This window comes from Lysobacter sp. CA196 (genome assembly GCF_052078695.1).
In the GTDB taxonomy this organism is placed as follows: Bacteria; Pseudomonadota; Gammaproteobacteria; order Xanthomonadales; family Xanthomonadaceae; genus Lysobacter.
Genome location: NZ_JBQJIN010000003.1, coordinates 115,343 through 173,013, shown reverse-complemented (window position 1 = coordinate 173,013; position 57,671 = coordinate 115,343). Strand labels below are relative to the sequence as shown.

General features: G+C 67.7%; 26 protein-coding genes (2 of these 26 running past the window's edge). 8 read left to right on the top strand and 18 right to left on the bottom strand.

The window, feature by feature from the left end:
* On the bottom strand, positions 1-666 hold the 5' portion of the coding sequence (locus ACTOWK_RS04540) for a DUF72 domain-containing protein (RefSeq protein ID WP_441329001.1). 102 nt of this gene lie to the left of the window's left edge; only the first 666 of its 768 coding nucleotides appear in the window; the start codon lies at positions 664-666; the stop codon falls past the left edge of the window.
* A gap of 130 nt (positions 667-796) precedes the next feature.
* Here ACTOWK_RS04540 and ACTOWK_RS04535 point away from each other — a divergent pair, with 130 nt between their 5' ends.
* Positions 797-1,138, top strand: a complete 342-nt coding sequence (locus ACTOWK_RS04535; RefSeq protein ID WP_441329119.1) for a cupin domain-containing protein — start codon at positions 797-799, stop codon at positions 1,136-1,138.
* An 86-nt stretch (positions 1,139-1,224) separates the two neighbouring features.
* Here ACTOWK_RS04535 and ACTOWK_RS04530 read toward each other — a convergent pair whose 3' ends face one another.
* The 7 genes from ACTOWK_RS04530 to ACTOWK_RS04500 all read right to left on the bottom strand — a co-directional run bounded on the left by ACTOWK_RS04530 (position 1,225) and on the right by ACTOWK_RS04500 (position 7,825).
* On the bottom strand, positions 1,225-1,458 hold the full coding sequence (locus ACTOWK_RS04530; RefSeq protein ID WP_441329000.1) for a hypothetical protein: 234 nt from the start codon (positions 1,456-1,458) through the stop codon (positions 1,225-1,227).
* Between the two features lie 318 nt (positions 1,459-1,776).
* Positions 1,777-3,237, bottom strand: coding sequence for a serine hydrolase domain-containing protein (locus tag ACTOWK_RS04525; RefSeq protein WP_441328999.1), 1,461 nt, complete (start codon positions 3,235-3,237; stop codon positions 1,777-1,779).
* A 177-nt stretch (positions 3,238-3,414) separates the two neighbouring features.
* Entirely contained in the window at positions 3,415-4,185 is a 771-nt protein-coding gene (locus tag ACTOWK_RS04520; protein ID WP_441328998.1) for a LytR/AlgR family response regulator transcription factor, read from the bottom strand.
* Positions 4,182-5,288 carry a sensor histidine kinase gene (locus ACTOWK_RS04515; RefSeq protein WP_441328997.1) on the bottom strand — a complete coding sequence of 369 codons (1,107 nt, stop codon included), beginning with the start codon at positions 5,286-5,288 and terminating at the stop codon, positions 4,182-4,184. The genes ACTOWK_RS04520 and ACTOWK_RS04515 overlap by 4 nt, the downstream gene beginning before the upstream one ends.
* A gap of 151 nt (positions 5,289-5,439) precedes the next feature.
* Positions 5,440-5,829 carry a hypothetical protein gene (locus ACTOWK_RS04510; protein WP_441328996.1) on the bottom strand — a complete coding sequence of 130 codons (390 nt, stop codon included), beginning with the start codon at positions 5,827-5,829 and terminating at the stop codon, positions 5,440-5,442.
* Between the two features lie 1,027 nt (positions 5,830-6,856).
* On the bottom strand, positions 6,857-7,249 hold the full coding sequence (locus ACTOWK_RS04505; RefSeq protein ID WP_441328995.1) for a hypothetical protein: 393 nt from the start codon (positions 7,247-7,249) through the stop codon (positions 6,857-6,859).
* 201 nt (positions 7,250-7,450) lie between these two features.
* Positions 7,451-7,825, bottom strand: a complete 375-nt coding sequence (locus ACTOWK_RS04500; RefSeq protein ID WP_441328994.1) for a nuclear transport factor 2 family protein — start codon at positions 7,823-7,825, stop codon at positions 7,451-7,453.
* Between the two features lie 165 nt (positions 7,826-7,990).
* Between ACTOWK_RS04500 and ACTOWK_RS04495 the strand changes: the two genes are divergently transcribed.
* Positions 7,991-8,872, top strand: coding sequence for a LysR substrate-binding domain-containing protein (locus ACTOWK_RS04495; protein WP_441328993.1), 882 nt, complete (start codon positions 7,991-7,993; stop codon positions 8,870-8,872).
* A 103-nt stretch (positions 8,873-8,975) separates the two neighbouring features.
* Here the strand turns inward: ACTOWK_RS04495 and ACTOWK_RS04490 are convergent, their stop codons facing one another.
* Positions 8,976-10,871, bottom strand: coding sequence for a glycoside hydrolase family 9 protein (locus ACTOWK_RS04490; protein WP_441328992.1), 1,896 nt, complete (start codon positions 10,869-10,871; stop codon positions 8,976-8,978).
* Between the two features lie 129 nt (positions 10,872-11,000).
* Between ACTOWK_RS04490 and ACTOWK_RS04485 the strand changes: the two genes are divergently transcribed.
* From ACTOWK_RS04485 to ACTOWK_RS04470, 4 genes are all read left to right on the top strand, one after another.
* Positions 11,001-12,248 carry an ROK family transcriptional regulator gene (locus ACTOWK_RS04485; RefSeq protein ID WP_441328991.1) on the top strand — a complete coding sequence of 416 codons (1,248 nt, stop codon included), beginning with the start codon at positions 11,001-11,003 and terminating at the stop codon, positions 12,246-12,248.
* 60 nt (positions 12,249-12,308) lie between these two features.
* A complete protein-coding gene (locus tag ACTOWK_RS04480; protein ID WP_441328990.1) occupies positions 12,309-13,424 on the top strand; it encodes a carbohydrate kinase family protein in 1,116 nt (371 codons plus the stop codon).
* Positions 13,425-13,439: 15 nt separating this feature from the next.
* On the top strand, positions 13,440-14,672 hold the full coding sequence (locus ACTOWK_RS04475) for an MFS transporter (protein ID WP_441328989.1): 1,233 nt from the start codon (positions 13,440-13,442) through the stop codon (positions 14,670-14,672).
* A 67-nt stretch (positions 14,673-14,739) separates the two neighbouring features.
* Complete coding sequence (locus tag ACTOWK_RS04470) at positions 14,740-17,478, top strand: TonB-dependent receptor domain-containing protein (protein WP_441328988.1); 2,739 nt, start codon at positions 14,740-14,742, stop codon at positions 17,476-17,478.
* A 108-nt stretch (positions 17,479-17,586) separates the two neighbouring features.
* Here ACTOWK_RS04470 and ACTOWK_RS04465 read toward each other — a convergent pair whose 3' ends face one another.
* Positions 17,587-18,039: a VOC family protein gene (locus tag ACTOWK_RS04465; RefSeq protein WP_441328987.1), complete on the bottom strand. Its 453-nt coding sequence runs from the start codon at positions 18,037-18,039 to the stop codon at positions 17,587-17,589.
* A gap of 476 nt (positions 18,040-18,515) precedes the next feature.
* On the opposite strand from ACTOWK_RS04465, the gene ACTOWK_RS04460 reads away from it, so the two are divergent.
* Positions 18,516-19,169 carry a glutathione S-transferase family protein gene (locus ACTOWK_RS04460; protein WP_441328986.1) on the top strand — a complete coding sequence of 218 codons (654 nt, stop codon included), beginning with the start codon at positions 18,516-18,518 and terminating at the stop codon, positions 19,167-19,169.
* 209 nt (positions 19,170-19,378) lie between these two features.
* Here the strand turns inward: ACTOWK_RS04460 and ACTOWK_RS04455 are convergent, their stop codons facing one another.
* From ACTOWK_RS04455 to ACTOWK_RS04420, 8 genes are all read right to left on the bottom strand, one after another.
* Entirely contained in the window at positions 19,379-22,456 is a 3,078-nt protein-coding gene (locus ACTOWK_RS04455) for an efflux RND transporter permease subunit (protein ID WP_441328985.1), read from the bottom strand.
* 1 nt (position 22,457) lies between these two features.
* Positions 22,458-23,792 carry an efflux RND transporter periplasmic adaptor subunit gene (locus ACTOWK_RS04450; RefSeq protein ID WP_441328984.1) on the bottom strand — a complete coding sequence of 445 codons (1,335 nt, stop codon included), beginning with the start codon at positions 23,790-23,792 and terminating at the stop codon, positions 22,458-22,460.
* Complete coding sequence (locus tag ACTOWK_RS04445; protein ID WP_441328983.1) at positions 23,789-24,751, bottom strand: TauD/TfdA family dioxygenase; 963 nt, start codon at positions 24,749-24,751, stop codon at positions 23,789-23,791. Before ACTOWK_RS04445 ends, ACTOWK_RS04450 begins: the two co-directional genes overlap by 4 nt.
* A gap of 94 nt (positions 24,752-24,845) precedes the next feature.
* A complete protein-coding gene (locus ACTOWK_RS04440) occupies positions 24,846-26,672 on the bottom strand; it encodes an ABC transporter ATP-binding protein (protein WP_441328982.1) in 1,827 nt (608 codons plus the stop codon).
* On the bottom strand, positions 26,669-28,264 hold the full coding sequence (locus ACTOWK_RS04435; RefSeq protein ID WP_441328981.1) for an MBL fold metallo-hydrolase: 1,596 nt from the start codon (positions 28,262-28,264) through the stop codon (positions 26,669-26,671). Before ACTOWK_RS04435 ends, ACTOWK_RS04440 begins: the two co-directional genes overlap by 4 nt.
* 9 nt (positions 28,265-28,273) lie before the next feature.
* On the bottom strand, positions 28,274-35,638 hold the full coding sequence (locus tag ACTOWK_RS04430) for an amino acid adenylation domain-containing protein (protein WP_441328980.1): 7,365 nt from the start codon (positions 35,636-35,638) through the stop codon (positions 28,274-28,276).
* Positions 35,635-55,260, bottom strand: a complete 19,626-nt coding sequence (locus ACTOWK_RS04425) for a non-ribosomal peptide synthase/polyketide synthase (RefSeq protein ID WP_441328979.1) — start codon at positions 55,258-55,260, stop codon at positions 35,635-35,637. The genes ACTOWK_RS04430 and ACTOWK_RS04425 overlap by 4 nt, the downstream gene beginning before the upstream one ends.
* 535 nt (positions 55,261-55,795) lie before the next feature.
* A complete protein-coding gene (locus ACTOWK_RS04420; RefSeq protein WP_441328978.1) occupies positions 55,796-56,083 on the bottom strand; it encodes a hypothetical protein in 288 nt (95 codons plus the stop codon).
* Between the two features lie 808 nt (positions 56,084-56,891).
* On the opposite strand from ACTOWK_RS04420, the gene ACTOWK_RS04415 reads away from it, so the two are divergent.
* Positions 56,892-57,671, top strand: partial view of a hypothetical protein gene (locus ACTOWK_RS04415; protein WP_441328977.1) — the 5' portion only. It continues 264 nt past the right edge of the window; the window shows 780 of its 1,044 coding nt (coding positions 1-780); its start codon is at positions 56,892-56,894; the stop codon falls past the right edge of the window.

The following is a 57,671-nucleotide window of genomic DNA, read 5'->3' as shown; positions in this document are numbered from 1 at the left end:
GGCATGACGATCGCGGCAGGCCGCTTCGGCCATGCCGCGCAGCCGTTGTTCGCCATAGCCGCTGTAGTAGATGCGCGGCGAACCGTGCCAGCGCCAATAGCGGACGTCTCCCACCTCGGTGGGCCTGGCCGCCTCGGCGCGCGGTTGCGGCGGGTCGACGCCGGCGCGGGCCACCCGGTGCCGCTGCAGCAATTCGGTCGCGGCCGGCTCGAACCAGGTCCGGTGACGCGGTTCGCAGACCACTGCGGCCGGGGTGCGGCGTTCGAGCATGGCGAAAAAGCGCGCGGCGACCGCGGCATCGAAGGCCAGCCTGGGCGGCAACTGGACCAGCAAGGCGCCGAGTTTGTCGCGCAGGCCGGAGACTTCGTCGATGAAAGCGCTGAGCGGTTCGGCGACTCCGTGCAAGCCGGCGTCGTGGGTGATGTTGCGCGGCAGCTTGGCGCTGAAGCGGAATCCGTCGGGAACCGTCTCGCCCCAGCGTTGATAGGTGCTGCGCCGGTGCGGTCGGTAGAACGAAGAATTGATTTCGACCGCATCGAAGCGCGTCGCATAGACCGCGAGCACGCTGTCGCCACGACCGAACCGGGGTTTCACCGCCGAAGGCAGCGCCCAGCCGGCGCAACCGATGCGTACGCGGGAGGCACGAGAGTCCACCATATCGCTCATGTTGCCGATCGCCAGGCGATGATCCTCGCGGGGCCGACGTGGCATGCACGTGAATGCGGAATTCTTCACATCGCGTGGTGGTTCGCTTAACGCCGGGCCGGTGAGGCTGGAGGAAAGCGCGGAGGCTCGCATGAAGCACAAGCGGTTTCGATTCGGCAAAGGCTTCCGAGTGGCCTTCGACTTGCGCCGGGTGCAGGCGGCGGAAATGGTGATCGCGCCCGGCGACGCAGAAGGCGACGCCGACAATCGTCACCGCGGTGCGGACCAATGGCTGTACGTGGTGTCGGGGCGCGGCCTGGCGATCGTCGAAGGGCGGCGCCAGCCGCTGGCCGCCGGCAGCCTGTTGCTGATCGAACGCGGCGAGCGTCACGAGATCCGCAACACCGGGCGGACCCTGCTGAAGACCGTCAACTTCTACAGCCCGCCAGCCTACGATCGGGACGAAGAGACCTTGCCCGCAGGCAGACCTTGATCGAGAACGGGCCAGGCGCGCCGGCTCGATGAGAACCGGCGCGCGATGCTGGGGCCGGCGGCAGGCAGTCCGCCGGCCGCGAGCGATCAGGGCACGATGATGCCGCGATCGTCGTTCTCGCCGATCACGCCGCTGTCGGTGCTGCCGTTGAAGCTCCATACGATGTAGAGATACTTGCGCTCACCCGGTGCCGGATCGCCGTAGTCGCCGTTGTTGGCGATGAACTTGCGTTGCCCGTTGGCGTACTGCTGGGTGACTTTGCTGGTGACGTCGTTGGTGCTGTTCCAGACGCCGTAACCGGCGAAGGTGATGGTAGCCATGATCTTGTCCTCACTGTGCAGACGACTCTCGCTCGCATCCGATGCCGGCGAGCCGCGCCGGCGTCGTCCTGGCCGGCGGCAGGACGGAGCATCCGCGTTTGCGCCCGGATTCACCTGCCGGGAACCTTACGGTTTGAGTCGTCAATACAATCAAGGGCTTGCAGAGACAAGAGCGACCTGCGCCAGCGCTCGGAGTCCTGGCCGGCGACAGGACGGAGCATCCACGCTCGCGCCCGGATTCGCCTGCCGGGAACCTTACGGTTTGAGTCGTCGATGCAATCAAGGGCTTGCAATGAAGCGGTCGGCCGATGGCCGGCTTCAGAGCAGCAGTTCCAGACTGAGTTCGTCGTTGAAACGCGCCGACCAACCGCCCCCGGCCTTGGCACGCAAGTCGTACAGCCCGGTCGGCGCGACCAGGGCGGCACGCGACAACTGACCGTCGCGGTCGAGCGCGATCAGTTGCAGCTTGCGAGTCGGCCAGGCTTCGGCCGCATCGAAATAGTCGCCGAGCGAATTGGCGGCGCCGAGTTGGCCGATGCAACGGCCGTCGACCAGACGAAAGCCGATCTCGCCTTCGAAGCGGCGTTCGCCGAGGCTGCCGCGGTAACGGGTGGTGCCGAGCGGGCAGGGCCGGGCCACCAGGCCTTTCGGTCGCGGGCGATGCGGTGCCGCCAACATCATCGCGGTCTTGTCGATCGCAGAGACCCATTGCGCGTTCGACAGGACGCTGGCGGCGAGACCTTGCTGCGGCCACAGCACCAGCGCGCTGCGTGCGCCGTCGGTGGTGCCGGCGTGATGGGCGATGCTTGCGCCATCGTCGTCCTCGTCGATGCGCCAACCCAGGCCGAGGCCATAGTCGCGTTCGCGCACCGCTTGGCCGTTGGCGTAACGCGTCGGCTGCAACATTGCCTGCCAGGTCTTCGGCGAGACGATGCGCCCTTGCAGCAGGCGGCCGCCGAATCGCACCAGGGCTTCGGGCGTGCCGGCCATGCCGCCGCCGGGCCAGGTGTAGCTGAAATCGTTCGGCGGGGCAGGGCGCGGTGCACCGCCGCCGATCTTGTACAGGCGCGACACGTCGTTGCCGAGCCCGTCGGTATCGGCCTGCAGGGCGAGGCCCGGGGTGATCTGCTCGGCGAGATAGTCCAGATAATGCTGGCCGGAGCGGGCCTCGATCACCGCGCCGATCAAGGTGTAACCCCAGGAGGAATATCGATACGTCGTGCCGGGCACCGAGAGCAGCTTGCGGTCGGCGAAGATGCCGACCGCGTCGCGGCCGGTCGCATAGTGATGCTGGCCGGCGTTTCTGTCCCCGGGTTGGTAATGCGGCATGCCCGAGATATGCGCCGACAACTGCCGCACGCTGATCGGCGACCAGTCGTTGCGCAGCCACGGCAACATGCCCGAGACCGGCGCGTCCAGGTCGAGCCGGCCCTGTTCGGCGAGTTTGGCCGCGGCGGTGATCGCCAGCAGCTTGGACACGCTGGCCAGGCGGAACACGGTGTCGCGTTCGACCGGCAGCTTCGCGACCAGGTCGCGCAGGCCGCTGCAGCCGGTCCAGACGACCTCGCCGTCGCGCCACACCGCCGCACCCATGCCCGGCACGCCGTTGCTGGCGATCAGCGCGTCGAGCATCAGCTGGGAGGTCTTGGCTTCGGGTGAGTTCGAGGCGGCGGTGCAGGTGTCGGCTGCGAGCGCTGTGTGAAGCGGGGCCAGCGCCAGGCCCAGCGCCATCGAAGCGTGGAGGAGGGGACTGACGCGGAGGGGGCGGATACCTGACATGCAGCATTGCTCCTGGGTCGGGAACGCCACTGTAGTAGCGCAAATCGTGCTTGGAACGCGCTTGGAACCGGCACTGCGGCCAGTCGTGCACGGCCTGCGCCGAGTCGGTGCGAACGGGTGCTTCGCTGCATTCGAAGTCATCCGAACACATCATTCCAACGCGTCGTTCCAACGCGTTTAGGGACGAGCGTCGTGCAGCCGCGCCAGCAGTGTGTCGATATAGGTGCGGCTGACCCGCAGCGGGGTGCCGTCGTGCAGGCGCAACATCGCATCGCGGTTGGTCTGCGCTTGCAGTTCGGCGATCCGGTCCACGTGCACGATAGTCGAGCGGTGCACGCGCACGAAGCAGGCCGGGTCCAGACGCGTGGCGAGATGATGCAAGGATTCGCGCAGCAGATGCACCCGGCCATCGACGTGCAGGCTGGCGTAGTCGCCGTCGGCTTCGATCCAGTCGATGTCGGCGGTGGCCACGAACAGCGAGCGTCGCCCGACCCGCACCGAAAAACGCGTCGCCCATGCGGGTTCCGATACGAAGCCGGCTGAAACGCTGCCGCCCGGCGTCTCCGCCGCCGTGGCGCTGGAGTGCAAGGCCAGCAAGCGGCGCGCGCGTTCCAGCGCTTCGGCGAAGCGCAGTTCGTCGATCGGCTTGAGCAAATAATCCACCGCGTTGAGTGCGAACGCCTGCACCGCGAAGCTGTCGTGCGCGGTCAGCAGGATCGCCAGCGGCCGTCGCGTCGGCGGCAGTGCGGCCAATACCTCCAGACCGGTCATGCCCGGCATCTGCACGTCGATGAACACCAGGTCAGGCATGCGCGCTTGCAGCCCGGCCAGCGCCGAGGGACCGTCGACGTATTCGCCATCGACCACCACGTCGTTGCAGCCGGCCAGGCGAGCGATCACCCCGCTGCGCGCCAGCGGCTCGTCGTCGACCACCGCCACCCGCATCATGCGGCCGGCTCCACGCGTAAGCGCAAGGGAAACGACAGCTCCACGCGATAACGTCCGTCGGCGCCGATACCGGCGCTCAGCTGATGAGCGCCCGGATAGAGATTGGCCAGGCGTTCGCCGATATTGCGCAGACCCACCGGCTCCGCACGAGTGGCGTCATCCGTGCCGGCGTGGTGGCTCGGCTCCGCAGGCAAGTCGTTGTCGACTTGCACGCGCAAGCGGTCGGCCTCGTCGCTGATGCGGATGTCGAGCCGGCCCGGTGCAGTGCGCGCCGCGATGCCGTGCCGGATGGCGTTCTCGACCAGCGGCTGCAGCAATAGATAGGGCACCTGCGCGGTCAGCAAGCCGGGGCCGAGCTCCCACTTCACCAGCAGGCGCGCACCCAGGCGCGCCTTTTCGATGTCCAGATAGGCTTCGGTGAGGGCGAGCTCATCGGCCAGTGCGACTTCATGCCCGTGTGCGCCGTCGAGCGTGGCGCGCAGGAAATCGCCCAGGCAGGCCAGCATCTGCCGGGCCTCGCGATTGCGCGTTTCCGCCACGAGCGCGGAAATGGCATTGAGGGTGTTGTAGAGGAAATGCGGCTGCAGCTGATAACGCAGCGCCCGCAACTCGGCGTCGCGCAGCAAGGCTTGCGATTGCAGATGACGCGCCTGCGCCCGTTGCAACTCGGCGTAATAGACCGACACCGCATGGATGGCGCAGTACGCGATCAAAGCCAGCCAAGCGCCTTCGAGACCGCGAAAGATCAGCCACCAATTGAAATCCTGCAGCGATGGGCCCTTGCTCCAGACCACCACCAACACGCTGAGCACCTTGGTCGACAGCACCATGGCATAGCTCGCCGGCAGCAAGACCGCGGCCATGGCCCAGCCGGCCAGGCCGCGACGCCACAGGCTGCGCTGCAAGGCCGTCAACGGCAGCATCCACAGCGCCAGCGCCAACAGATACAGGGTGCGCGACGCCGTCGCCGAACCGTGATCCAGCAACGGCACCGCTATCAACAGCAGGCCCAGGCCCATGGGCAGGCCAGCCAACAGCGGCAGCCAGAACGGCGGTTCGGTGCGGGGGAGGGGGCTGAGCGTGGCTTCGGTCGACGGGGTCATGGTCCTGGGGCGCGAAGGATCGGCCCGATTGCATCCGATCCGGCGGCGTTTCGCCAGCGCGGTGGCCTGGGGATGCGCCGAACCGGTGGCTGGCTGCGGTGCAGCGGTGCCGCCCCCTGATCCGGGAGCGTCCGACGGTGCAGGCACCGGCTCAGCAATCGCCCGCCGATGACCAGGTATTTCCCTTGCGGACGACAAGCTCACCGTTGATGCAACGCAGCGAGCTTTTTTCCTGCGGTCTCGCGCTTCGCTCGGCTAGAAGCTCGGTTTCCAGTTGCAGCACTCGGTCGCGCAACGTGTCGCGTTCGGCAACGAGCTTTTCCATCCGCAGTTCCGTCAGCTGCTGACGGGCTATCGCGCTGACTGCGGCTGCTTTTCGTTTCTTGTCGTCCGCGGCGGTTTGTTGCTTGCCGATCTGGAAGGCGGCCGCGCCTGCGGCGGCCACGACCCCGACGAAGATCAGGATGGCGAGTCCGGTACTCATCCAACCCCAGGGCCCTCGATCGTCGTCGTTCCTGACGGTGCGTGCGTTCTCATCCATGACGTTTCCCCTGGGTAGAGCGGCAAGTCTCAGCCCGCCCCGTGAAGACCGTTTATCGAGTTTCAATCGATTTCGCAGGGGCGTTTGTTCGCCAGCAGTCCCGAGCCACCATTTTGTGGGCTCGGGCTTCCTCCGTTTTTTGCCACAGCTCCGCACGCAGCGTTTGTAGCTCACCATCTCGCTGGTGTAGCCCCAGCAGGTATGCAGAGGTGCAGCACGAGACGAGAACTAGCAGTGCTCCGATCACTTTCAAGGCCATTTAGATTCCTCCCTAGGTCGCGGGAGGATACAGCCAGAAAAAAGGCCCCCGATTGGGGGCCTTCTTCGTTCAGCTCTGGCGATCGCCAGCGTCTCAGCCTATTGACCTTGAAGCCTCGGCTCTTAGCGCGCTGGTTGGCTTCCGCCTTACGCCGTGATTCGAAGCCGGCTAGACGCAGCTCGCCGGCATCGCGGAACAGCAGGCCGCGCAGTCGTTCCTTGGGGATGCGCTGGCCGTCGTCAGAAATGAGGAACCGACCGCGAACGCGCCAGCCGTACCACTCGCCAGTGAGGTCCATGTCCATCGTCTACGCTCCTTGTAGTTGGTTGGGATGCCAACGGTAGCGCGCGACAGACGCACGCCATGCGACCAGCAGCCAGCGTCGCACCAGGCGAGAACATAATAGGCATTATGCGAAGTTTTGGATTGGGGCTGCCGTCGCGGCCGGCGCGCTTCCTGCGTGGTCTCCTGGCTTTACTCACATCGACAGGAGGTCTCCGTGAACACTCGCCCGCCATGCTGGCCCGCTAACACCCCGTGCCCGAATGACTGCGCCGCCGCGTTGCACCAACGGGAGGTCTACAACCACGTCGACTTAACCGGACCCTGGACAGGTTGGCGCGGCGTGGCGCCAGGACTACGAGCAACGTCGGGATTTGGCCCGCAGCAAGAACGCGGCACGGAAATCCAAGCGGCAGCTCGTCAAGGTCGTTGTGGTCGACCTCGGCGAATACCGGGTAAACGGTCTGGCTGTCGGCTAGCACGACTTCATTTGCAGGCGTCGTAGACGCGATCGTTCCAGGCTCTGCGCCCGTCGTAGCCGGTATGCCGGCCATGCTCGCTGTCGAGGTACGCATCACGCTGGCGCTTCATTTCCTCGCAGGAGTTGAAGCTGGACGCGCGAGGGCCAATGACCGTACCCGGCCCCGCACCATTCCTGGCTCGATGGGCTTGCCGCGTAAGATAGTTCGGATCGACAGCTGGCTGACGCGCAGGACGGACCTTGCCGTAAGCATCGCTGCTCGTGATCTCGGTGCCCCAGGTCTTAACGTAGGTTTGGCCTGGGGCGCACGGCTCCGATTGGTAGCTGATTTCCTTGCCGCTAACACACTTGTGTATGTCCTGCGCGACAACCGAACCCGCCGACAGCAGCAACAACACGGCAATCCATGCTCGCATAGCGCCCCCTGCGCTCTCCATTGCCCACAGCCTACAACACAACGCCGGTACTCGGCCGGTGTTGGAACTACTGCAAAAGCGGTCTTGAGGGGCGGATAACGCGACCGCAACCGTAGTGGGGAGCCGCGCACCCGCCTGAGATGGCGTTAATGACGGCGACGCTCCACCCTGCCCCGTTTGAACCTACTGGCGGACGTCGACCGACATCACCTTCTGAACGATCTTCCAGGTGCCCTGCACCTTCAGGCACGACAGCAGGTCGGTGAAGTGGCGCGGCGGCATTTGAAGCTTCAGCTTGATCAGGGCGAGATGGTCGGAAACATCGACCGCGAGGATCTCGTCCTTGCGCTCGAGGCTGAGTTTTCGCGGCGCGGTCGCATTGCGCACGCCGCCCAGCCAAGTCTCGATCGGCATCGCGCTGACCTCGCCGTCGTCGCCGATTCTGGTTACGGCACTGAGGGGGTGAAATATCGACTGGAACTGCTCTGCGTCCATGTCGTACGCGGCATCGAAATAGACTTGAGCCAAGGCTCGCAATGCATATTCAGCGTCTTGCATAGGTTTATTCCACCTTCTGATGTCGGAGATTGCTGCGAAAGCGAGGACGGCGGTCCGTTCTTCCGCTTTGGGGCGTGCTCTCCCGGTCGCCACAGGAATGACTTTAGATCGCGTCCATATATGAGTAAATTGCAAATACCCGTATAGGACTCATGAGTCGATTTCATGAAGAGCGAACTGAATGACCTCGCCGCGTTCGCCGTCGTCGCCACCGAGCGGAGCTTTACCCGGGCTGCGGCGCGGCTTGGGGTCACACAGTCGGCGTTGAGCCACACGATCCGCGGTCTGGAACGTCGCCTGGAACTGCAACTCCTGGCCCGCACGACCAAAAGCGTGGCGCCGACCTCCGCGGGCGCTGCGCTGTTGAAGACGCTCTCGCCGGCGCTCGAGCAGATCGAGCAGGCACTCAACGAAGTTCGCACCGCTCGAGATCGGCCCGCCGGCCGGCTTCGTCTCGCCGTCTCGAAATCCGCCGCTGTGTCGGTGCTGTTGCCCAAACTGCCGGCGTTCGCCGCGGCCTATCCCGAGGTGGTGCTCGATGTGTCCACCTGCACGGGTCCGGTGGATCTGGTCGGAGGCGGGTTCGACGCCGGCATCCAACTGGAAGAATTCATCCAGAAGGACATGATCGCCGCGCGCGTGACCCCGGAACTACGACTGGCCGCCGTCGCTACGCCCGGGTATTTCGCGACGCGCAGCCGCCCCCTGAAACCGCGGGACCTGAGCGCCCACAACTGCATCGGGCTGCGCCTTCCGGGCGGCCCGTACCGATGGGAATTCGAGAAAGGCGGCGCGCCGGTGACGAGCACCGTCACCGGGACGCTCGTCGTCGACGACACCAGCCTCGCCATCCACAGCGCCTTGGCCGGTCTGGGCATCGCGCTGGCCTATGAAGATCAGGTGGCGGGCTTCATCGACGAGGGCAAGCTCATCCGGGTGCTGGAAGACTGGTCGCCCTCCTTTCCCGGTTTCTTCATTTACTACCCGGACCGTCGCCATCAATCGGCGGCGCTTTCCGCCCTGATCCGCGCCCTGCGCGTAAGTTAGCGCCGCTTTGCGGCAACGCCGGCCGCATCGTCACCGCGCGTGCCTCGCGCGAATTCATCCTCGGTCCAACGCTTGCGGATTCGGCGCGAGCGCTGCAGGCCGCTCAGCGCGCTTCGGCCGTCGTCGTCGTCATGGCCGCGAACAGCATCCACGTCGTGTGCGGAATCCATTGCTCGACCCAGCGCCACTGCTCGGAATCCGGGCCTGGCGCAAAGCTAATGCCGGCACCGGTGTCGCTGCCCGGCGCACCGGTGATGCCGTTGGAGATGCCGCCGACGAACATTTCGCCGGCGCTCTCCAGCACGGTCGGCGGGTTGTTCTTGCCGAAACCGTAGAGCATGGAGATGCCGTACGGGTTGCGGCCCAGGGTCCAGTCGAGCTGGCTTTGCGCATAAGCGGCTCGATCGGCAGGCAGGCCATAGCCGGCGGTGCCATGGTCTGCCAGCTTGCGGCCACCGATGACCATGGCCGCGCTGAGCGACGCCAGGCGCGCGCTTTCGCCCTGCCACCAGTAGCCGGTTTCGTTGCGATGCGGAATGAAAAACCCTTCCAACACCTCGCCTGTGGCCTTGCCGTTCTGGGTCAGCTGGAAACGCTGGCGGGCGTAGCCATACGGGTTGGCCACCGCGTTGGTGATGGTCAACTCGTGCTTGAGCGCCGAGCCGATGGCATCGAGCACACGCTGACGACGTGCCTGCTCCGGTTCGATATTGGCATAGGCGGACAGGCTGATCACCGGCAAGCCGGCCTCGGCCGCGTGGTAGTACGGGCGGCGGCCGCCGTCGCTGACGAAACCGCCGTCGGCCTGCTGCCGTGCGATCAGGCTCGCCGCACGCGCGCGCGCATCGTCGAGATAGCGCGCGTGGCCGGTGGCGTTGTGCAGCTCCACCAGCGCCATCAACGCGGTGTAGTCGTCGATGATGTTTTCCTTGCCGTCGGCGCCGTACTGCGGGTTGAACCGGCGCAGGTGCGCGTAGGCACGCTCTGCATCGGCCAGGTATTGGGCGCCGTCGAATTCGCCATGGCGGCCGCTTTGCCTGGCCAACATCGAGGCGCGCGCGAGCGCCGCGATGGCCATGCCGCCGCCGGCGCGAAAGGCCGAGCGGTACAGCGTGGTAAAGGTGCCGGCCGCGCCTTCATAGCCGGTGACCATGCGCTCGACACCCGGCGTGCCCCATTGGTCGAACACGGTCATGTAGAAGTAGCCCTCCGCATCGAGGATGCGGTGCAGATAGTCCGCGCCCCAGAACGCCTCGTCCTCGACTTGCGTCTGCAAGCCGTGAGCGGCGAACAGGGCGTTATGCGCATGCGCGCCATAGGCCAGGACCCAGGCCGCCATCGAGGCCTGCTGCGGATTGAAATGGTTGGCGTAGCCGAGATGGGACAAGTATTTGCCCTTGTCGCCACCGGCATCCTGCCAGCCGCCCCAGGCGTTCACCTTGCGCGAGGTCTGGAAGATGCGCAGGTCGCGGTCGGCGTCGTCGGTATGGCGGCTGCGCTTGAAATAGCCGAGCAGTTGCGCGCCGGTCGTGGCGAAGACTGCGTTGTCGCGCACCGAGACTGAGGCCGACACCGCACGCTGTTTGCCGATACGCACTGCCACTTCGTATTTGCCAACCTGCTCGGCATCGGAAAAATCGACGGCGAAATAGCGCTTGCCCGGGCTCCACTCGGCAAACGGTGGCAGCGAGCGCAGATCGCCGTGCTTGATCGGCTTGCCGTCGCGCAGCACGGTGTAGCTGCCCTCCCCGGTCTCGCCCGCATATTCCACGACGGCCCGCTTCGGCCCTAGCCGCTCCAGCGCGACCTGGTTGATCTGCACCAGCAGCGGCTGTTTGGGCAGGCTCACCGACACCTTGGTTTTCGGCGTCGTCGTCGGCTCGGTAGCCGCCTGCTCGGTCGATGCAGCACTGGCCACTTGCAGCAGGCTGGACAGCGCGATCGCCAGCGCGGCCATCGCTTGAATTGCGGTCTTGCGGGAGTGCGGCACAGGGGTCATCGGCACGGTTCCGGATAGACTGGCCACCGCAACTTAGCCATGTAGTCGACCGTCGTCAATAAATACTTCACATGGATGTATGAATAATACGGTGTCTCCCTCCCCTACGCTCAATCGGTTTCAACGCCTATGAACAGTGGTCGCGGCGCCACCCAGCAATCCAGCGCCCCCTACAACCGCCGTCTCGTGCTGGATTTCATCCGCCAGCATGGCGCGGCCTCGCGCAAGGACATCCAGGAAAAGGTCTCGCTGAGCCCGCAAACGGTCGCCAACATCACCAATGAACTGGAATCCATCGGCCTGATCGTCTCGCGCCGGCAAAAAGATCTGAAGACCCGCGGCCAGCCGCCGATCGCCTTCGAGATCAATCCCGACGCCGGCCAGTCCATCGGCATCAGCCTGGAACCGGGCCGCGCCTCGGGCGCGTTGGTGAATCTGTTGGGCCAGATCGATGCTCGCTGCGAGGTGCAGTTGCAGGGCTGCGATCGACCGCAGTTGCTGGCCGGCTTGCTGGAGCTGGTGGCCAAGCTGCGCCGCCAGGCCAATGGCCGGCTGTGGGGCATCGGCGTGGCCCTGCCCGGCCCGCTCGGCGACACCGAACTGAGTTTCGTCGGCCCCACCGCGCTGGAGGGCTGGAAGGACTTGTCCATCCTCGACCAGTTGCAGGAAGCCACCGGCCTGCCCCTGTTCCACAGCGTCGACAGCGTGGCCGGTGCGCTCGGCGAGACCCTGTACGGGGTCGCCAGGCACCTGGACAACTTCTTCTACCTGCACCTGAGCATGGGCCTGGGCGGCTCGCTCATCGTCGGCCGCAACACCTATCGCGGCGCCGACGGCAACGCCACCGAGATCGGCCACGTGCCGGTCGTCCCGGGCGGCACGCCGTGTTACTGCGGTAACCAGGGCTGCCTGGAGCGCTACCTGTCGCTGCATTCGCTCGCCGAGGCGCTAGGCCTGGACGACGGGCAGATCCGTACGCCGGATTTGCTCGACCGCTTGGACGATGCGGCGGACCAACCCCTGCAGCAGTGGTGCCAACAGGCCGCCCAGCGACTGCGCGATGCCATCTGCATGATCGAGAACATGCTCGACCCGCAGACCATCGTCATCGGCGGATCGGCGCCGCAGAAGCTGGTGCAACGCCTGGTCGAGCTGGCCCAGCCCTTGCACCGCTCGGTACGCGGCCGCCCTGCCCCGGAATGGCCCCGGGTGATGATTTCCCAGCGCGAGGAGGACTGTTCGCTGTTGGGCGCCGCGGTGCTGCCCATCCATGAACTGCTCTCGCCGCGCCTGGAAGGCCTGCAGAAAGACGAGCTCGGGGAGCAGACGGCCGAGCTGCTGGGTCATCGCCCGGCCGCTGGAGGGCGTCGCGTTTAATTATACTTCCATTGGATATTATTATTGACAGGGCTAAATCGGGCTGCCTATAGTCGGCCCATGAAGCTAGATCAATCCCAAGCCGGCCCGTCTCAATCCGGCACGCCCCAATCCGACCTGCCCCAACCCGGTGGACCTCAAGCCAGCCCGCCCGAGCTCGGCCCGCCTCGACACGACCCGCCTCGACTCAGCATCGTCGGCGACGTCAGCGTGGACCTGGTCCTGGGCACGCTGGACGGCTGGCCCAAGATCGGCACCGAACAGTTGCTGCCACGCAGCGAACTGCGTGCCGGTGGTTCGGCGGCGAACGCCGCCCTCGCCGCCCGCCACCTCGGCCTGAGCCCGCATCTGATCGGCGCCATCGGCGACGACGACCTGGCGCAGTGGCTGCGGCTGCAATTGGCCGGTATTCGGGTGGAACTGCAGACCTGCGCCAGCGATACCACCGTGTCGGTGGGGCTGATGCATGCCGATGGCGAACGCACCTTCCTGACCAGTTGCGGGCATCTGCAGCATCTGACCCCGTCCTTCGTGCTGGAACACCTGCCGCAGGCGTCGCCCGGCAGCGTCGCCTTGTTCACCGCCCCCTTCCTGCTGCCGGGGCTGCGCGAGGACTTCAGCCGGCTGCTGGCCGCGGCCGCGGCCAAGGGCTACCAGGTCGCGCTGGATACCGGCTGGCCGTCGGAAGGCTGGACGCCCCAAGTGCACCAGGAAGTCGAAGGTTGGCTGGCCCATTGCGACCATCTGCTGGTCAACGAGTTGGAGGCGATGAGCATCGCGAACGGCCAGGACGACGGCCGGGATCTGGAAGACAGCGCGGATGTGGAAGACAACCGAGATCTGGAGCTTGCGGTGCGGCGCGTCGCCCGCCTGCTCAAGCCCGGCGCCCTTCTCATCGTCAAGTTGGGCGTCGCGGGCGCGCTGGGTCACCTCGATGGCCAGAGCATCCGTTACGCCAGCGAGGCGGCCTGCGAAATCTTCGACACCGTGGGGGCCGGCGACAGCTTCAACACCGGCTATCTGGCGGCTCGTCTGAGTCAGACCAGCACGAACCACGCCAACCTGCGCGACGCGCTCGCGGCCGGCTGCCGCACCGCCACCGCGATCCTGCCGCGCTTCCCGCGCAAGAGCATCGCCGCCGGCGAACTCTCCCATTGCCTGCAGCCGCAATCCTGACCCGGAGGCGCGACCATGAAGCACCGGCCGATGATCGTCAGCTACATCCTGCTGATCTGGTTCGCGATCTCCTTCATCACCAATCTGATCGGCCCGCTGATGCCGATCGCCATCCAGGATTTCAAGCTGAGCCTGAGCATGGCCGGCTTCATGCCGTTCTCCTTCTTCCTGGCCTACGGCTTGATCTCGATCCCGGGCGGCATCCTGATCGAAATCCGCGGCACCCGCTTCACTCTGTTTAGCGCCTTCGCGCTGAATTTCATCGGCGCCCTGGCCATCGCGGTGATGCCCGGTTACGTCTCGGTCGTCGCCGGGCTGTTCGTCATCGGCCTGGGCATGGCGCTGCTGCAGGTGGTGATCAACCCGCTGATGCGCACGGCCGCCGGCGAGGAGCACTTCGCCTTCTTCTCGGTGATGGCGCAATTGGTGTTCGGCCTGGCTTCGTTCCTCAGCCCACTGGCCTTCCGGCTCTACATGCAGCGCCCGGAGGTAGAGGGACAGCCGCTGGCTTGGCTGACGTTCTACTGGTACTTCAGCGCCGCCTTCGTACTGCTGGCGCTGCTCAACTACAAGCTGCCGTTGCCGGCGGTGGAACTGAAGGAAGACGAGCGCGCCGGCAGCCGCGAGGCTTACCGCAGTCTGCTGCGACGCCATGACGTGCGCCTGTTCTTCCTGGCCATCGTCGCCTATGTGGGCACCGAGCAGTCCCTCGCCAACTGGATGTCGCAGTTCCTGCACAGCTACCACGGCATGTCGGCCACCGAACAGGGCGCCATTGCGGTCAGCCGCTTCTGGGGCTTGATGTCGCTCGGCTGCCTGGCCGGGCTGGGCTTGCTGAAACTGCTGGATTCGAAGCTGGTGCTGGCGATCTTCTCGGTCCTGGCCATTGCCTGCCTTGCACTGGCGCTGTTCGGCCCTGCAGACCTCTCTCTACTGGCCTTTCCCGCCGCCGGTTTCTTCTTGTCGGTGATGTTCTCGGTGATCTTCTCGCTGGGATTGAATTCGGTCACCCAGCACCACGGCGCGTTCTCGGGAATCTTGTGCAGCGGCATCCTCGGCGGCGCCATCGTGCCGCTGCTGATCGGCTTCATCGCCGACCACTGGGGCCTGCGCGTGGGCTTGTCGCTGGTCTTCATTCCGCTGCTCTACATCCTCAGCGTCAGTGCCTGGGCCAGGCCACTGGTACGCAACCAGACCGTGTACTCCGGCAAGAACTCTCCCGCCTCGAACACTTCCGCCTCGCCCTGATCGGGCAACCGCACCAGTCACTGCGCGAGTCGGCCGGTCCGAGTCGCCGTACAACCAGGAGCCCATAATGAAAAAACATCCCAGCGATGTTCGACCGACCGGCCTCGCCGTCGCGGTGGCAGCGGTATTGATCGGCTGTACAACCTCGCCGGTCCTGGCCCAGTCGAGTGCGACCGAGGAGAGCAAACAGGCCAGCGCCAGCCAAGCCAGCGCTGGGCAGGCTGGGGCCGGACAGGTCGGCGCCGGCGAAGCCGGAAGCACCCCAACTGGCGAAGCCAGAACGACCCTCGAGACCGTGCATGTTTCCGCCACCCGCATCGAATCGGACTTGTTGAAAACGCCGGTGACCGTCACCGCCGTGACCCAGGAAGCGTTGACCCGCGAGGGCATCCGCGACGTACGCGGCCTGTCCGGCAGCATGCCCAATCTGCAGATCGCCGCCGGCCCGGATTCCGGCGTGCAGGTCAGCATCCGCGGCATCGGCGCCAACAACTTCACCGAGATCGGCGACCCGGCCGTGGGCCTGCATGTGGCCGGCCTGTACTCGCCGCGTCCGCAAGGCGCGCTGGCGCTGATGTTCGACGTCGACCAGGTCGAAGTGTTGCGCGGCCCGCAGGGCACGCTGTTCGGCCGCAACTCTACCGGCGGCAGTATCAACATCATTCCGGCCAAGCCGCGCTTCGATTCCAGCTTCGGCAGCGTCGAGGTCGACGTGGGCAGCTACAACCTGCGCCAGCTCAACCTGATCCAGAATATCGCGGTGAACGATCGCTTCGCTCTGCGCCTGTCCGCCACCAAGGTCGAGCGCGATGGCTGGATCGACCAACAGCAGGACTTCACCGACGTCGACATCCCCGAGCGGGGGTTCACCGCCGATGGCATACCCGACGTAGACCAACGCCGCAACAGCAAGGTCGGGCGCGACGAGTATTACTACAACCGCGACGAATGGGCGGTGCGCCTCGCCGCCCGCTTCGCCATCACCGACAACGTCGAATGGCTGCTGGCCTACGAGAAATTCCAGAACTCCGGCGCCGGCCAGGTGGGGCTGAAAGACTGCGACCAGGCCGCCGGCACCCGCTTCGCCTGCCAAGGCGGCAAGTGGGACGTGAAGATCAACGTGCCGGGCAAGACCGACATGTCGATCGACACGGTGCGCTCCAACCTCAACTGGTTCCTCAGCGACAGCAACAGCATCGAATACAGCGTGGCCTTCGCCACCCAGAAGCGCTCGCAGATCGCCGACGACGATGGCGGCTACCACGAGATCCCGTCGCAGGTGACCGCCACCCTTCCGGTACCGCCGGGAGGCGACTGGGGCGTGTGGCCGGTGCGCGACAACACCTCGATCACCCTGGACTCGAAATACAAGTCGTTCGTGCACGAACTGCAGTTCAAGCATCAGGGCGAACGCCTGAAATTGGTGTCGGGCCTGTTCTGGATGCACGAGAAGAACCAGATCGACTATGCCCAGGAAATGCTGGTCAACGCGCCGTACGGCTACCCGATCAGCCAGCTGTATCACCAGCCCAACCGCCAGATCGACGCCAAGGCGATCTTCTCCCAGGCCGACTGGCGCTTCGCCCCCACCTGGACCGCAACCCTGGGCGCACGCTACAGCCGCGACGAAAAAACCGACCGCGGCGGCCAGGTGTACGGCGGTTGGGATGCCGAATCGGCGGCCTACTACAACGGCCTGTATGACCCGGGCACGCCGGGCGAGCCGGGTTTCCGCCCGCACAATGGCCGTGACTTGAGCGAACGGATGGGGCCGTTCGGCGGCATCGATGCCTACAAGCTGTGGGGGCCGCCGGCCGAGAACGAACACTCCGAATCCTGGCGCAAGGTCACTTGGCGCTTGGGCCTGACCAAGGACTTGTCCGATGACGAGATCCTGTTCACTTCGCTGTCCACCGGCTACAAGGCGGGCGGCTTCGGCGACAAGGACGATGCCTGCGGCGGCAAAGTCTGCATCGACGGCCCGCCCGGCCCGCAGTACACCTTCTTCCCGTACCAGCCGGAAACCGTGACCAATTTTGAAATCGGCTACAAGGGCCTGCTGCTGGACAAGCGCCTGAGCCTGTCGGTCACCGCCTTCTACAGCCGCTACAAGGACATGCAGGTGACCGGCGACTTCTATGCCGCCAAGGTTCACGTCAACGAACCCTGCCCGGATTTCGACCCGACCTGCGACGTGATCAAGAAGTGGCAGACCGTCAACGTCGGCACGGTGAACATCCCGGGCCTGGAAGTGGAAGTGGACTACTTGCCCACGCCCAACACCCGTATCGGTGGTTTCTTCTCGTACATCGACAGCAAGATCAAGGACTACCCCAGCTTCAGCGACGAATGGAACTGCGGCGTGCGCGAAGAGTTCGGCGCAGTGCCTTGCCCGGAGCCCTACAGCGGCCCCGACCCGACCCTGGCCGGCCGCCAGATCTACGACATCACCGGCCACCACCTGCCGATGACGCCGAAATTCACCGCAGGGGTCAACGTCTCCCACACCTTCAAGTTCGGCAACGGCTATGAACTGGTGCCATGGCTCAGCGTGAAGTGGCAGGACAAGATGTACTTCACCCTGCGCAACCTCGACAACGCGCATGTTTCCGACGCGCAGGAGGCTTATACGACGGTCGATGCCAGCCTGAGTCTGCGGTCGCCCTCGTTCTGGCGCGCCGAGCTGTACGTGCTCAACGCCACCGACAAGATGACCAAGAATTGGGCCGATGACGCCGGCGGTTTCATCCGCGGCTACTGGAACGATCCGCGCACGGTCGGCCTGCGCGTCCGCTTCGATTATTGATGCGGTCGTTGCAGCGCGAAGCCCCTCTCCCCTGGTGGGAGAGGGGGCGAGACTGGGCAAAATGAACTCGGCAAGCGACTGGATCTGCGCCTCAGCCGTTACATGTCTTCACTGGGGCATTTGCTGCCCTAGCTCTTGGGCAAGGCCGATGAGGATGCCTTCGGGGCCCCGGATATAGCAGAGCCGATACCTGTCTTGGTACTGGACCAGGTTGCCGACGAGCTTCGCGCCGCGTGTGCCGAGCCGGGCGAGCGTATCGTCGATGTCCTCCACGGTGAACATCACGCGCAGGTAGCCGAGGGCGTTCACCGGAGCGCTGCGATGATCGGCGACCACCGGCGGTGCGAGGAATCGGGAGATCTCGAGCCGGCTGTGACCGTCCGGCGTACGCATCATGGCGATCTCGACGCGCATGTCGCGCAACCCGGTGACGCCATCGGCCCAGTCGCCTTCGATCGGGGCACGCCCTTCCAGCTCCAGACCGAGTTCGATGAAAAACTCTACGGCGGCGTCGATGTCTTCGACCACGATGCCGATATTGTCCATGCGCTTGACCGTCATGATGTCTCCTCGGTGTCTGACCCTTGAATGGTGGCCGTCTGAATTAAGCAACCTGAGTTAAAGCCGCCTGAGTCAAAGCCGCGTGACTCAAAGCCGCGCCGCGAAACCGGGGCGGCTTGGACGCCGGCCAGGAGGCGCCCAGTTTGATTGGCATCGACAGTGCGGTGCGCAGCAATCGGGCGACGCCGATGGGAATACCGGCTCGCTCGTCATGGGGCCCGGCCGAAGCCGTCAACAGAGCGGAGCGAGCATGGAGGCCAAGGATAATGTCCCGCCGATGGCTGTAGCCAGACGCATGAGTTCCGGGAGGACGACGGGCCGAGCCCATTCATCGGGCCCACTGCAATCGGGACCGAAGAGGAGCCCCTCCCCGTCCAGGCGCGCCAGCTTTCCGGCCTATGTCGAATTCGGGTCCAGCCGTTCGTCGCCATGGTGAGTGGGCAACCCGCAACCGACTTGACCAGGAGAGCATCGCCATGACCGTCATCATCACTGCCTTTGAACGATCGCCCGACGGCGGCAAAGGATTGGCGCGCGACACGCGCGTGCGCTGGGCGCTGGAAGAGGTGGGCCAGCCCTATGAGGTCCGTCCGGTTTCGTTCGCTGCGATGAAGGAGCCCACGCACCTGCGCTTGCATCCCTTCGGCCAGATTCCCACCTACGAGGAAGGCGATCTCGCCCTGTTCGAAACCGGCGCGATCGTCTTGCATCTCGGGCAAAGCCACCCTGGCCTGTTGCCGCACGACCCCAACGCGCGGGCGCGCGCCATCACCTGGATGTTCGCCGCGCTCAATACCGTGGAACCGTCGATCCTCGACCTGGTCATCGCCAAGTTCCAGGAAGGCGACAAGCCCTGGGCCAAGCAGCGTCTGCCTCTGGTGGAAGATCGCATTCGCCACCGTCTGGTCCAGCTTGCGGCCCGCCTGGGCGATGCCGACTGGCTCGATGGTGCGTTCAGTGCGGGCGACCTGATGATGGTGTCGGTGCTGCTCAGACTGAGGCCATCGGGCATCCTCGACGAATTTCCGGGCCTGGCCGCCTATGTCGCCCGCGGCGAAGCGCGGCCCGCATACCGGCGTGCTTTCGCCGCGCAATGGGCGATCAATGCCGCTCCGCCGCAGGCCGGCTGACGATTCCCGGGACTGCATCGTCCACTTCGATCTCAACGCGCCGAACAATCGGAATCGAAGGCAAGCCGGATCGCAGCCGTCAGGCATTGCCGCACGCTGGTCGACGGGCAACCGGGTCTACCGCGAAGCCGTTGAGCGCCCTGCCGCCCTGCTCTGCCCGACGCTCGACTGCCGCGCCGAAGCGCGCTGTGAGCACGGGGATCGCTGCGCTACCCTGCCCCGCTCAACTCCGGTTCCGCCGTCGACGTGTTGCTGCGCCGGCGCCAGCGCCGCAGCAGCCACTCCTCGGCATCGTCGATCAAAGTGAACGCCGCCGGCACCACCACCAGGCTGAGTACGGTCGAGGAGATCAGGCCGCCGATCAGGGCGATCGCCATCGGCGCGCGGAAGCTCGAGTCGGCCGCCCAGCCCAGCGCGATCGGCAGCATGCCCGCGCCCATCGCCAGGGTCGTCATCAGCACGGCGCGTGCGCGTTTGTGGCAGGCGTCCAGCAAGGCCGCGTGCCGGCTCAAACCAAGCGTGCGCTGGGCGATCACCGCGTAATCCACCAGCAGGATGGAGTTCTTGACCGCGATGCCGATCAGCATGATCAGGCCGATCAGCACCGGCAGCGATACGTCGGTGCCGGTAAGCACCAGCGCCGCGACCGCGCCGGTCACCGCCAGCGGCACCGCCACCAGGATCGTCAGCGGCTGGCTGGCGTGGTTGAACAGCAGCGCCAGCACCCCGTATACGCAGAACAGGCCGGTGACGATGGCGATGGCGAAGCCGAGCATCATCTCGACGAAGATCTTGGCGTTGCCGGCCGCGCGCAGTTCGACCCCCGGCGGCAGCTGGCGCACCGCTTCCAGCGACTTGATCTGTGCGTCGACTACGCCGAGCGCGCGGCCGTTGAGATCCACCGAGAGGGTGACGTTGCGCTTGCGGCCGAAGCGGTCGATCTGCGACGGGCCGCTGCTGGCGGCGATGTCGGCCACCGCCGCCAGCGGCACCGCACCGCCGGCGACGGTGGGCACGCGCAGCTGCGCCAGCAACGCCGGGTCGGACAGCGCGCCGCCGGCGAGCTGGACCCGGATCGGGACCTGCCGTTCGGGCAGGTTGAGCTTGGCCAGGAACTGTTCGTAGTCGCCGCGCGTGGCGACGCGTGCGGCGGCGGCGATGTCGGAGGTGGACACGCCCAGGTCGGCGGCGCGCGCCGGGTCCGGACGCACGACGATTTCCGGGCGCACCAGCGCCGCGGTCGAGGTTACCGCGCCCAGGCCCGGCAGTTGCCGGATCGCGTTCTCGACCTCGCGTGCGGCGCGCGCCAGCGTCGCCGGGTCTTCGCCGGCGAGCAACAGTTGCAGGCCACGACCGGGTTCGCCGCCCTGCAGCCCCACCCGCACGCCGGGCAGATCGCGCAGGCGCGCGAGCACTTCGGCTTCGAGCTGCTGTTGGTTGCGCTCGCGTCGCTCGCGCCATTTCAGCGTCAGCGTGGCCTTGCGCACCTCGTCGGTGGCCGGCCCGCCCTCGCCGCTGCCGGCGCCGGCGGTGATGAAGACGTGGGCGATCTCCGGCAGTGAGGCGATGCGCTGGCGCGCGTCCTCGGCCGCGGCGCGGGTGGCGGCCAGCGGCGTGCCGGGCGCCAGTTCCAGCAGCACGCTACTCTGGTCGCCGTCGTCGGCGGGAATGAAGGTGGTCTGCAGCAGCGGCAGCGCCACCAACGACAGCACGAACAGCGCCGCCGACAGCAGCACGGTCTTGCCGCGATGGCGCAGGGCGCGGTCGGCCCAGCGCAGGTACCAGCGCATCGTCGCCGAATCTTCGTTGCGCTGCCGCGCCGGCTTGAGCATGAAGGCGGCCATCATCGGCGTCACCAACCGCGCCACCAGCAACGAGAACAGCACCGCGGTGGCCGCGGTCCAGCCGAACTCGCGGAAGAACTTGCCCGGAATGCCGGGCATGAAGGCGACCGGAATGAACACCGCCGCGAGCGTGCACGAGGTGGCGATCACCGCCAGGCCGATTTCGTCGGAAGCTTCCAACGCTGCGGCCTTCGGCGACTTGCCCAGGTGCAGGTGGCGGTCGATGTTCTCGACCTCGACGATGGCGTCGTCGACCAGGATGCCGACCACCACCGCCAGCGCCAGCAGGCTCACCACGTTGAGGCTGAAACCGAGCCAGTGCATCGCCGCGAAGGTCGGCACGATCGACAACGGCAGTGCGATCGCGGCGATGAAGGTTGCCCGCCAGTCGCGCAGGAACCACCACACCACCAGGGTCGCCAGCAAGGCGCCTTCCCACAGCATCTGCATCGAGGAGCGGTACGAGGCCTCGACCGCGGTCGTGGTCGAGGCGACTTCGGTGAAGCGCAGCCGCGCCTGCTTGCGCAGCGCCGCTACCTCGGCGCGCACCGCGCGGCCCACCTCGACTTCGCTTGCGCCGAGGGTGCGCTGCACCGCGAAGCCGATCGCGGGACGTCCGTCGAGGCTCGCGGCCTGGGTCGGTTCGGCCCCGCCGTCGCGCACGTCGGCGATGCTTGACAGTCGCACCTGGCGTCCGTCGGCGGTAAAGATCGAATAGTCGGCCAGATCGGCGGGCACCGCGACGGTGCCGATGGTGCGCACGGCCTGTTCGCCGCCGCCGAGCGTAGTGCGGCCGCCGGGCTGTTCCTGCTGGATGTCGGCCAACTGCCGCGACAACAGCGCAGGGCTGACCCCCAACGCCTGCACCGCCTCGGGCCGCAGTTCGACCCGCACTTCGCGGTCGACGCCGCCGATGCGCCGCACCGCGCCGACCCCGGGCAGGCCGAACAGGCGCTTGGCCACGGTGTCGTCGATGTACCAGCTCAGCTCTTCGTCGCTCCAGCCATCGGCGGCGACGGCGAACACCACCACGTCGCTGCTTTCGACCTCTTCCAACACCACCGCCGGCGCTTCGATGTCCTTGGGCAGGTCGGCGCGGATGCGTTCGACCGCATCGCGCACCTGTTCCTTGGCGAGGTTGCCGTCGCGACGCAGGTCGAAGCGGACATTGGTGGTCGAAACGCCCTCGTTGACGATGGAGCGCATCTCGTCGATATGCGGCACGCTCGCCAGCGCATCCTCGACCTTGCGGGTGACCTGGGTTTCCAGGGTGCTCGGCGAAGCGCCGGGCAGACTGACGGTCACGGTCACGGTGGGCACGCTGATGTCGGGCAGCTCCGAGATCGGCAGGCGCAGGAAACCGAGCAGGCCGGCCGCGCTGAGCAGCACGAACGCGAGGATCGCCGGTAGCGGGCGGTGGATCGACCAGGCCGAAAAGTTCATGTCATCTCACTGTGCTGCTCGAGGCATCGGCAGTGCCGCGGCGGTGCGTGCTCGAAGCCGCGGCACCGCGGCTGGGCGTGCCTGAAGCCGCGGAACCGCGGCTGTATTTGTTCGAAGCCGCTGCGCCGCCGCGGCCGGTATCCACCACCCGCACGACGTCGCCGTCGCCGAGGAAGCCGGCACCGCGGGCGATGACGCGGTCGCTGGCGCGCAGGCCTTCGCGCACGTCCACGTAGTCGCCGGCGACCGCGGCGGTAAGGATGCGGCGCGCACGTGCGCGGTTGCCGCCTTCGACCACGTAGGCATAAGCGCGGCCGTCGCGCTGGACCACCGCCGCCAACGGAATGGTCAGGCTGGGCGCGCTGCCCAGTTCGATCGCGCCGGAGGCGAACATGCCCGCGCGCATCGGGCCGGGCAGCGGCAGATCGACGTAGACCACCCCGGTGCGGCGGCGCGGATCGAGCGCCGGTGCGACCTGGCGTACGCGGCCTTCGACCGCGACGCCGTCCGGTCCGCTCAAGCGCACCGGCATCCCCGGCGCGATCCGGATCAGTTCGGCTTCGGACAATTCCGCGCGCCATTCCAGGCGGCGGTCGCGGATCAGCCGCAGCAACTCGCCATCGGCGCCGGTCACCTGCCCCGGCTGCACGCTGCGCGCGGAGACCACGCCGTCCTGCGGCGCACGGATCTCGGTGAAATCCAATTCCACCTTCGCTGCATCCAGGCCCGAACGCATCGTACGCAGCTGCGCCTGCGCGCTCGCGGCTTCGGCCTGGGCCTGGTCGGCGTCCTGTTGCGAAACGAAGTGCTGCAGCGCCAGCTCGCGCGTGCGTCGTGCGCGCTTGGCCGCGACCTCGGCATTGGCCTCGGCCTGGGCCACCGCGGCTTCCGACTGCGCGGCCCTGGCCCGCAGGGTACGTGCGTCCAGCCGCAGCAACACATCGCCGCGGCGCACCGTGTCGCCGACTTCGACCCGCACCTCGGTCACGCGCAGCCCCGCGACTTCGGCGCCGACCGCGATTTCCTCCCAGGCCGCGATCGCGCCGGACGCCTTGACCTCGCGCGCCAGCACTTGCACCCGCGGGCTGATGGTTTCCACGGTCAGACTCGGCGTGGCGGCATTGGCTGCGGCATTGGCGGGCGGAGCGACCTCGTCGCAGCCGCCGAGCGCGAACGCGACGCACAGCGCGGCGATCGCACTGGCGATGGCGAGGCCGCCGCGCGGCGAAGCGCGAGGCCAACCGTCGCAGGTCGGCCCGAGCTGTGGCGATATCGGCCTTGGCGGTGTCGGCTGCGGCGGCGCCTTCGCGCTGGCCGCCGGCGTGGCGGCGCTCATGCGCGCTGGCGCATCTGGGCCATGCCGACCAGGACCTTACGCGCGCCCGAGTACGGCTGCCGGCCATGGGTAAAGAGCATGTTGTCGAGCAGGACCACGTCGTCCTTTTGCCAGTCGAAATGGAACTTGACCTCGTCGTAGACGGCGCGGATGCGCTCCAGATCCTCGACCTCGATCGGCGACCCGTCGCCGAAGTAGACGTTGCGCGGCAGATCCTCCGGCGCGTACAGCGACAGCATGTCGCGCGCGACGTCCTCGGCCAGGCCCGACACGTGGAACAAATGGGCCTGGTTGAACCAGACCTTTTCGCCGGTGACCGGATGCACTTCGGTGGCCGGCGTGGTCTGCTTGGTGCGCAGGCCGTTGTCGCCGGTCCATTCGAAGGCGATGCCGTTGCCGCGGCAGAAGGCTTCGACTTCGGCACGGTCCTCGGTCTGGAACACCTCGCTCCACGGCAGGTCGACGTTGCCGTAGTTGCGCACGTACTGCAGTTGCTTGCTCTCGAATTTTTCGACGATGTCCGGCGGAATCCGCGCCAATACCGCGCGGCTGTCGGCCAGCGGCGTGGCCCCGCCCGCCCCCGCCGCCGGCGGCACCATGCACAGAAAGCCGATGTGCATCGCCCACACGTTCGCGTACGAGGATTCGTTGTGCTGCGGGATGGTCTCGCTGGGGTGGTACTCGGTGGCGGTGTAGACGTTGCCGCCGAGCTTGGTGCGCGGCGTGGATCGGTAGGTGTATTCGGCCAGATCGTCCCCGAACAGGGTTTCCAGCAGCTGGCCGAACTGCTTGGTGCCGTGGAAGCGCAGGCCGCGGATCACCAGCGCGCCGCGCTCGTGCAGCAACGCCTGGATCTCCGCGCGGTTGTGCTCGGCCCAGGCCTGCGATTGGGTTTGCGCCGGGACTTGCATCAGCAGTTCGCGTCCGGCGACTTGTTGAAGTTGGTTGCGCATGCTCATGGAATGGTCTCGCGTTGATTTTTTCGGGAACGTGTTCGATTGGTCGGGTTCGATCGGAGCCGGTTCGATCGGAGCCGGTTCGACCCGCGGCGGCTCAGTCCGAGCCGGCTTCGGCCAGGATCGGTTCGCCCGGCAGCCGCTCGGCCGGCGTCGGTACCGCGGAGTCGGCGCCCGGCTTGCGGAACTGACGCGCGACCAGGCGCGCATAGCGGGTATGCGTGGCGAGCAGTTCCTCATGGGTGCCGCAGCCGGAGATCCGTCCTTCTTCGAGGAAATAGATCCGGTCGGCATGGATGACCGTAGCCAAGCGGTGGGCGACCACGATATTGGTGCGGCCCTGCATCAGCGACTCCAGCGCCAGCTTGACCTGATGCTCGGTCTCGCTGTCCAGGCTCGAGGTGGCCTCGTCGAGGATCAGGATGTCGGGATTGCGCAGGAACATGCGGGCGATGGCGATGCGCTGGCGCTGGCCGCCGGACAGGTTGGAACCCTGTTCGCTGAGCACCGTGTCCAGCCCCTGCGGCATCTGCTCGATGAAATCCAGCGCGCCGGCCTGGTCGGCGGCCAGGCGCACCAGTTCGTCGGGGAATTCGCCGTGCAGACCGTAGAGGATGTTGTCGCGCACCGTGCCGGGCATGATCGGCGCGCTCTGCGCCACGTAACCGATGCGTTCGCGCCACGGAGCCAGGGCGAATTCGCCGATCGGCCTGCCGCCGTAGAGGATGGCGCCTTCGCTGACGGCGTAGAAGCGCTCGATCAGGGCCAGGATCGTGCTCTTGCCGTTGCCGCTGGCGCCGACCAGGGCGCTGGTGGTGCCGGGCCGGAACGAGAGGTTGATCCCGTGCAGCACCCTCGCCTCGCGCCCCGGATAAGCGAAGGACACGTCGCGGAATTCCAGTGCAGCGCGAGCTTCGCCGGGCGTCTCGCCGGCCATGGCCTCCTCCGGGTCCTGCAACAGTGCGGCGATGCGGGTGGAGGCGCCGCGCGCCTTCTGCAGCTCTTCGAGAAAAGTGGTCAGTTGGATCAGCGGCACGGCGACGTTGAAGATGTACAGGATGAACGCCGTCAGCGTGCCGATGCTGATGCTGCCGGTACTGACCCGCGAGCTGCCGTAGATCAGGATCACCATGATCGCGGCGGTCAGCGACAGACTGATCAGCGGCCCGAGCACCGCACTGATCTTGGTTACCTCGATGCCGAGCCGGCGGATGTCCTGGATCTCCTGGCGGCTGCGTTCGCGCTCGCGCCCCTCGGCGGTGAAGGCCTTGACCAGACGAATCTCCGACAACACGTGGGTGAGAATGCCGCCCAAGCGCGCAGTGCGGTCCTGGGTGCTCAGCGCGAGCTTTTCCAGCACCGCGACCAGCGGCAGCACCACGCCGAAGGCCAGCACGATGCAGCCCAGCACGGTCAGGGTGAGCCGCGCGTCGAGCCAAAGCAGCACACCGATCGAGCCGGTCAGGATCAGCACGCCGCTGAGCAGGTTGACCGCCTGGCGCGTGGCCAGTTCGGAGATCGACTGGCAATCGTTGAGCACGCGGCTGACCCGCTCGCCGGTGCTTTGGGTGTCGTACGCGGCCACCGGCAGGCGCAGCAGTTTGTCGACCAGCAGGCTGCGCAGCGATGCGATCAGGTCGTGGCCGACCCGGCCGAGCAGGAACGCCGACAAGGCCGAGGCGATCGCCGCGGTCAGCATCACCACCGTTACCAGCACGACGCTGTCGCGGTCGATCGAGCCCTGGGCGAGTTGATCGACCAGGCGCCGGGTCAGCACCGGAAAGCCGAGCGTGCCGGCGACCGAGACCAGGGTCATCGCCGCCGCCGCGGCCAACAGCGGCAGCGACGGCCCGGCCCGGCGCAGCAGCCCCCACAACGCCTGCAGGGACGAGCGGGACGGGTTTACAGCGGGCGCTGCGCTCACAGCATCAGCTCCCTCTTGCCGTACAGCACTTCGGCCCGACCGCCCTGTCCGCGCACGGTCGACTCGAGGAGGCGCGCCTCCTTGAACTGCGGCAGTTCCTCCGAATACAGAATGCTGGTGATGTGGGTCAGCCACGGCTCGGCGCCCATGGCGTAGACGAAGATGCGCTCGGGTTCGAAATAGCGGTGCATCTCCAGCGCCTTGGCCGCGTCGCAGCCATCCAGACGCCGCGACTGGTCTTCGCCGCGGGTCAGCATCTTCTGCAACAGCGGGCCGTACAGCCAGGTCGCCGGCGCGCCGACGCATTCCATGCCCAGGAACAGACAGTCGATGCGCGGCATCAGCTTCTTCAGCGGCGCGTAGAACTCCGGCACCGGCGGGTTGGAGTCGGCGAAGAACAGGCAGTTGGCCTCGTGCATCTGCACGCCGAAGGCGAGCTTGGAGCGAATGTCCAGGTCGGCATGCTCGCCGTAGAACGGCGCACCGACGATGCGGCCGTGCTCGAACTCGATGGTTTCGTACTCGCCGAGCTCGATCACCCGCTCGAAACCGCAGTAGTGCAGCATCAGCTTGAGCGAGACGTCCGGCAGATGGCCGCCGCCGGCGCGCCCGACCACCACCTGGCCGACCTTGCTGCGCAGGCGCAGCAGGGTTTCCAGCACAATGTGGTCCTGGTGCGGATGGGTGATCAGCACGTAGTCGATACGATCGGGCAGATCGTCGAAGGTGAAATGGTCCAGGGTCGATTCGCCCGGATAACTGATCAGCGGATCGACCAGCACGCTGACGCCGGCGCATTCCATCAGCACGCAGGCATGACCGAAGTAGCGCACCCGCACCTGCCCCGGTGTCAGCTCGTCGGCGCGGGTTCGCGTGGGATGCTCGATGAACATGTCCTCGAGCAGCGGCAGGTCGCGGTCCGGCGCCTCGAGGTAGGGACGCAGCATCTCGCGCAGGTCGTCGATGTCGTGGGTGCCGGCGCTCATGTGGGTCCACAGCGCGTCGCCGAACGGCAGGCGCAGCTCGACCGAACCGGGTTGGCGACGGATCTGCGGCGTGCTCAGCACGAAGGTGCGCGGCTCGTAGCTGGCCTTCTCCAGGATGCAGGTCTGCAGCGAGGTGTCGTACAGCGAGCTGTCGTAGAACACCTTCTCGATGATGCGCGCGACCGGGTTCTTGCACACGTCGTAGGACAGCTCGACGCCGGGCCGGATCAGTTCGTCCACCTGCGAATACAGCCCAGGCACGCCCGAGCCCTTGGCCTGCGTCTGCAGCATCTGGTACATGCCGTTGATCGCCTGCGCGCCGCGCAGCTGGTTGGCGCAACGTTCGCGGGTGGAGTCGCGGAACCGGGCCATGTCGGCCGGGTCGCCGGTGTAGTTGATGAAAGGCCCGCCGGTGAGTTCGGGAATCTTGACCGATTCCAGGTGCTGGGAGGGGTCGTCGACGAAGGATTCCAGCAGGTCCAGGTGATAGCGGGTGTAGTGTCCGAACGTGGACGGCGCGACCAGGTACATGTGCGCGAACCACGAATTCACCAGCGGGATGCTGCGCACTCCCGGGGCGAGCGACTTGAAGGTCTTCTGGAGCATGACGGTCCTTTAGGAAAGAGAAAGGTCGGCGCTGCGCGGGGCGCCGCGCGCGGATCGGGAGATGGCGCGGGTGCCGTGCAGGGAGCGGTTCATCGCCTCGGCGATCGCGGCGACCAGCGTCTCGTCCTGCATCATCGACATGTGGGTGCCGCCGATCGGGGCGATGCGCAGGCGCGGGCCGAGCAGTTGCGCCCAGCCGTTGCTGCGGTCGGCGCGTTCCGGGTGCTGGGCGCTGAACAGATCCGATTCCAACGGCAGCAGCTCGGGCGCGTACTCCACGCAGGCGCGGGCGACCTGGTTGGCGACCAGGAAGCGGCGGTCCATCTCGTGCGCGCTGATGTCCGGCCGCAACCAACCGCTGCGATGGCATTGCGCGATCATCGCGTCGAGGTCGTCGAGCGCGAGCAGGCCGCGCAGCATCGGCGGCGTCAGATCCGGGCGCAGGTATTCGAGGGTGCGGATCAGGAAGTGCTTGGTCTGGCCGATCTCGCCCTCCATGTCCTCGGCCTTGAGTCGATAGGTATCGATCATGCCGAGGTACTGCACCGACTCGCCCAGCTCCAGCAACTGGCGCGCGACCTCGTAGGCGATCAACCCGCCGCCGGACCAACCGGTCAGGCGATACGGCCCGGCCGGCTGCACCGCCATGACCTGGCGCAGGTAGTCGCGCGCCATCGCCACCACGCTGCGATACACCGGCGGGTCTTCGTGCAGGGCGCGGGCTTCGATGCTGTACACCGGTACCTGCGGGTCGATGAAACGCGCCAGCCGTTCGTAGGCGAGCACCGTGCCGAAGCCTTCATGGAAGCAGAACAGCGGCGGCCGTGCGCCGCCGATGCGCACCGGGATCAGGATCGAAGCCGTCGCCGCGTCAGCGGCGCAGGGCGTCGCCAGCGCTGCCAGTTCGGCCAGGGACGAGGCATCGAACACTTGGCGCAGGTCCAGCGCCAGGCCGCGCCGGCGCGCAGCGTCGATCAGCCGGGTGATCAGCAGCGAATGTCCGCCGAGGTCGAAGAAGTTGTCGTGCCGCCCCACTCGTCCGGCCTGCAGCAGTTCGCTCCATATCGCCGCCAACGCGGTTTCCGCTTCGCCCTGCGGCGCTGCGTACTCGCCGTGGGCGACCGCATCGGCATCCGGCGCCGGCAGCGCCTTGCGGTCGAGCTTGCCGTTGGCGGTCAGCGGCAGCGCATCGAGCACCACGAACGCGGCCGGCACCATGTACGCCGGCAAGCTCTTATGCAGATGCGCGCGCAGGGCGTCGGCCTGCGGCGCAGTACCGCCATGGGTGAGATAAGCGAGCAGGCGCTTGCCGCCGCCGGCGTCCTCGTCGGCCAGCACCACCGCTTCGCGCACCTGCGGATGCAGCAGCAGCTGCGCCTGGATTTCGCCGGGCTCGATGCGGAAGCCGCGGATCTTGACCTGATGGTCGTTGCGGCCGAGGAACTCGATCGCTCCGTCGGGCAGCCAACGCGCCAGATCGCCGGTGCGGTACATGCGCGCCTGCGGGTCGGCGCCGAAGCGGTCGCGCACGAAGCGCTCGGCGCTGAGCTCGGGCCGGTTGAGGTAGCCCAGGGCCACGCCGTCGCCGCCGAGGTACAGCTCGCCGACCGCGCCGACCGGCACCGGTTCGCCGTGACGGTCGAGGATGTAGGCACGGGTGTTGGAGATCGGCCGGCCGATCGGCACGCTCAGCGCATCCCGCGCCAGCTCCGCGACCGGGTGCGCGGTGGCGAAGGTGGTGGTCTCGGTCGGGCCGTACACGTGCAGCAACTGCCGCGGCGCTCCCTCGCCCAGCACCCGGCGCACCATCCCGGCGTCGCAGCGCTCGCCGCCGAACAGCAGGTAGCGCAAGCCGGCGAACATGCCCGGCATCGCCGCGGCGTACTGGTTGAACAGCGCGGTGGTCAGGAACAACGCAGTCGCCCGGTGCTCGCGCAACTGCGCCTGCAGCCGCGCCGGCACCAGCAGGTCGTCGCGCGAGAGGATCAGCACGCTCGCGCCGTTGAGCAGCGCGGTCCAGATCTCGAAGGTCGAGGCGTCGAAGGCCGGGTTGCTGCAATGGGCGATGCAGTCGCCGGCTTCGATCGCGGCGTAGCCGTTATCGATCGCCAGGCGGTTGACCGCACGGTGCGGCACGATCACCCCCTTGGGCTCGCCGGTGGAACCGGAGGTGTAGATCACATAGGCCGGCTGCTGTGCGTCCAGTCCTGCGGGCGGTGTCGGATCGTGATCGGGCGCACGCCCGATTGCGTCGTCGTCGACGTCCATTACCAGCACCGGCCATGCCGACTCGGGCAATTGCGCCTTGAGCCGTTGCTGGGTCAGCAGCAGTGCCGGCGCAGCGTCGTCGAGCAGACGCGCGAGACGCGCGGCCGGATAGCCGGTGTCGAGCGGAACGTAGGCCGCGCCGGCCTTGAGGATCGCCAGCCAGGCGATCACCAGTTCCATGCTGCGCTCCATGCACAACGCCACCCGTTGGCCGGGCCCGACCCCGCGGTCGCGCAGGTGGTGGGCCAGCCGGTTGGCGCGCCGGTTGAGTTCGGCGTAGCTGAGCCGCTGGTCGTCGTGCAGCAACGCCACCGCATCGGGCGTCGCCGCGGCCTGGCGTTCGAACACGCTATGCACGCAGAGTTCGCGCGGATAGTCGCGGGCGGTCGTATTCCAATGCTCAAGCACCTGCTGGCGCTCGTCCACGCCGGCCAGCGCGATCGCATCCACCGGCTGGGTGTCGTCGCGCGCCATGCCGCGCAGCATCGCCTCGAAATACCCCAGATGGCGCTGCATCGTGGCTTGGTCGTACAGCGCAGTGGCGTAGCACAGATGGCCGGCGATGCCGTCCTGGGTGTCCTGCAGTTCCAGGGTCAGGTCGAACTTGGCCTGGGTCGAGGCGACGGTGATTTCCTCCAGGCCCAGCCCGGCCAGTGCGAAGTCCGAATGCATCGCGTTCTGCCAGGCGAACATCAGCTGGAACACCGGGCTGTGCGCGCGAGTGCGCTGCGGCTTCAGCGCTTCGACCACTTGCTCGAACGGCAGGTCCTGGTAGTTCTGTGCCTGTAGTACGTCGGCGCGGACCTGGGCAAGCAGCTCGGCGACACTGGGCGCGCCGGCGAAATCCAGGCGCAGCGCCTGGGTGTTGACGAAGAAGCCGATCAGGTTCTCGAGTTCAGCGCGGGTGCGGTTGGCCACCGGCGAACCGATCACCACTTCGTCCTGGCCCGACAGCCGCGCCACCAGCGCGCCCCAGGCCGCCAGCAGGGTCATGTACAGGGTCGTGCCGTGGCGTTGCGACAGCGCCTTCAGCGCAGCGCCGAGTTCCGCGTCGAGTCGGATCGGCAGGCTGTCGCCCCGGAAATCCTGCGCCGGCGGGCGCGGCCGGTCGGTGGGCAGCGCCACCAGCGCCGGTGCGCTGGCCAGTTGCCCGCGCCAGAACGCCAATTGGCGTTCCTGTTCGGCACCGGCGAAGGCACGGCGCTGCCACAGTGCGTAATCGGCGTACTGCAACGGCAGCGGCGGCAGCGGATCGTCCTGTAGCGACACGCCGTCCAGTGCGTAGGCGCGGTACAGCTGGGCCAGTTCGTCGGTCAGCACGCCCAGCGACCAGCCATCGAAGACGATGTGGTGCATGGTCAACAGCAGCACATGGTCGTGTTCGTCCACCCGCAGCAAACGGGCGCGGACCAGCGGCCCGCGTTCGAGATCGAACGGGGTCTGTGCTTCGACTTGCTGCCAGTGCGCGATTTCGGCGTCCGTGTCGCCGCCGAGTGGGTGCTGGCGCAACGGCAGTCCGGCGGCGGCATCGATGCATTGCATCGGTTCGCCATCGCGGGTTTCGAAGCGCGTGCGCAGTGCTTCATGGCGCTGCACGATGCGGTCCAGCGCGGCCTGCAGCGCGGCGCGGTCGAGCGCGCCGCGCAAGCGCAGCCCGCCGGGCATGTGGTAGGCGGTGCTGGCTTGTTCGCCCATCTGGGCGATGAACCACAAGCGCTGCTGCGCGAACGACAGCGGCAGCCGTTGTGGCCGTGTGGCCGGCGTCAGTGCGGGTTGGACGCTGGCGGGTGCGGCGCCGGCCTGGGCGGCGAAATCGTGCAGCAGCGGATGCGCGAACAGGCTCGACATGGGCATTTCCACGCCCAGGCGCTGGCGGACCCGCGACATCAGTTGCACCGCCAGCAGCGAATGCCCGCCCAGGTCGAAGAAGCCGTCGTTGCGCCCGACCCGCTCGACCTGCAGCAGCTCGCTCCAGATCCCGGCGATGGCGATCTCGGTCTCGCCTTGCGGCGCTGCATAGGCGCGCCGCGCGAATGCGGTGTCGTCCGGCGCCGGCAAGGCGCGGCGGTCGAGTTTGCCGTTCGCGGTCAGCGGCAGCGCGTCGAGCGCGACGTAGGCGGCCGGCACCATGTAGTCCGGCAACACTTGCGCCAGCGCGTCGTGCAACATCGCCGCCTCGGGTTCGGCATCGGCTGCGGCGACCAGGTAAGCCACCAACCGTACCTCGCCCGGCGCGTCTTCGCGAGCCAGCACGGCGGCTTCACGTACGCCCGGCAACTTGAGCAACTGCGCTTCGATTTCGCCGGGCTCGATGCGCAGGCCGCGGATCTTCACTTGGTGGTCGTTGCGGCCCAGATACTCGATCGTGCCGTCGTCGCGCCAACGACCCAGGTCGCCAGTCTTGTACATGCGCGCACCGGCTTCGGCGACGAAGGGGTCGTCGAGGAAACGCTCGGCGGTCAGCTCGGGGCGGTTGAGATAACCGCGTGCGACCTGCGCGCCAGCGATGTGGATCTCGCCCGGTGCGCCGGCCGGCACCGGCTGACCAAAGCGATCGAGCAGATAGATGCGGGTATTGGCGATCGGGCGGCCGATGTGGACGACTGCGTCGTCGTGGTGCACCACGCCCGAGGTCGCCACTACCGTGGTTTCGGTGGGGCCGTAATTGTTGACCAAGTCGAACGGCAGATCCGCCGCCGGCAACCGGCTCAGGCGGTCGCCGCCGGTCAGCAAGGAGCGCAGATGCTTGCGGCCGCCCTGCCCGCGCGCCAATGCGGCATCGGCCAGCGCGGTGACCAGGAAGCCACTGTGCAGCTCCTGCGATTCCCACCACGACAACAAGGCCGCCGGATCGCCCGCGGTCGCCGATGGCGGCAAAGCCAGGGTCGCGCCCTGGCACAGCGCCGGCCAGATTTCCCAGGTGCAAGCATCGAAGGCGACGCCGGCGGTGCTGGCGGTGCGTTCGCCCGGCTGCAACGGGAAGGTTTCGCAATGCCAGCCGATCAAGTTAGCGAGGTTGCGATGCTCGACCATGACCCCGTTCGGGCGCCCGGTCGAACCCGAGGTGTAGATCACGTAGGCCAGATGCTCGGGCAGCAATCCGGTGGCGGCGCGCTCGGGATTGCTCGCCGGTCGCTGCTGCCAACTCGGTTCGTCGACCACCAGCACGCTCGCGGTCGCCAGTGCCCGGCACGCCGGCAACTGGTCCTGTAGCGCGGCCTGGGTGAGGACGACGCGCGGGCGGCTGTCGTCGAGCATGAAAGCGAGCCGGTCCTGCGGATACGCCGGATCCATCGGCACGTAGGCGCCGCCGGCTTTGTGCACGGCCAACCACGCCACGAGCATGTCCGGCCCGCGCGCCATCGCCACCGCGACTCGCGTCTCCGGGCGCACGCCCTGCGCCAGCAACTGGTGGGCGAGCCGGTTGGCCTGTCGGTTGAGCTCACCGTAGCTCAGGCGTTGGCCTTCGTGTTCGATCGCGGTCGCGTCCGGCGCCAGCGCCGCACGTTGCTCGAACCGTTCATGGGCGCACACGTCGAGCGGGTAATCGCGCAGCGGGCCGTGGTTGTGCGGGACGCCATGCGCGAGCGGGCCTTGCGCTGGGGCACCCGGCCCTTGCGCGCCGTCGACCAGCGCGATCGCATCCACCGGCTGCGCATCGTCGCCGGCCATGCCGCGCAGCATCGCTTCCAGGTAATCGCGATAGCGCTGCACGCTGGCGCGGTCGTACAGCGCGCTGGCGTAGCCGAGCGTGCCGCGGATGCCGCCGTCGGCTTCGTGCAGGTCCAACTCCAGGTCGTACTGCGCGTTGTGTTCGAGCGTGCGGCCCGGCAGCGCGTGCAGGCTCAGGCCGTCCAGGGCGAGGTTCTCCTCGGGCGTGTTCTGCCAGGCGAAGGTGAGCTGGAAGACCGGCGTGTGGGCCAGGGTGCGCTCGGGCTTGATGGCCTCGACCACTTGCTCGAACGGCAGGTCCTGGTGGCTCTGCGCCTGCAACACGCGCTCGCGCACCTGCGCCAGCCACTGCGCCACGCTCGGGCGATCGCTCAGGTCCAGGCGCAGGGCCAGGGTGTTGACGAAAAAGCCGATCAACGGCTCGGTCTCGACCCGGGTGCGGTTGGCCACCGGCGTGCCGATCACCACCTCGTCCTGGCCGGACAGGCGCGCCAGCACCGCGCCCCAGGCCGCCAGCAAGGTCATGTACAAGGTCGTGCCGTGGCGCTGCGACAGCGCCTTGAGCGCGGCGGCCAGCTCAGCGTCGAAGGCGATCTGCAGGATTTCGCCGCGATAGTCCTGCGCCGGCGGGCGCGGCCGGTCGCTCGGCAACTTGATCAGCGCCGGCGCGCCGGTCAGTTGTTCGCGCCAGAAGTCGAGCTGGCGGCGATGCACCTCGCCGCTGAGCCAGTCGCGTTGCCATACCGCGTAATCGGCGTACTGGATCGGCAGCGCCGGCAGCGGGTCTTCGTCGTAGGGCACGCCGCCCGTCGCGTAGGCGCGGTACAGCGCGTCGAGCTCGCCGGCGAGGATGCCCATCGACCAACCGTCGGAGACGATGTGATGCATGGTCAGCAGCAGCGCATGCTCTTGTAGAGCGTGCTCCTGCATAGCGTGCTCCTGCGCGGCCAGCCGCAGCAGGCGGCCGCGCACCAGCGGGCCGTGGTCCAGATCGAGCGGCGTATCGAACTCGGCACGCTGGTGCTGCGCAACCGCCGCCTGCGGATCGGCTTCGGCGCTGAGGTCGTGGCGTTGCAGTTCGAAGCGCGCGTGCTCGCTGACGCATTGCACCGGTTGCTCGTCGATCACGGCGAAACGGGTTCGCAATGCTTCGTGGCGCTGCACGATCCGGTCCAGCGCCGCCTGCAGCGCCGCCTCGTCGAGCGCGCCGCGCAGGCCCAGGCCGAACGAAAGCGTATGCGCGGTCGGCCACATCTGGGCGATGAACCACAGCCGCTGCTGCGAGAACGATGCCGGCCAGTGCGCGCGCGCCTGGCTGCGCGCCGGAATACCGGCGCTGACGGCCGGCTTGAGCGGAGCGCGCGATGCTTTCGCCGCACGCAACAAGGCCTCGCGCTCGGCGCGGTTGAGGTTTTGCAGGCTCGCTTTGTTCATTGCACGGTACCTCTTTGCTGGGCGGCGATCAGCTCCAGATCGTCGGCGTCGAATTGGGCGAGCTGGTGATCGACGATGGCCTCGGCGAACTCGGTCAGGCGCGCGTTGGAGAACACCGTCAGCAGCGGGATATCGATCTCCCACTGGCTGCGCACTCGCGAGATCAGCCGTGTCGCCAGCAGCGAATGTCCGCCGAGCTCGAAGAAATGGTCCTGGCGGCCGATCCGCTCGATCCCGAGCAGTTCGCTCCAGATCTGCGCGAGCTCGGTTTCGATCTCCCCCTCGGGCGCTTCGAACGCGCTGGGCGCGAGCCCCGCCCCCAACGGCAGCGGCAGCGCCTTGCGGTCGACCTTGCCGTTCGGCGTCACCGGCAGCGCATGCAGCACCACCCAGGCCGACGGCACCATGTAGTCCGGCAGGGACTGCGCCAAGGCCGCGCGCAAGGTCTGCGGGTCGAGTCCGGCGTCGGCGCCATCGGCGACGTAGGCCACCAGCGACTTGTCGCCGGACGCGTCTTCGCGCGCCAGGACCAGCGCTTCGCGCACGCCGGGCTGGGCGAGCAGGCGCGATTCGATCTCGCCCAGCTCGATGCGGAAGCCACGCACCTTGACCTGGTGGTCGTTGCGGCCGAGGAAGTCGAGGGTGCCGTCGGCGCGCCAGCGCGCCAGGTCGCCGGTGCGGTACATGCGCGCACCGGTTTGCGCGGCGAACGGATCGGCGAGGAAGCGTTCGTCGCTGAGCGCGGGATGGTTGAGATAGCCCAGCGCCACCTGCGCGCCGCCGATGTACAGCTCGCCGGCGACGCCGACCGGCACCGGTTCGCCATGCGGGTCGAGCACGTACACGCGCACGTTGGCGATCGGTCGGCCGATCGGCGGCGATGCGGTCTCGCCAGGGTCGCAGTCGTGCATGCTGGCGCACACCGTGCCCTCGGTCGGGCCATAGGCGTTGATCAACCGCCGGCCCGGCGCCCAGCGCCGCACCTGCGCGGCGCTGACCGCTTCGCCGGCGAGGATCAACGTGCGCAACTGCGGCAAAGTCGCGTGTTCGGGCAGCGTCGCCAGCAGCGCCGGCGGCAAGGTCGCGTGGCTGATGCGATGTGCGTCCAGCCAAGCCACCAATTCCACGCCGGCCAATACGCCCGGCGGCGGCAGGTGCAGGCTGGCGCCGCACAACAGCGCCATCATCACCTCGGAGATGCAGGCGTCGAAGCTGAAAGATGCGAACTGCACCACCCGGCTGTCGCGATCCACGCCGAAGCCGGCGATCTGCGCCTGGGCGAGATTGCACAGGCCGCGATGGCTGGCCATGACGCCCTTGGGTTTGCCGGTGGAACCGGAGGTGTAGATGACGTAGGCCGGATGCGCATCGCTGAGCCCCATCGCCTGCGCGTCCGGATCGGTCTCCGACAGCGACGCCCATGGCGCGGTGTCGGTCATGTCCACCACCGGCGTGCGCCACAGGATCGGGCTCGCCGGCAATTGGTCCTGCAGCGCGGCGGTGGTGACCAGCACCCGCGGCCGGCTGTCGCGCAGCATGTAGTCGAGGCGGTCCTGCGGATACGCCGGGTCCAGCGGCACGTAGGCGCCGCCGGCCTTGAGCGTGGCCAATACCGCAACCACCGTGTCGACGCTGCGCTCCAGGCAGATCGCGATCTTTTCGTCCGGCCCGGTACCGAGTGCGCGCAGATGCTGCGCGAGCCGGTTGGCGCGGCGGTTGAGTTGGTCGTAGCTGAGCCGCTCCTCGCCCTGGGCCAGGGCCAAGGCCTGCGGAGTGGCCCGCACCTGCCGCTCGAACAGTTCGACCACGCGCGTGTCGGGTTGCGGCCACTCGGTCGCGGTGTCGTTCCACTCCTCCAGCACGCGCCGGCGCTCGGCCGCGTCGAGCACATCGATGCGCCACGAGGGCGTTTGCGGTGCCTGCTCCAGTGCGTCGTCCAGGCGTTCCAGCGCCGTCTGCATGTAGGCGCAGACGCGTTGCGGATCGATCGGGCGATCGACCAGCGCCTTGAGCAGGAAATCCTCGCCCAGGTCGTCGACCGCCATGATCGCCGGCACGTGGTTGGTCCGCTCCACCGCCGACAGCACTTCCAGGCCCTGCGCCCAGTCCGGACGCGCGGCCTGCGCATCGGTGTCGACGCTGTGGCGGTAGTTCATCACCGCCGAGAACAACGGCGCGCCCGCCGGCAGCGCACTGCAGCGCTGCACCAGGGCCAGCGAGGCGTGCTCGTGGCCGACCAGCTCCGACAGGGTCGCATGCGCCTGCAGCACGCCGGCGCGCACGCCAATTTCGCCCAGGCGTATCCGCATCGGCAAGGTGTTGATGAACAAGCCCATCGCACGTTCCGAGCCGGCACCGCCCTGCAGGCGGCCGAACAGCACGGTGCCGAACACCACATCGTCGCGGCCGCTGGCCTTGGCCAGCACCTGCGCCCAGGCCCAGTGGAACAGGCTGGCGGTGCTGACGCCCAGGCCGCGGGCGTGGGCGCGCAGGCGCTGGGCCAAGGCCCGCGGCAAGGTCCGTTCGGCCTCGCGCAAGTGTTCGCCCTCGCCCCGCACCTTGAGCATGCCGAACGGCGCGGTGGGTTCCTCGACATCGCCTAGCATGCGGCCGAAGAAGCTTTCGTGTTCCTGCGCGCTGACGCCGAGGCGGGCCTGGGCGACGAAGTTGCGGAACGGCACCGGTTCGGGCAGTTCGTCGCTGCGGCCCGAGACGATCAGGCCGATCTCCTCCAGCAAGGTGTCGATCGCGGTGTGGTCGAGCACCAAGTGGTGATGGACCAGCTGCAGCAGCCAGCGCTCGCCGGCCGCGTCGAAGGCGGTGTAGCCGTGCATCAGCGGCGCCTTGTGCACGTCCATCCGGTGGCGCGACGGATCGGCGTATTCGGCCAGCCGCGTGGCGACATCGCCGTCGGGCAACTGCGGCGCGCCGACTTCGAAGCGGGCGCGGCGCCAGACCACCTGCACCGGTTCGGCCAGGCCTTCCCACAGCACCGCGGTGCGCAGCACGTCGTGGCGGTCGATCACTTGCTGCAAGGCCTGCACGAACGCGTCCAGGCGCGTGCGCGAGTCGAACGCCAAGGTGGTCGAAAGCAGATAGGCATCCCCCTGCGACTGCAGCAGGTGATGGAACAGGATGCCTTCCTGCAACGGCGCCAACGGATAGATGTCTTGCACGTTGGCCGCCCCGCCCGGCACCGCGGCGACGATGCGGGCGATCTGCGCCTGGTCCAGCGACAGCAGCGGCAGCATCTCCGGGGCGATCGCGGTGCAGCCGTCGGCGATGCCGTTGGGCGGCACGACCACCTCGCGCGAACCCGAACGAGCCGCCTGCGCCACCGCTTCGGCCAGCCCGGCCAGGGTCGGCTGTGCGAACAGGGCGCGGATGTCCAGGTGCAGGTTGCGGCGGCGCAGAGTGCCCATCAGGCGCACCGCCAGCAGCGAATGGCCGCCGAGTTCGAAGAAGTTGTCGTGGCGGCCGATGCGTTCGACCCCGAGCAGTTCGCTCCAGATCGCCGCGAGCATGGTTTCGGTGGCGCCCTGCGGCGCCTGGTACTCGCGTTGCGCGAACGCCACGCCGCCCGGTGCGGGCAGCGCCTTGCGGTCGAGCTTGCCGTTGGCGGTCAGCGGCAGCGCGTCGAGGGCGACATAGGCGGCCGGCACCATGTAGTCCGGCAGTGCTTCGACCAGGGCTTCGCGCAGCGCCTGGGCCTGCGGCGCGGCGCCATGTTCGGCGACGACATAGGCGACCAGGCGGACCTCGCCGGGCGCGTCGCTGCGCGCGAGCACCGCGGCCTCGCGCACGCCCTCGTGGCGCAGCAACTGCGCTTCGATCTCGCCGAGTTCGACGCGGAAGCCGCGGATCTTGACCTGCTCGTCGATGCGGCCGACGAACTCCAGCTCGCCGTGTTCGCCGATATGGCGGACCAGGTCGCCGGTCTTGTACAGCCGACCTTCCATAAACGGATCGGCGATGAAGCGCTCGTTCGTCAGCTGCTCGCGGTTGAGGTAACCGCGGGCCACACCGGCGCCGCCGATGTACAACTCGCCGATGCTGCCGGCCGGTTGCAGTTGCAAGCCGGCGTCGAGCACGTACAACCGGGTATTGCCGATGGGGCGGCCGATCGGCGCGGCAACGGCGTCTTCGAGTTCCGCAAGTTGCTCGGCCGAGCTCAAGGTCCAGATGCTGCAGCCGACCACGGTTTCGGTCGGGCCGTACTCGTTGACGAAGCGCGCCTGCGGCAACAGGTCGCCCTTCCAGCGCCGCAAGGTCGCCATGGTCAGCTGTTCGCCGCCGACCACGATGCAATGCGGCGCCTGGTTCGACCCGGCATCGCGCTCCAGGTAGGACAAGGCCTCCAGGTGCGCCGGAGTGATCTTGAACAACCAGCCCTCGCCCGCCGCGAACAGCCGTTCGGACAGTCGCGCCAGCACCTCGGTGTGCTCGCCGTCGGGCAGCAGCCATACCGGCTTGCCGGCCAACAGCGGCGGCAGCAAGGTGGTCAGGGTCGCATCGAAGCACAGCGGCGAACTGACCACCGAACCGGCCACGCCGGGCAGATACGTCTCCACTGCATGGGCGAGGTAGTTGCTGAGCCCGCCGTGTTCGATCACCACGCCCTTGGGCTGGCCGGTCGAACCGGAGGTGTAGATCACGTACGCGGCATCCTCGGCGGCCACCGCCGGCAATTCGCCTTGTGCGTAGTCGTCGAGCCAATGTTCGTCGGTGGCCGCATCGTCCATCAGCACGACGTCCACGCCCTGCAGCGGCAATTCGTCCATGGTCGCCGCTTCCAGCAGCGCCCAGCCGATGCCGGCGTCGTTGACCATGTAGCCCAGACGGTCCTTGGGCAGCTTGGGTTCGAGCGGTACATAGGCCGCGCCGGCCTTGAGCACGCCGAGCACGGCGATCAGCAGCTCCGGTGAGCGCGACAGATAGATGCCCACCCGTGCTCCAGCGCTGACGCCGGCCTCGAGCAGATAACGCGCCAGGCGGTCGGAACGTTGATCGAGTTCGGCGTAGCTCAGTTCCAGTCCTTCGTAACGCACCGCCAAAGCGTCCGGCGTCGACCCGGCCTGGGCCTTGAAGCGGTCGTGTGCGGTCGTACGCGGATAGTCGCGTTCGCTCGCGTTCCACGGCCCGAGCATCTGCGCGCGCTCGCTATCGTCCAGCAGCGGCGCCCGGTCGATCTCGGCTTGCGGCGCGTCGACCATGCTTTCGAGCAGGCGCACGAAGTGACGCATTGCCTGCGCGACCCACCAACCGTCGAACAGGCCGGCGTTGTAGACCAGCCGCAGCTGCAAGCCGCCGTCGTGCGTGGACACGCATAGGTTCAGATCGCAGCGGCCGTGGCCGGCATGGGGTTCGAGCAGGTGCGCGGCGATGGCGCCGCTGCGCAGGCTACGGCCAGCGGCGTCATCGTAGGCGAAGGCCGCCGCCAGCGGCACGGCAGCTTCGCCTTCGATGCGCGCGGCGATCAGCTCGAACGGCAGATCGCCGTAGCGAGCGGCGTGCTTGCGCGTCCGCGTCAATCGATCCAGCAGACCGGCGAAATCGGCCCCGGCCGGCACCGAAACGCGCAGCGGCCGTAGCCCGGACAGCGGACCTACCACTGCTTGCAGCCCGTCGGCCTCGCGGCCAGCGACTTCGGTGCCGAGGACGAATTCGTCCTGGCCGCTGTAGCGCCGCAGCAAGGCCGCGAAACCGGTCAGCAGCGCGTCCTCCAGGCTCGTCGAATGCTGCTGCGCGAAGTCGCGCAGACGCGCGACCAGCGAGGCATCGATGGTCATGCGATGGCGGCCGGCGACGAATGCCGGTTGCGTCGGACGCGGCCGGCTCAGAGGCAGTTCCAGCGTTCGCGCGGCGCCCTGCAACTGCGCCCGCCACTGCAGCAGGGCCGGTTCCAGCGCCTGCGCATCGAGGCCGGACTGCCAGTGCAGCCAGTCGCCATAGGCCAACGGCAACGCCGGCAGTTCCGGCGTGCGGCCTGCGGCCAGCGTCGCGTAAGCGGTGACGATCTCCTGGCCGAGCAATCGCAGCGAACGCCGGTCGGCGACGAGGCGATGGATCGTCAGGCACAGCCAGGCATGGCCGTGATCGTCGTGCAACAGCTCGGCGCGCAGCGGCGCCCGGTCGAGGTCGAGGGATTGCTGCGCCGATGCCAAAGCGGCGTCCTCTGCGCTCTGCCCGGCTTCGAGCGCGATGACCGGCAAGGCCAGCAGCGCGGGCGGCTGCACGCACTGGCGAGCCTCGTCCGCCTTGCCGTCGAAGCGCACGCGCAGCGCATCGTGACGCGCCAGCGCCAGATTCAACGCGGCCTGCAACTGCGCGGCGTCGACCGTGCCCTCGAACTCCAACAAGCCCACCGACTGATGCGCCGTGGCATCGCCGGCGAAGCCCTCGGTCCACAACCGCCGTTGGTACGGCGACAACGTCAAAGGCACCGACTCCGATGAAGTCGGCGCTGCCGGCACCAGCATGCCCGCAGCGGGCAAAGCCTCGTCGACGGCGAGTTCGTCCAGGCGTGTCTGCGGCGCCGCGGCGGCCGCGGCGAGCAAGCGCTCGAAACGTTCGGCCAGACGCTCGATGGTGGCGTGCTCGTACAGCGCGGCGTCGTACTCATAAGCGACTTCCAGGCCGCCGTCGCGTTCGTTGAGATACAGAGTCAAGTCGAACTTGACCGTATGCTCGGCCAGCGGCAGCTCTTCCAGACTCAACTCCGGCAGGCGCACCACCGGGTCCGGCACGCTCTGCATCTGCAGCATCACCTGGAACAACGGCGGCACGCCGGGGCGGCGCAGCGGTTTGAGCTCTTCCAGCAGTTTGTCGAACGGCAGGTCTTGGTGCAGATAGGCCTGGATCAGGGTCGAACGCACCTGTTGCAGCAAGGATTCGAAACTCTGCGCCGGGTCCAGCCGGGTGCGGATCGCCTGAGTGTCGAGGAACAAGCCGATCAGCGGCTCGACTTCGGCGCGGCCGCGGTTGGCGACCACGGTGCCGACGTTGAGATCGTTCTGGCCGTTGTAGCGCGACAGCAGCAGGTTGAACGCCGCCATCAGCGCCATGAACAAGGTGCCGTTATGGCGCGCGGCCAGCTCGTTGAGCGCGGCGACGGTGGTTTCCGGAATCCGGGTTTGGACCATGCCGCCCGCGAAGCCCTTGGTCGGCGGACGCGGGTGGTCGGTCGGCAGCGCCGAGAACGCCGGGCTGCCGGCGAGCTGGCCGCGCCAGTAGCCGAGCAGGCGCTGCTGCGCCGCCTCGTCGAGGCAGTCGCGTTGCCACAGCGCGTAATCGGCGTACTGCACCGGCAGCGGCGGCAGCGGATCGCTGTTGTGCGCGCTGGCGTATGCGCCGCCTTGCGCATAAGCGCGGTAAAGCGCGCTGAGCTCATCGGCCAGCACCCCCAGCGACCAGCCGTCGGAGACGATGTGATGCACGGTCAACAGCAAGGCATGGTCGGTTTCGTCCAGGCGCAGCAGGCGGCCGCGGATCAGCGGGCCGCGGTTCAAGTCGAAGGGTTCGGCCGATTCGATCCGGCTCCAGTGCGCGACCGCGGCGTCGCGCTGGTCGGCAGGAAGATCGAGCGGCTGATAACCCAGTTGGAAACGCTCGCCCGCATCGAACCGTTGCACCGGCCGATCGTCGACCACCTCGAAGCGGGTGCGCAGCACTTCGTGACGGCGGACGATGCGGTCCAGCGCCGCCTGCAGCGCCGGCCGGTCGAGCCTGCCGCGCAGGCGCAGGCCGATCGGCATGTGATAGGCGGCGCTGGCGTCCTCGCCGAACTGCGCGGCCAACCACAAACGCTGCTGCGCGAACGACAGCGGCACTTGCTCCGGGCGCGTCGCCGGCAGCAGCGCAGGCAGCTCCGTCGCCTGCGCGTCCGCGGCCATGCGCGCGAAATCGCGCAACACCGGGTAAGCGAATACGCTGGACAGGGCGATGTTGAGGCCGAGCGACTGGCGCAGGCGCGAGATCATCCGCACCACCAGCAGCGACTGCCCGCCGAGTTCGAAGAAGTTGTCGTGGCGGCCGACCCGCTCGACGCTCAGCAGTTCGCTCCACAGGCCGGCCAGCGCGGTTTCCAGCGGGCCTTGCGGGGCTTGATAGTCGCGCTGGACGCCGATCGCACTGCCGGGCGCGGGCAGCGCCTTGCGGTCCAGCTTGCCGTTGGCGGTCAGCGGCAACGCGTCGAGAGCGATATAGGCGGCCGGCAGCATGTAGTCCGGCAGCGTCTGTGCCAGCGCCTTGCGCAGCGCCGGCAGGTCGAGGCCCGACTCGCCCGACTCGCCCGAGCCGACCAGATAAGCGACCAGGCGCTGGTCGCCGTGTTCGTCGCGGCTGGCCAGCACCGCGGCCTCGCGCACGCCGCCGTGGCGCAGCAACTGCGCTTCGATCTCGCCCAGTTCGATGCGGAAGCCGCGGATCTTGACCTGCTCGTCGATGCGGCCGACGAATTCCAGTTCGCCGTGTTCGCCGATATGGCGAACCAGGTCGCCGGTCTTGTACAGCCGATTAGTGCGGAACGGACCGGCAAGCGGGTTCGAGCTGGATGGACCGGCAAGCCGGTTCGAGCTGGACGGACCGGCAAGCCGGTCCGGGCCGAACGGATTGGCGATGAAGCGCTCGTCGGTGAGCTGCTCGCGGTTGAGGTAGCCGCGGGCCACACCGGCGCCGCCGATGTACAACTCGCCGATGCTGCCGGCCGGTTGCAGTTGCAAGCCGGCGTCGAGCACGTACAACTGGGTATTGCCGATGGGGCGGCCGATCGGCGCGGCAACGGCGTCTTCGAGTTCCGCAAGTTGCTCGGCCGAGCTCAGGGTCCAGATGCTGCAGCCGACCACGGTTTCGGTGGGGCCGTACTCGTTGACGAAGCGCGCCTGCGGCAACAGGTCGCCCTTCCAGCGCCGCAAGGTCGCCATGGTCAGCTGTTCGCCGCCGACCACGATGCAATGCGGCGCCTGTTTCGACCCGGCATCGCGCTCCAGGTAGGACAAGGCCTCCAGATGCGCCGGGGTGATCTTAAACAACCAGCCCTCGCCTGCCGCGAACAGCCGTTCGGACAGTTGCGCCAGCACCTCGGTGTGTTCGCCATCGGGTAGCAACCACACCGGTTTGCCGGCCAACAGCGGCGGCAGCAAGGTGGTCAGGGTCGCATCGAAGCACAGCGGCGAACTGACCACCGAACCGGCCACGCCGGGCAGATAGGTCTCCACTGCATGGGCGAGGTAGTTGCTGAGCCCGTCGTGTTCGATCACCACGCCCTTGGGCTGGCCGGTCGAACCGGAGGTGTAGATCACGTACGCGGCATCCTCGGCGGCCACCGCCGGCAATTCGCCTTGTGCGTAGTCGTCGAGCCAATGTTCGTCGGTGGCCGCATCGTCCATCAGCACGACGTCCACGCCCTGCAGCGGCAACTCGTCCATGGTCGCCGCTTCCAGCAGCGCCCAGCCGATGCCGGCGTCGTTGACCATGTAGCCCAGACGGTCCTTGGGCAGCTTGGGTTCGAGCGGTACATAGGCCGCGCCGGCCTTGAGCACGCCGAGCACGGCGATCAGCAGTTCCGGTGAGCGCGACAGATAGATGCCCACTCGCGCCCCGGTCGCGACGCCGGCCTCGAGCAGATAACGCGCCAGGCGGTCGGAACGCCGGTCGAGTTCGGCGTAGCTCAGTTCCAGTCCTTCGTAACGCACCGCCAAAGCGTCCGGCGTCGACCCGGCCTGGGCCTTGAAGCGGTCGTGCGCGGTCGTACGCGGGTAGTCGCGTTCGCTCGCGTTCCACGGCCCGAGCATCTGCGCGCGCTCGTCTTCGCCGAGCAGGTCGATCTGCCGCGACGGCGTCAGCGGCGCATGCTCCAGCGCCTCGGCCAACCGTTCCAGGATCGTGTGCAGGTAGGCGCAGACCCGTTCTGGCGCGACCGGCTCCTCGATCTGCGCGCGCAACTCGAAGTCTTCGCCCAGATCGTCCACCGACAGCGTGAACGAGTAGTTGGTGCGTTCGCGCACCGACAGCATCTGCGCACCCTGCGCCCAGGCGGGCGCCGCGTCGCCGGCCGGCGCGGTGTGGCGGTAATTCAACAGCGCCGAGAACAGCGGCGCAGTCGGCGGCAAGGCGCTGCAGCGCTGGGCCAGGGCCAGCGGCGCGTGTTCGTGCACGACCAGATCCGACAGCGCCGCGTGGGTCTGGCGGATGCCGTCGCGCACCCCGATCTCGCCCAGGCGCACGCGCATCGGCAAGCTGTTCATGAACAGTCCCGCCGCGCGGTCGGCGCCCTCGCCGCCCTGCAGCCGGCCGAACAGCACGGTGCCGAACACCACATCGTCGCGGCCGGTGCTCTTGGCCAGCAACTGCGCCCAGGCCCAGTGGAACAGGCTGGCGGTGCTCACGCCCAAAGCGCGTGCCTGCTTGCGCAGGCGCAGCGACAGCGGGCGCGGCAGGGTCAGTTCGGCTTCGTGCACGTTGTCGCCGTCGCCGTGCACCTGCAGCAGGCCGAACGGCGCGGTCGCTTCGTCGACGTCGCCGAGCATGCGGCGGAAGAACGCCTCGTGCTCCTGCGTGCTGACCCCGAGTTTGGCCTGGGCGACGAAGTTACGGAACGGCACCGGCTCGCGCAGCTCATGGCTGCGGCCGCTGCGGATCAGGCCGATTTCTTCGTAGATCAATTCGACCGCGACGTGGTCCATGGCCAGGTGGTGTTGCCACAGCAACAGCATCCAGCGGCCGCTGCCCGCGTCGAATGCGGCCCGGCCGGCCATCAGCGGCGCCTGTCGCACGTCCATGCGCGCGTCGCGCGGGTCGGCCAACTCGGCCAGCCGCGCGGCGGCGTCGCCGCCGTCCGGCTCGAGGGTCAACACTTCCAGCGTGGCCTGGCGCCATACCACCTGCACCGGCTCCGGCAGGCCTTCCCACAGCACCGCGGTGCGCAGCACGTCGTGGCGGTCGATGACCTGCTGCAGCGCCTGCACGAAATCGTCCATCGCCTCGCGCGATTCGAACGACAGCAGCGAGGACAGCAAATAGGGGTCGCCGCGGGTCTGCAGCAGATGGTGGAACAGGATGCCGTCCTGCAGCGGCGCCAGCGGGTAGACGTCCTGGACATTGGCCGCGCCGCCCGGCACGGCCGCGACCAGCGCGGCGATGTGCTGCGGGTCGAACGACACCAGCGGCAACATCCACGGTTCGATCGCGGTGCAGCCGTTCGCCGGAATGCCGTTGGGCGGCACGCTCACGCCGTGCCAGCCGTTGCGGCGCGCTTCCTCCACCGCCTGCGCCAGCCCGGCCAGGGTCGGCTTGGCGAACAGGGTGCGGATATCGGCGTGCAGCGATTCGCGGCGCAACCGCTCCATCAGTTGCACGGCCAGCAAGGAATGGCCGCCGAGTTCGAAGAAATTGTCCTCGCGACCGACGCTCTCGACCCGCAGCAATTCGCTCCAGATCCGCGCCAGCGCGATTTCGGTTTCGCCCTGCGGCGGCTCGTAAGCGCGCTGGACGAAGGCGTCGCCCTGCGGCGCCGGCAATGAACGGCGGTCGATCTTGCCGTTGGGCATCAGCGGCAAAGCCGACAGCGCCACATAGGCCGCCGGCACCATGTAGTCGGGCAACGCCCGCGCCAGCGCTTCGCGCAGGCGCTGCGGCTCGGCCGCGGCATCGCCGCCGGCGACCACATAAGCCACCAGCCGGCGCTCGCCGGCCGCATCCGCGCGCGCCAGCACCACCGCTTCGCGCACGCCGTCCAGGCGCTGCAGTTGCGCTTCGATCTCGCCCAGTTCGATGCGGAAGCCGCGGATCTTGACCTGCTCATCGTTGCGGCCGAGGAATTCCAGGCTGCCGTCGGCACGCCAGCGGCCGAGGTCGCCGGTCTTGTACATGCGCATGCCGGGCCGGCCGGCGAAGGGATCGTCGAGGAAACGTTCGGCAGTCAGTTCCGGGCGGTCCAGATAACCGCGCGCCAGCGTATCGCCGCCGATATGGATCTCGCCGGCGACGCCCAGCGGCACCGGCTGGCCGCGGCGGTCGAGCAGGTACACCGAGGTGTCGGCCAGCGGCTGGCCGATGTGCACGTCGCCGGCTTCGCGCACGTCCTGCACGGTGGCCGCGATCAAGGCCTCGGTCGGGCCGTAGGCATTGAACAGACGCGGACGATGGCCGCGGCGCGCCGCCCAGTCTTCGATCGCGCGCGCCTCGACCGCCTCGCTGCCGATGATCGCGATGCGCACGCACTCGGGCAGCGCGACCGACGCGTCGGCGCTGACGTACTGCCAGAACTTGGTCGGCAGGTCGACCACGCTGATGCGCGCCAGCGCGCACAGGCGCCAGAACTCCACGCCGCCGGTCTGCCATTGCGGCGTGCGCAGCACCAGGGTGGCGCCGATGGTCAGCGCGCCCATGATCTCTTCCAGCGACACGTCGAAATTGATCGGCGCGAATTGCAGGATGCGGTCGTCGCTACGGAAGCCGTAGCGCTGGTTGAGGCCGGCGATGCGCAGGCTTAGCGGGCCGTGTTCGATCGCCACGCCCTTGGGCTGGCCGGTCGAGCCGGAGGTGTAGATCACATAGGCCAGATGGCCCGGCTCCAGGCCGGTGTCGGCGCGGTCGAGGTCCGCGTCGGACAGGGTTTCCCAGGGCCGCTGCGGGCCATCCAGATCGAGCACCGTGCGTGCCGGGTCCGGCGCCCGCGCGGCTTGCAGCGCCTGTTCGGTCAGCACCACCCGCGGCCGGCTGTCGGCGAGCATGTAGTCCAGTCGTTCCTGCGGATAGGACGGGTCCAGGGGTACGTAAGCCCCGCCCGCCTTGAGCGTGGCGAGGATCGCGACTACGGTCAGCGGACCGCGTTCCAGGCAGATCGCCACGCGCTGGTCGGCGCCCACGCCGAGCGTGCGCAAATAACGCGCCAGGCGGTTGGCGCGACGGTTGAGTTCGGCATAGCTCAGGCGCTCGCCGTCCTGTTCCAGGGCGATGGCCTCGGGTGCGAGTTGCGCATGGCGTTCGAACAGTTCGTGCACGCACGCCGGCGTCTGCGCCGGTTGTGCGCGCAGTCGGTTCCAGGCGCTCAGCAGCTGATGGCGCTCGGCCGCGCCGAGCACGTCGATGCGCCAGGCCGGGGTCTGCGGCGACTGCTCCAACGCCTCGACCAAACCTTCGAGCGCGCGTTGCATGTAGGCGCATACGCGCAAGGGATCGACCGGTTGCAGCGCCTGCGCGGTCAGCTTGAAACCTTCGCCGAGGTCGTCCACCGACAGATCGATGGGATAGCTGGAGCGCTCGCGGGTCGCCACCAGGCTCACCCCAGGCATCCCTTCGAGCGCGGGCTCGCCGTCGGCCGAGTCGGCGCTGTGGCGGTAGTTGAGCATGGCGGTGAACAGCGGCGCGCCCGCCGGCAGCGCGCTGCAGCGCTGCGCGAGCGCCAGCGAAGCGTGTTCGTGCGCGACCAATCCGGACAATGCGGCGTGAGTCCGGCGGACGCCCTCTTCCACCCCGATATCGCCCAGCCGCACGCGCAGCGGCAAGGTGTTGATGAACAAACCCATCGCCCGGTCCGCGCCGGCGCCGCCGCGCAGGCGGCCGAACAGCACGGTGCCGAACACCGCCTCGTCGCGGCCGGCGGTCTTGGCCAGCACTTGCGCCCAGGCCCAATGGAACAGACTCGCGGCGCCGACGCCGAGGCGCCGCGCATGCCGGCGCAGGCGCGCCGACAGCAGCGCCGGCAAGCTCAGTTCGGCTTCGTGCGCGTCGTGGCCGCCGCCGTGCACCTGCAGCAGGCCGAACGGTGCGGTCGGTTCTTCGACATCGCCGAGCATGTCGCGGAAAAACGCTTCGTGCGCCTGCGCGCTCACCCCGAGCCGGGTCTGGGCGACGAAGTCGCGGAACGGCACCGGCGGCTGCAGTGCCTGCGTGCGCCCGGACAGGATCAGGCCGACTTCGCGCAGCATCACCTCCAGCGCGGTGTGATCGAGGGCGATATGGTGGTGCACCAGTTGCAGCAGCCAGCGTCCGGCGTGGCGGTCGAACGCGGCCTGGCCGCGCATCAGCGGCGCGCGGGTCAGGTCGATCCGCTGCGCGCCTTCGCTGCGTTCGAGCGCGGCGGGGACGTCTTCCTCGTCGAATGCCAGCGTCTCCAGCTGCAGCGGCGCCTGGCGCCAGACCACCTGCAGCGGTACGTCCTGCCCTTCCCAGGCGATCGCGGTGCGCAGCGCGTCGTGGCGGTCGACCACCTGCTGCAAGGCCCCGACGAAGGCGTCGAACCGTTCGCGCGTGTCGAAGCCCAAGGTGATCGACAGCACGTAGGGATCGCGCTCGCGCTGCAGCAGGTGATGGAACAGGATGCCTTCCTGCAACGGCGCCAGCGGATAGATGTCCTGCACGTTGGTCGCGCCGCCCGGCACCGCGGCGGCGATGCGTTCGATCTGGGACGGGTCCAGCGTCGCCAGCGGCAGCATGTGCGGCGCGATCGTCGCGCTGCCGGCCGGGATGCCGTTCGGCGGCACCGTCACCTCCAGCGGCCCGGCCTGGGCGGCGTGTTCGATGGCGCGGGCCAGCGCCGCCAGGGTCGGGCTGGAGAACAGCGCGGCGATATCGGCCTGCAGGCCTTCCTGGCGCAGCCGCTCGACCAGTTGCACGGCCAGCAGCGAATGGCCGCCGAGTTCGAAGAAGTTGTCGTGGCGGCCGATCCGCTCGATCCGCAGCAGCTCGCTCCAGATGCGTGCGAGCACGATTTCGGTCTCGCCTTGCGGCGCTTCATAGGCGCGCCGCGCGAATGCGGTGTCGTCCGGCGCCGGCAAGGCACGGCGGTCGAGTTTGCCGTTCGCGGTCAGCGGCAACGCATCCAGTGCGACATAGGCCGCCGGCACCATGTAGTCCGGCAACACCTGCGCCAGCGCGTCGTGCAGTAGCGCAGCCTCCGGCGTGGGATCGGCGACCAGGTAGGCCACCAGCCGTACCTCGCCCGGCGCGTCTTCGCGAGCCAGCACGGCGGCTTCCTGCACGCCCGGTAGCTTGAGCAACTGCGCTTCGATTTCGCCGGGCTCGATGCGCAGGCCGCGGATCTTCACTTGGTGATCGTTGCGGCCCAGATACTCGATCGTGCCGTCGTCGCGCCAACGACCCAGGTCGCCGGTCTTGTACATGCGCGCACCGGCTTCGGCGACGAAGGGATCGTCGAGGAAACGCTCGGCGGTCAGCTCGGGGCGGTTGAGATAACCACGTGCGACCTGCGCGCCAGCGATGTGGATCTCGCCCGGTGCGCCGGCCGGCACCGGCTGACCAAAGCGATCGAGCAGATAGATGCGGGTATTGGCGATCGGGCGGCCGATGTGGATGACCGCGTCGTCGTGGCGGACTGCGCCCGAGGTCGCCACTACCGTGGTTTCGGTGGGGCCGTAGTTGTTGATCAAGTCGAACGGCAGGTCCGCCGTCGGCAGCCGACTTAAACGGTCGCCGCCGGTCAGCAAGGAGCGCAGATGCTTGCGCCCCCCCTGCCCGCGCGCCAGTGCGGCATCGGCCAGCGCGGTGACCAGGAAGCCACTGTGCAGCTCCTGCGATTCCCACCACGACAACAAGGCCGCCGGATCGCCCACGGTCGCCGATGGCGGCAAGGCCAGGGTCGCGCCCTGGCACAGCGCCGGCCAGATTTCCCAGGTGCAAGCGTCGAAGGCGACGCCGGCGGTGCTGGCGGTGCGTTCGCCCGGCTGCAACGGGAAGGTTTCGCAATGCCAGCCGATCAGGTTGGCGAGGTTGCGATGCTCGACCATGACCCCGTTCGGGCGCCCGGTCGAACCCGAGGTGTAGATCACGTAGGCCAGGCGATTGGTCGAAGCCTGCTCCAGTGAAGCCTGCTCTGCTTGAGCCGGCGCGCTCGACGGGTGCCCTTCCCACGCTTGTTCGAATGCATCGTCGGTCGCATCGAGCGCCAGCACCGCCCAGTCGCCTCGCAGCGCATCGTTGTGCGCCAGTTCGGCTTGCGTCAGCAGCGCCAGCGGCGCGCTGTCGTCGAGCAGATCGCGCAGGCGTTCGGCCGGCGCAGACGGGTCCATCGGTACGTAGGCACCGCCGGCCTTGAGCACGGCCAACATCGCCGTCGCCAGTTCCGGGCTGCGGCGCAGGCACAGCGCCACCCGGGTTTCGACGCCGACGCCTCGCGCACGCAACGCAAGCGCTAGGCGATCGGCGCGCGCATCGAGTTCGGCGTAGCTCAGGCACCGGTCTTCGTGTTCGATCGCCACCGCCTGCGGCGTGCGTGCCGCCTGCCGCTCGAACAGCTCGTGCACCAGCGCATCGCGCGGGTAGTCGCGAGCGGCTTCGTCCCAGGACGCCCGCATACGGCCGTGTTCGGCCTCGTCGATCAACGCGATCGCGTCCACCGCCTGGAGGTCGTCGCGGACCATGCCGCGCAACATCGCCTCCAGGTAGCGCAGGTGGCGCTGCACCGTCGCCGGCTCGAACAGCGCGCTGGCGAAATTCAGCGCGCCGACGATGCGCTCGCCGCTTTCCTGCAGCTCCAGGGTGAGATCGAACTTGGCGTCGGTGGCCGCCAGCGGCAGCTCGCGCAACTTCAATCCGTCGAGTTCGAAGGCCGCCTGCGGCGCGTTCTGCCAGGCGAACATCAGTTGGAAGATCGGGCTGTGGGCGAGCGTGCGCTCGGGCCGGAGCGCTTCGACCACTTGCTCGAAGGGCAGGTCCTGATGCTGTTGGGCCTGCAGCGCTCGCTCGCGCACCTGGGCCAGCAACGCCGCCACGCTCGGGCGCTCGGCCAGGTTAAGGCGCAGCGCGACGGTGTTGACGAAGAAACCGATCAGCGGCTCGGTCTCGGTGCTGGCGCGGTTGGCGATCGGCGTGCCGACCACCACTTCGTCCTGTCCGGCCAGCCGCGACGCGAGCGCGCCCCAGGCCGCCAGCAAGGTCATGTACAAGGTCGTGCCGTGGCGCTGCGACAAGGCCTTGAGCGCGGCGGTCAACTCGCGGTCGAACGCGACCTCCAGACTGGCGCCGCGATAGTCCTGCACCGCCGGCCGCGGCCGGTCGGTCGGCAGCGCCACCAGCGCCGGTGCATCGCTTAATTGCGCGCGCCAGAACGACAACTGTCGTTGCTGCACTTCGCCGCTGAGCCAACGGCGTTGCCACAGACTGTAGTCGGCGTACTGCACCGGCAGCGCCGGCAGCGGATCGATCCGGGGCGCCGCCCCTTGCCCGGCATAGGCGCGGTACAACGCGCCCAGCTCGCCGGCCAGCACGCCCAGCGACCAGCCGTCGGCGACGATGTGATGCAGCGTCAGCAGCAATACGTGGTCTTGCTCGCCCAGGCGCAGCAGGCGACCGCGGATCAGCGGACCGGCGCCGAGGTCGAACGCAGTGTCGGCTTCGATACGTCGCCACGCGTCGATGGCTTCGGCGGCCGGCCCGCGCTCATCGCTCAGATCGTGCCGGCTCAATGCGAAGCCGGCGGAGTCGGCGATGCGCTGCACAGGAGCGCCGTCGAGCAACGGGAACCGGGTGCGCAGCGCTTCGTGGCGCTCGACGATACGATCCAAAGCGGCTTGCAGCGCGTTCCCGTCGAGCACGCCTTGCAGGCTGAGCGCGTAGCTCAGGTGATAGGCGGCGCTGGCCTGCGCACTCATGCGCGCGATGAACCACAGACGCTGCTGCGCATAGGACAGCGGCAGCGGTTGCGGCCGCTCGCCCGGCGTCAGAGCCGGGAGCCGGCTGCGTTGCGCCCGGCTCGCCAGCGCCGCGGCGAAATCGCGCAGCAGCGGATGGGCGAACAGGTCCGACATGGCCAATTCCAGCCCCAGGCGCTGGCGCACGCGCGCCAGCATCTGCGCGGCCAGCAGCGAATGCCCGCCGAGCTCGAAGAAATGGTCGTTGCGACCGATGCCTTCGACGCGCAGCAACTCGCTCCAGATGGCCGCGAGTGCGGTCTCGGTGCCTTCGTGCGGAGCCTGGTAGCGTTCGCGCCGGACCAGGCCGGCGTCGCTCGGCGCCGGCAGGGCCTTGCGGTCGATTTTGCCGTTGAGGGTCAGCGGAAACGCCGTCAGCGGCATCCACGCGGTCGGCACCATGTACTCCGGCAGCGCATCGGCCAGCGCATCGCGCAAGGCCTGCGGCTCGGGCTGCGTAGCGCCGTCGCCGACCACGTAGGCGGCCAGATACGGGTTGCCCGGCACGTCTTCGCGCGCGAGCACCAAGGCTTCGCGAACCCCGGGTTGGGCGAGCAGGCGCGATTCGATTTCGCCCGGTTCGATACGGAAGCCGCGGATCTTGATCTGATGATCGTTGCGGCCGAGATACTCGAGCGTGCCGTCCTCGCGCCAACGGCCCAGGTCGCCGGTCTTGTACATGCGCGCACCGGCTTCGGCGGCGAAGGGGTCGTCGAGAAAACGTTCGGCAGTCAGTGCCGGGCGGTTGAGATAACCGCGTGCGACCTGGGCACCGCCGATATGAATCTCGCCCGCTGCGCCGGCCGCCATCGGCTGGCCGTGCTCGTCGAGCAGATAGATGCGGGTATTGGCGATCGGGCGGCCGATGTGGACGACCGCATCGTCGTGGCGGACCACGCCCGAAGTCGCCACCACCGTGGTTTCGGTCGGGCCGTAGTTGTTGACCAAGTCGAACGGCAGGTCCGCCGTCGGCAGCCGACTTAAACGGTCGCCGCCGGTCAGCAACGAGCGCAAAGGCTTGCGGTCGCCCTGCCCTCGCGCCAATGCGGCATCGGCCAGCGCGGTGACCAGGAAACCGCTGTGCAGCTCTTGCGACTCCCACCACGACAACAAGGCCATGGGGTCGCCCGCGGTCGTCTTCGGCGGCAAGGCCAGGGTCGCACCCTGGCACAGCGCCGGCCAGATTTCCCAAGTGCAGGCATCGAAGGCGACGCCGGCGGTGCTGGCGGTGCGTTCGCCCGGCTGCAACGGGAAGGTTTCGCAATGCCAGCCGATCAAATTGGCCAGATTGCGGTGTTCGACCATGACCCCGTTCGGGCGCCCGGTCGAACCCGAGGTGTAGATCACGTAGGCCAGGCGATTGGTCGAAGCCTGCTCTATGGAAGCCTGCTCCATTGGAACGTGCTCTTCCCAATCGCGCTCCGTCCTATCGTCGTCCGCATCGAGCGCCAGCACCGCCCAGTCGCCGCGCAGCACATCGTTGTGCGCCAGCTCGGCGTGCGTCAGCAGCACCAACGGCGCGCTGTCGTCGAGCAGATCGCGCAGGCGTCCGGCCGGCGCAGACGGGTCCATCGGTACGTAGGCACCGCCGGCTTTGAGCACGGCCAGCATCGCCGTCGCCAGTTCCGGGCTGCGGCGCAGGCACAGCGCCACCCGGGTTTCGACGCCGACGCCTCGCGCACGCAACGCAAGCGCTAGGCGATCGGCGCGCGTATCGAGTTCGGCGTAGCTCAGGCACCGGTCTTCGTGTTCGATCGCCACCGCCTGCGGTGTGCGTGCTGCCTGTCGCTCGAACAGTTCGTGCACCAACACATCGAGCGGGTAGTCGCGGACGGCGCCGTCACCAGTCGCGGGCACGCACTGTTGTCCCGCGCCGCCAGCCGCGTCCGCAGCCTGTTCGACGGAATCGCGCACGGCGCTCGCATCGGAATTCTTCGCCAAGGTCTGTCCGGAGCCGGCTTCGCAGTTGTTCATTCCCAAGATCCTTCTGATCGTCTGTAACCCAGGCATGCGCGGGCAAACCGCGGCCGTCGGCTGCGCATCGCTGCGCAACATCGTTCAGGCCGTCGTTGGAATCGCGTCGTCGCCTAGGGCTTTAGAGCATCTCGATGAGGTCGAACCCGCGTTCGAGCATTAGTGCGGGCGTGGTGGGTCCGGGTCCGGGCATGCCGGATCGACGGAATAGGCACTACCTTGCGGTACAGCAGAAACACGATCGCGTCGCCGCGAGTTCGCTGTCGGGTTCGACCGCGGTGCTGCCGACCTGCGTCGCGTTCCGGACGCGAGGGCGCGTCGCCCGGGGCTGCGCCATGCGAAGGCCGCAAGTCGGACGAAACGATCCCTTGCGGGAACGGCTGCGGTAGGTCTGCACTACCCGGTCGTGCGTTCGCGAGTGCCTGCAAAGATGCGTAGACCGGCGCTCGCGCACCTGGCCTGCGTTCTCGCAGTGCTCGCAACCGCTCAGTGCGCCGCCCCTGTCGATTTCCCCGGGCGCACGGTTCGGCGTGGATTACATGCCGCAGTTCCGGAAAACGACCGCGCGGCCATGCTGCGGTGGCCACGGGTAGATCCGTTCGCCGACCAGCAAGGTCGCGGCCACTGCGACCGCCGTCGACTGCGCATAGCGCCGATGACGGCACACGCGGCCTGCGCGCAGGCACTGCGCCGTCGTACCGGTGGGAACACATGCGTCGACTACGGCCCGGGCGCGCTCGCTTCTGGCGTCGCCGATATGGGTATCGCCGTTGCCTCGGCGAATCGCTTCGGCTTGACTTCTGGTGCAGGACGTCGCGCTCATTACCCTCTCCGCTCGAACCATATCCATGGCAAAACAGATATCAAAGAAACCGGGAGCAGCTGCGGTGCACTACTGTATTCGATTCAACATTTATCGAATGTGCATGATAGATCGACGTCGAACGAAGTTGTGTGATCGCTCTCAGGCTTAGCGTGTTGCTGCATTCTTCTTGCGTGATGTGCATCAAGGAACGATTTGAAGCGATAGTGACGCACGACCGTCGAGCGCATTAAGCGCCGGTAAAGATGACAAATCATTGCGTGCGATAAGTTCTATCGCGCGTTGCCGCACACGTATCGATGCTCGCTTGATGCGCTTCACTCGTCGATCGTGACGGGCGCTGCACTAGCGCCTCGGGAGTGCGAATCCGTTCGCCGGTGCGCGATGCGGTGGCGACAGCATCGAACTTTCGCTTCCGGAAAACACCGTGTCGGCAGGCGAAACGTGGAGGTTGTCCATGCGATTCGATCGACCGCTGGATTCGCGATTCACCCACGATAATCGGGTTATCCCAGTGATTGGGTTCGGCGGCGATGACGTTTGTCATCGCGATTGTTTCTTTTTGTCGCGCAAGCGATTGGCCCATCGCGAAGTGCCCGATGAACGGGCATGACGACGGATATCATCTGCAGTGTGCATTGCGTTGCGCATCTCGCCCGGCGCGCAGACATCGGCTGCGCCGCGGTTTCATCGCTCCGATTCCCGACGGCTCGCTGCGATCCCTTGGGTCGATTTCGGTAATCTGACGCAGCCCTGTCACATGCGCCGATCATCATTCCGGGCAATTTTTCGCCCGGAGATTATGGCCATGCCCGTGTTATCCCGTGCTGCTCGTCACGCTACCGCCCTCGCCTGCACCGCCGCCCTGTTGTTCACCAGCGACGCCGCGCAAGCGCACAAGCAGGAAGTCCATCGCCGCATCGTCCTGGATGCGGTGGCCTTCATGAAGGCGAACCCGAGCCTCACCAATTACGACCGGCTGCTGGCCGGCGTGCAGGCAGCGGGCTATACCATCGACACCTTCGCCGCCGCGATCGGCCAGGGCGCGTACGACGTCGACGACTTTTCCGACACCTATATCTGCGGCGCGATCACCGGCGATTGCGTGAAGGCGCCGCTATGGGGCACCACCTCGTCTCTGGTCAACTACACCTCGTACTGGCACTTCCAGGATCACGCGAACAGCCGAGATGTCCACGGCAATACCTATGGCGGCTACAACTACGATCGCAGCACGATGAAGGGCGACATCGACAACCTGGCCGCCGACTGGTTGTGGAACGACCATCTGGACGACGGCGGTGGCGGCATGAAGGGGTGGTTCGGCGAAACCAGCCGCTACAACACTTACGGCGTGACCGAGAGCAAGTACCGCATCGGCAGCACCTCGAACGCATCGATGTACGCCGACTTCCAGCAGATGCCGTTCCAGCCCATCTCCAATCTAGGCCAATACTGGTTCGCCCAGTTTCTCTCCAGCCCGACCGCGCAGTCGCTGGGCTTCATTTTGCACACCACCGACGTCAGCGTGCCGCAGCACACCTGGTCGACCTCGGGCAACAACCATTCCGATTACGAAGGCTGGGTG

Excerpts from the sequence above, each read along its gene's own strand:
- ACTOWK_RS04470 (WP_441328988.1), top strand. The coding sequence starts at position 14,740 with ATGAAAAAACATCCCAGCGATGTTCGACCGACCGGCCTCGCCGTCGCG.
- ACTOWK_RS04430 (WP_441328980.1), bottom strand. The coding sequence starts at position 35,638 with ATGAACAAAGCGAGCCTGCAAAACCTCAACCGCGCCGAGCGCGAGGCC.
- ACTOWK_RS04460 (WP_441328986.1), top strand. The coding sequence starts at position 18,516 with ATGACCGTCATCATCACTGCCTTTGAACGATCGCCCGACGGCGGCAAA.
- ACTOWK_RS04515 (WP_441328997.1), bottom strand. The coding sequence starts at position 5,288 with ATGACCCCGTCGACCGAAGCCACGCTCAGCCCCCTCCCCCGCACCGAA.
- ACTOWK_RS04475 (WP_441328989.1), top strand. The coding sequence starts at position 13,440 with ATGAAGCACCGGCCGATGATCGTCAGCTACATCCTGCTGATCTGGTTC.
- ACTOWK_RS04485 (WP_441328991.1), top strand. The coding sequence starts at position 11,001 with ATGAACAGTGGTCGCGGCGCCACCCAGCAATCCAGCGCCCCCTACAAC.
- ACTOWK_RS04480 (WP_441328990.1), top strand. The coding sequence starts at position 12,309 with ATGAAGCTAGATCAATCCCAAGCCGGCCCGTCTCAATCCGGCACGCCC.
- ACTOWK_RS04465 (WP_441328987.1), bottom strand. The coding sequence starts at position 18,039 with ATGACGGTCAAGCGCATGGACAATATCGGCATCGTGGTCGAAGACATC.
- ACTOWK_RS04490 (WP_441328992.1), bottom strand. The coding sequence starts at position 10,871 with ATGACCCCTGTGCCGCACTCCCGCAAGACCGCAATTCAAGCGATGGCC.
- ACTOWK_RS04420 (WP_441328978.1), bottom strand. The coding sequence starts at position 56,083 with ATGAGCGCGACGTCCTGCACCAGAAGTCAAGCCGAAGCGATTCGCCGA.
- ACTOWK_RS04495 (WP_441328993.1), top strand. The coding sequence starts at position 7,991 with ATGAAGAGCGAACTGAATGACCTCGCCGCGTTCGCCGTCGTCGCCACC.
- ACTOWK_RS04445 (WP_441328983.1), bottom strand. The coding sequence starts at position 24,751 with ATGAGCATGCGCAACCAACTTCAACAAGTCGCCGGACGCGAACTGCTG.
- ACTOWK_RS04435 (WP_441328981.1), bottom strand. The coding sequence starts at position 28,264 with ATGCTCCAGAAGACCTTCAAGTCGCTCGCCCCGGGAGTGCGCAGCATC.
- ACTOWK_RS04520 (WP_441328998.1), bottom strand. The coding sequence starts at position 4,185 with ATGATGCGGGTGGCGGTGGTCGACGACGAGCCGCTGGCGCGCAGCGGG.
- ACTOWK_RS04450 (WP_441328984.1), bottom strand. The coding sequence starts at position 23,792 with ATGAGCGCCGCCACGCCGGCGGCCAGCGCGAAGGCGCCGCCGCAGCCG.
- ACTOWK_RS04455 (WP_441328985.1), bottom strand. The coding sequence starts at position 22,456 with ATGAACTTTTCGGCCTGGTCGATCCACCGCCCGCTACCGGCGATCCTC.
- ACTOWK_RS04500 (WP_441328994.1), bottom strand. The coding sequence starts at position 7,825 with ATGCAAGACGCTGAATATGCATTGCGAGCCTTGGCTCAAGTCTATTTC.
- ACTOWK_RS04535 (WP_441329119.1), top strand. The coding sequence starts at position 797 with ATGAAGCACAAGCGGTTTCGATTCGGCAAAGGCTTCCGAGTGGCCTTC.
- ACTOWK_RS04510 (WP_441328996.1), bottom strand. The coding sequence starts at position 5,829 with ATGGATGAGAACGCACGCACCGTCAGGAACGACGACGATCGAGGGCCC.
- ACTOWK_RS04530 (WP_441329000.1), bottom strand. The coding sequence starts at position 1,458 with ATGGCTACCATCACCTTCGCCGGTTACGGCGTCTGGAACAGCACCAAC.
- ACTOWK_RS04525 (WP_441328999.1), bottom strand. The coding sequence starts at position 3,237 with ATGTCAGGTATCCGCCCCCTCCGCGTCAGTCCCCTCCTCCACGCTTCG.
- ACTOWK_RS04425 (WP_441328979.1), bottom strand. The coding sequence starts at position 55,260 with ATGAACAACTGCGAAGCCGGCTCCGGACAGACCTTGGCGAAGAATTCC.